Raw genomic sequence first — 57347 nt, 5'->3', positions numbered from 1 at the left:
CTCAAGCAACGCATCGGGATCCGGGGAGAGACAGTGGCAGATGAGCAACTAAACGCTCATAAACTCCATCGCGGTCGCATTGATGCCTGGGTCGCCGCATGGAATGTCATCCTGTATGCCCAGCAACAAGACAAACGCTCATCACAACAGCTGGTTCGCGGGGAAGTGTTGATGAACACCCAACTGTTCCTGGCCGCTCACAAGGATTTCCCCTTCAAACAGGCGCAGCGCTGGCAAGCCGTAATCGACGAGATGCGCCATGATGGCACACTGGAACGGATCATCCGTCAGTACAACTATCAGGCTCCTGAGTAGTCACTCAATCACGGTTGCCAAGGCCGGCCATAATGGTTATGGTAGGCCTATGAAAATACTCGCTATTTCCTCGCATTTGCTCACACCCTGCTGAGCCCCCGCCTCGCTCCTTCGGCCGCGAGTCGCTTGGGGGCATGGCATTTTCAATTGATTGAACCTGTTGAATCCATTTTTGTAACACCCAGTGTGATGGCCAACCTGCACCCGCCGGTATGGGCCTATCCGCTATTGATAAGGAATATCTTATGAAACAACCTCATCTGGTTATCTCCAGCCTTGATCTGGACCGTATCGAACAACTGCTCGGCAACCATCCGCAGCATCTGGCCCTGCAAGAGGAGCTGGACCGCGCCGAGATCCGCGAACCGGCCGACATGCCGCCGGACGTGGTCACCATGAACAGCAAGGTACGCTTCAAGATGCAGAGCAGCGGCAACGAGTTCTGCCTCACCCTGGTCTACCCGCGCGATGCCAAGGGCGACGAGAGCAACATCTCTGTACTGGCGCCGGTAGGCAGCGCCCTGCTCGGCCTGAAAGTGGGCGACAGCATCGCCTGGCCGGGCCCGGCCGGTCGCACCATCGAGGTCGAAATTCTGGAAGTGGTCTATCAGCCGGAGCGCGCCGGCGAGCTGCACCGCTGAATCCCCCGGGCTGGTCATCCCTTGTTGATCAGCCCGCTTGCTCGCCCTTGCCAGCTGATCCCGATCAAGCTTTGCGCACCTTGCCCCCCGGTTTTTAGCCCCTTTTCCTGCTGCTGCTTGAGCCTGACTCGGGGGGCAGGTATCTTGTTGGCCGCGTCATGGTCATGACGCACCGAATTTCAGGCTGACATCATGATAAAAATTGCCCTCATCGACGATCACCAGATCGTCCGTTCCGGTTTTGCCCAACTGCTCAATCTGGAGCCAGACCTGCAGGTGGTCGCCGAATTCGGCTCCGCCAGCGACGCCCTTGCCGGCCTGCCCGGCAGCGGGGCGCGAGTCTGCGTCTGCGACATCTCGATGCCCGACCAGTCGGGGCTGGATCTGCTCAAGCAGCTCCCCTCCGGCCTTGCTGTGGTGATGCTCTCGGTACATGACAGCCCGGCCCTCATCGAGCAGGCACTGCAAACCGGCGCCAAGGGATTTCTCTCCAAACGCTGCAGTCCGGACGAGCTGATCGCCGCGGTGCGTACCGCCGCCCAGGGGGGGTGTTATCTGACGCCGGACATCGCCCAGAAACTGGCCAGCAGCAGCCGGGATCCCCTCACCAATCGGGAGCGGGAGATTGCCCAGTTGCTGGCCCAGGGGCTGGAAGTGAAGGCCATCGCCGAGCAGCTTGGCCTATCCCCCAAGACCGTCCACGTCCATCGCGCCAACCTGATGGACAAGCTCAAGGTCAGCAACAACGTCGAGCTGGCCCACCGCATGCTGGATAGCTGGTGATCTCCCGTTTTGCCAGCTATGTCGCCATCGCGCTGGCGGCCTGCTTCATCTTTGCCGCCGGCTGGTTTTGCCTCTGGAGCATCAGCCTGCATCTGGCGGGTGGCCCGGCGCTGGCGGTGCTGCTGTTCCCCTTCGGCCTGCGCCTCGGCTTGCTGCTGCAAAGCCCGGGCCACTACTGGCCGCCGCTGTTGCTGTGCGAAGGGCTGCTGCTCTACTGGCTCAATCTGGAGGTGGGGCTGCCCCACTGGCCTTGGCTGGTCGCGGGCAGTCTGCTGACCCTGCTACCGCTGCTGATTGCCCGTCGCCAGCAGGTGCGCAACGACTGGCAGCAACTGTTGCTGCTGCTCGCCACCGTCACGGCGGCGGCGCTGCTGCAAGCCCTGCTCTGGCATCTGGCCGGGGAAGATGGCCTCTCGGCCCTGCTGCTCAGCCTGACCGGCGGGCTGACGCTGACCTCCACCTGCATGCTGATCTGGCACTACCTCACCCGCGCCACCTGGGTGCCGCTGGGGCCTGCGCTGGTGGATCAACCGGTGGAGTGGCGCTTTCGCCATCTGGTCTGGTATCTGTTGCTGTTCGTATTGAGCCTCTGGCTGCAACTGGGATTGCCCAACTCGCTGGTACGCTTCACTCCGTTTTGTCTCGCCATCCCCATCATCGCCATGGCGTGGCGCTACGGCTGGCAGGGGGCGCTGCTCGCCACCCTGATGAACACCATCGCCCTGCTGGCCAGTCAGGCCTGGCACGATCACCCCCTCGATCTGCTGCTCTCTCTGCTGGCCCAGAGCCTGACCGGCCTGCTGCTCGGCGCGGGGATCCAGCGCCAGCGCGAACTCAATCAGGCGCTAACCCGCCAGCTCGCCCACAATCGCCAGCTCACCGAGCGGCTGCTGGAGACCGAGGAGAGCATCCGCAAGGAGGTAGCGCGCGAGCTGCACGACGATATCGGCCAGACCATCACCGCCATTCGTACCCAGGCTGGCATAGTGCGCCGCCTCGCCCCCGATAACGCAGGTGTCGGTCAGAGCAGTGCCCTCATCGACACACTGTCGCTCGGGATCTATGACGCGGTGCGCGGCCTGCTCGGGCGGCTGCGCCCGCGCCAGCTCGACGACATGACGCTGGAACAGGCTGTACGGGCACTGCTGCGGGAGCTGGAGCTGGAGCGCCACGGCATCGTCACCCGTCTGGAGTGGCAGCTGGCGGATGGGGATCTCTCCGATGCCCAGCGGGTCACCCTGTTTCGGGTCTGTCAGGAGGGGCTCAACAACGTGGTCAAACATGCCAACGCCCACTCGGTCACCATTCGCGCCCGTGCCAGCGGCGAGCAGTTGCAACTGGTGCTGGAAGATGATGGCCGCGGTCTGCCGGAAAGCCGCCCGCAGCAGGGCTATGGCCTGCTCGGCATTCGCGAGCGGGTACAGGCACTCGGGGGCAGTCTGCAACTCTCCTGCATCCACGGCACCCAGCTGACGGTCAACCTGCCCAGTCGCAGACGGGAGGAGAGTCATGGCTAATCACCACCAGAGGGCCTGCCTGTGCTGAGTTTTATGAGAAGCGCGCCGCCCCGGCCCCTTATCCGGGATCAGGCCGAGATCGGCGCCACCTATCGCCACTGGCGACTGCACCTGCTGCTGACCATGTATCTGGGCTACGCGGTCTTCTACTTCACCCGCAAGAGCTTCAACTTCGCCATGCCGGACATGCTGGCGAGCGGCATGCTGGACAAGTCCGATATCGGCATGCTCTGGACCCTGTTCTACATCACCTACGGCTGCTCCAAGTTCTTCTCCGGCATCATCAGCGACCGTGCCAACCCGCGCTACTTCATGGGGATTGGCTTGATGGCCACCGGGGTCATCAATATCCTGTTCGGCATCTCGTCAGCACTCTGGATGTTTGCCGCCCTCTGGGTCGCCAACGCCTTCTTCCAGGGCTGGGGGTGGCCCCCCTGCTCCAAGCTGCTCACCAGCTGGTATTCGCGCACCGAGCGCGGGGTCTGGTGGTCGGCCTGGAACACCGCCCACAACGTCGGCGGCGCGCTCATTCCCCTTATCGTCAGCACCATTGCTCTGCAACATGGCTGGCGCTACGGCATGATAGTGCCCGGCCTTATCGCCATCATCGCGGGATTGTTCCTCTGCTGGCGACTGCGGGATACCCCGAGTGCCATGGGATTGCCAACGGTGGGCGAGTGGCGCAAGGACGCCATGGAGCTGGCCCAGCAGACTCAGGATGCGGGGCTCTCCCACCGCCAGATCCTGCGCAAGTATGTGTTGGGCAACCCCTATATCTGGCTGCTCGCCTGCTGTTACGTACTGGTCTATGTGGTACGCACCGCCATCAATGACTGGGGCAATCTCTACATGACCGAGCAGCGCGGCTTCAATCTGATGAGCGCCAACTCGGCCATCTCCATGTTCGAGGTGGGAGGCTTTATCGGTGCGCTGGTGGCGGGCTGGGGATCGGACAAGCTGTTCAACGGCAATCGTGGCCCGATGAACCTCATCTTTGCGGTGGGGATCCTGCTGGCGGTGGGGTCGCTCTGGCTGATGCCCTTCTTCAGCTATGTGATGCAAGCGGCCTGCTTCTTTACCATCGGCTTTTTCGTGTTTGGCCCCCAGATGCTGATCGGCATGGCGGCGGCGGAGTGCTCCCACAAAAACTCGGCGGGGGCGGCCACCGGCTTTGTCGGGCTGTTCGCCTACATGGGGGCGGCGCTGTCGGGCTATCCGCTGGCCAAGGTGATGGAGATCTGGCACTGGAACGGCTTCTTCGTGGTGATCTCGGTGGCGGCGGGCGTCTCGGCCCTGCTGCTGCTCCCCTTCCTCAAGGCGCAGGCACCGCGCCCCCAGCCTGCCGAGATAACGTAATACCGGACTGAACGGGAGTTACACCTCCCGACCAGCCTGACAGACCCGGTTCTTGCCTTGCCGCTTGGCGCTGTAGAGCGCATGGTCGGCCTGAGTGAACAGAGGGTCAAAGTGCCACTCCCCTTGCCAGTGGGAGAGTCCCATACTGACCGTGATGTAGAGCCCCCCCATGTCGCGGTTCGCGACCTCCTCCAGCAATCCCTCGCAGCGCTGCAGGGCCAGCACGCCGGGCTGCGAGAAGAGCAGCACAAACTCCTCGCCACCGAAACGACTGCACACCAGATCGGGCTGACTACCCAGATAGGCACCGAGCTCGGCCAGCACCCGATCACCCACCTCATGACCATGCTGGTCATTGATCTGCTTGAAATCATCGATGTCGAGCACCGCCAGCGCACCACTGTCACCCCACTTTTGCTGCTTCAGCTGCTCCATAAAGCCACGTCGGTTGAGCAGACCGGTAAGAGGGTCGTGGCTAGCCTGCTGGCGCAGCGCCAGCGCACGGTACTGGGTACAGAGCAGCAGCACCCCGAAGGTGGAAAGATAGCTACCCATCAGCATGGAGAGGAAGGGCAGCACATTGACCCCGCTCTTATCCATCAGCATCTGTACGTTGTCCTGCCAGAGGAACCAGAGCCGCATCAAGTAGAAGGCGTAGAGCAGCACGTTGACCAGGGTAAAGACCATCACCGCCGGCAGATAGTGGGGGTAGCCGTGGCGCCAGACCAGATAGACGATCACCGCACCCAGCACCATGTAACTCAGGCAAGCAAGCAACACCCGGGACGCCATCCCCCCCTCCACAATGCACCAGCTCAGAAGCAGCAGATAGACCAGCATAAAGAGCCCCCCAGCACGCCAGTTCGGGGGCTGTCCGAAAAAGCGCTGCAGCGCCGGCGGCATCAACACAATGCAGAGAGTGATCAGGGTATTGGCCAGCCAGATGCCGGAGGAGCTGGGGAAAAATGCCTGTAACGAGAAAAGTATCTGGGCCACCAGCGCACAGAGACTGGACCACCACCATAACCCGATGCCCGGGATCTCCCGGTGGGTCGACCAGATAATGGAGAGCGTGATAAACCCGAGGCTATATCCCCCCAATGCCATCACCATCAGGGTAAATACATCCAGCTTCAGCAACAACGAGACATCCATATCAAAACCAGGCAGAGGGAGGTAAGTGAGTATATGAGAACCGTTTGCCAAGACCCAGAGACCCTGACTGTTTTCACAATAAAAACATATTGTTCGTCTGTTTTTCACACCACCAGATAACTCACACCATTCCGCTATAGCAGGTTTGAGATATGCAAAAAAGATAAGCCCAACCAGACTCAAGCCACATACGAGCCCCTCTCTATGTAACAAAATGTCTTGGGGATAATTTGGGCTTGAACCCACTCAATTAGATAGATATGTTGTTTTCGTGTGATTTTATGAATGAAGCCATGAGCAATAAATGTCTCTAACCTGTTGAGTCTTCTGACACAATCTGTTTTTGGTACATTTTTCACTCAACCACTATTCATAGCATCTCATATGGGGCTTTTGTCCCGCTCAAGACATTCATCCTGTCTTGCCTGTTGCCGGATGCAGCAGTCTCTTGTGCCACGGAGTCGCACGGGATCAGGTTCAAGGCCGAACACACCACCGACAGAGACGTCACTTATGATCAAAAAACTGATTCTTTCTACCCTGCTGTTTTGCGGGATCGCCACGGCGGCCCCGACCCCAGCCCCTAGCTCCACCCTGGATGCCGTGCTCGAACGCGGCGTGCTGCGAGTCGGTTTCGACGCCGGCTATCAACCCTTCGAGATGACCAACAAGCAGGGCCAATACATCGGCTTCGACGTGGATCTGGCCAAGATGGTCGCCAAAGAGATGGGCGTGAAGGTCGAATTCGTCAACACCGCTTGGGATGGCATCATTCCGGCGCTGCTGACCAACAAGTTCGACGTCATCATGGGCGGCATGACCGTCACTCCCCAGCGCAACCTGCGGGTCAACTTTGCCGACCCTTACATCGTGGTCGGCCAGACCATCGTCCTGCGCAAAGAGAAGGCGGGCGAAATCAAATCCTTCACCGACCTCAACGACCCGAAATACAAGATCGCGGTCAAGCTCGGCACCACCGGCGAGCAGGCAGTCAAGCGCCTGATCCCCAAAGCCACCCTGCTGCAGTTTGAAACTCAGGATGACGCCAAGCTGGAGGTGATCAACGGCAAGGTCGATGCGTTCGTCTATGACCTGCCCTACAACGCTATTTTCGCCTCCCAGAATCAGGGTGCCGTGGTGCACCTCGACAAGCCGTTCACCTTCGAGCCGCTGGCCTGGGCCATCCGCAAAGGGGATCAGGACACCCTCAACTGGTTCAACAACTACCTGCGCCAGATCAAGGGCGATGGCAGCTACGACCGTCTCTACAAGAAGTGGTTCGAATCCAACGCCTGGCTGAATCAGCTCAAATAACCTCCTGGGGGCGGCACATGCCGCCCCTGCACCACGCAGCTCCCCACACAATAACGAGAAGAGGTTGTGACTGTGCACACACCCAAACCGACAAGACAGATGGAAAAACAACCCAATCAGCTACTCTGGCATGGGGTTTTCCTGCTGATGCTGCTGGTTGCCGTATTCGGCATCTACAAGGCTGTCCAGTCCGTGGATTACACCTGGCGCTGGGAACGCATTCCCCAATACATCGCCTATCAGGCGGAGCAGAAGAATCTGGCCGAATTTGACGGCACCGTGATTGCAGGTACCAGCGAGGCCGAGAAGGGCAAGCTGTTCCTGCAAGACGATCTCGACCCCAATGTGCGGCAAGCCATTGCCAGCACCGGCGTACAAGTCGCCGAAGGGGATACCGTTTTTCGTGGCGATACCCTCGACACCCAACTGAGCTGGACCGCAGGCCCCATCGCCTGGGGCGTCTGGGTCACCGTCAAGCTCTCGCTGGTAGCAGGCATCTTCGCCATCCTGCTCGGCACCCTGGCCGGGCTGGCGCGCCTCTCCCCCAATCCCGCCCTGCGCAATCTGGCGGTCACCTACGTTGAGCTCATCCGCGGCACGCCGCTGCTGGTGCAGATCTTTATTGTCTACTTCTTTATCGGTACCGTGCTGAACCTCGATCGCTTCACCGCCGGGGTCGCGGCACTGGCGGTCTTTACCGGTGCCTATGTGGCGGAGATCGTCCGCGCCGGTATCAGCTCCATCCACAAGGGGCAGATGGAGGCGGGCCGCAGCCTGGGTATGACCTCTGCCCAGACCATGCGCTACGTCATCCTGCCGCAAGCATTCAAGCGGGTGCTGCCACCGCTGGCAGGCCAATTCATCAACCTCATCAAGGACTCCTCGCTGGTGTCAGTCATCTCCATCACCGACCTGACCAAGGCGGGACGAGAGGTGGTAAGCTCCACTTTCAGCCCGTTCGAGGTGTGGTTCACCGTAGCCCTGCTCTATCTGGTACTGACCGGTACCCTCTCCTTTCTGGTGCGCCGTCTCGAGGTGAAATATGCACGCAGTAACTGATCCCATCATCAAGGTGCAACAGGCATCGAGAAGTGCAGCCATCACCGACACCCTCTTCGCCTTCCCGGTTCGTTTTCTGGAGTTGAAATATGCGCGCAGCAACTGATCCCATCATCAAAGCGACCGGTGTAGAGAAGTTCTACGGCAGCGAAGTGCATGCCCTGAAAAACGTCACCACCGAGGTCGCCGAAGGGGAAGTGGTAGTGATCGTCGGCCCCAGCGGCTCCGGCAAGTCCACCTTTCTGCGCACCCTCAACCAGCTGGAGACCATCAACGACGGCGATATCGTGGTGGACGGGATCTGCCTGACCGAGCCGGGCGATGTCAACAAGCTGCGGGAAGAGGTGGGCATGGTGTTCCAGTCCTTCAACCTCTTCCCCCACCTGACGGTGCTGGATAACATCTGTCTCGCCCCGCAAAAGGTGCGCGGCCTGTCGCGCCGTGAGGCCGAAGACAGAGCCAAGGCGCTGCTGCTGAAAGTGGGGCTGTCGGTGAAAGCGGCCAGCTATCCCTCCCAACTCTCCGGCGGTCAGCAACAGCGGGTGGCCATCGCCCGGGCACTCGCCATGCAGCCACGCATCATGCTGTTTGACGAGCCCACCAGTGCGCTCGACCCCGAAATGGTGGGGGAAGTGCTCGATGTGATGAAGGGACTGGCCCGCGAAGGGATGACCATGGTGGTGGTGACCCACGAGATGGGCTTTGCCCGCGAGGTAGCGGATCGGGTGCTCTTTATGGAGAGTGGCGAACTGCTGGTAGATGAAAAACCGGCCGACTTCTTCGACAATCCCCCCTCCCCGCGTCTGCGCCAGTTCCTGAGTCAGGTGCTGTAGCCAACATGCTCTGCTGGATAAACGAAGAGGGACTGCAAGGTCCCTCTTCTTGTGTGTCACGCTGAGCAGGCTTAACCCAGCTGAACCCGAGTGCCCATCTCATCGGCTCAGCGCGGGGACTTTCCCAAATAGCGCTCCACGATCACTTTCACCCCGTCACGTTTTTTGAGCTGATAGAGCTCCTTGTCAAACTGGTCGATAAAGGCCTGTTTGTAGGGGTACTCCCCCTTGCGGCTGTAGCCGAGAAACCCCTGCTCCTTGCTGAGCACCGGCCCCTGTTTGAGCAAGGACATATCGGCCACCGCCAGCTGATCGGCCTTTATCATGTTGAGCAACTCATAGAGCAGGGAGAGGCGATCATTGATGGTGCAATCGACCCGGCCGCGGACAATCTTGAGCAAGTTCTCCCGATTGCTTTTCACCTCCTCCACGTCGATCTGCTTCTCTTTTACCGCCTGCCAAAAGGCATCGCCGCCGACGGCAAAACCGGCGTTCATGCCAAAGCGTAAACCGTGATAGTCGAGCGGAAACCTGGCCTGCGGGGTATTGGCCGCCACACTGGCGCCGCACATCACCACCAGCTCTTCATCCAGCATCGGCTGGGAGTAGGGCCACATATAAGGGCGGGTATCGGGCATGTAGTAGGGTGGAAAGATGGCGAAGGCGGTCCCCTGCTCCACCATGCTCAGACCGCGCCGCCACGGCATGGGCTTGAGCACTACCTCATAGTCAGGCATGGCAGAGGTCACCTCGCGGATGATGTCTACATAGATCCCCCTGACCTCCTCCCCCTCCTGCCAGGAGTAGGGGGGATAGGCGGCATCCGCCAGAATCTCGACCCGGGTCTTGGCGTGCGCCATCATGCACAACCCCAGCAACAAGCAATACCAGACGCGCATAAGCCAGCACCTCCTGAAAAAGCCTGCATCAAGCATAGCCATCCAGCGCGCCTTCCTCTGCTGCCGCGCCATAATTCATGCCATCTCTTCGTTGGCAGAAAAATGTTAATGAATTATTAAGGCCATCCTTTATGCTGGAGAGCAATTGCTCTGAATGGATGGCCGCATATGGATGTGCAACTGCTTCTGCTCTACCTCTCCCCGATTTTTCTGGCCTTTATCGGCTGGGAGATGCTCTACCTGCGCAAACATGGCGCGGCCTTTCCCACTGCCACCTACCAGTGGCGGGATCTGTTCGCCAACGCCGCGCTGGCCCTGATGCACCAAGGGGGCGATGCGCTGGCGGCCATCGCTATTGCTTATCTGTATGACACCCTCTGGGGCTGGCGACTGTTCGATATCGAGCTGAATCTCTGGAGTGTGCTACTGCTGTTCCTGTTGCAGGATCTCTGTTACTGGCTGTTCCACTTCACCAGCCACCATGTTCGCTGGCTGTGGGCCTCCCACGTGGTGCACCACAGCTCAGAGCGGCTCAACCTCTCCACCGCTTTTCGCCAGAGCCTGATGTACCCGATCTCCGGCATGTGGCTGTTCTGGATCCCGATGATTGTCATCGGCTTCCCGCCTGAGGCGGTGGTCGCCACCGTGATGCTGAGTCTGGGCTTCCAGTTTTTCGTCCACACCCAGGTGGTGGACAAGCTCGGCTGGCTTGAGTGGATCTTCAACACCCCCTCCCACCACAGGGTGCACCACGCCAGCAACGCCAAGTACATAGACCGCAACTTCGCCGGGGTGCTGATCATCTGGGATCGGCTGTTCGGCACCTTTGTCGAAGAAGATCCGGCCGAGCCATGCCGCTTCGGCATCACCAAGCCGATCCACAGCTTCAACCCCCTCACTCTCACCTTCCACGAATGGCGCGACATGCTGCGTGACGCCCGTGGCCTACCCTGGCGACAAAAGCTCGCAGTGCTGTTTGGCAAACCGGCCGGACCTGCCAGCCGCTAAGCCTTCTCCCCAGGTCACAACTCCCGGATAGCAAGCCCCTGATAACCAGTCCCTGATAACAAGAGAGCGCCACGGCGGCGCTCTCTTTTATGGTCAGTCACATCTTCGATATCAGAGATGAGCGAACGACCAGACGGCGGGGATCAGGCTCAGCAAGGTCACTCCGGCCAACAGCCGTTCGCGACCACTCAGGCAAAGATCTGCGCCCAGCTGACGACGGCTGTAGAGAAACAGCAGCAGACCCGGCCCGTAGAGCAACAACGACAGCAGCAGATACTCCACCCCGGCAGCATAGAGCAGCCAGAAACCGTAACAACTCGATACCAGCGCTACCGCCCGCATCAGACCGCTGCCCTGCCCGCCCTCACCCTTCTTGCTGAACGAGAGCTTGAGCAAGAACAGGCCGATCAGCAGGTAGGGCACCAAAATCATCGAGGTAGAGATAAGCAGCAGGCTGGTGTAGCCCTTGCCGAGCAGCCACACCAGCAGCAGGCAAGTCTGCACCGTCAGGCTGGTGAGCCAGAGCGATGCGATAGGCGTCCCGTTGCGGTTCTGGCGCCGGAAGATAGCAGGAAACGCGCCGTGTCGGGCCGCGCTGAACGGCACCTCGGCCGAGAAGAGGGTCCAGCTCACGTAGGAGGCGAGCACCGAGACGATAAGGCCGACGCTGATGAGCAGCTTGCCCCAGGAGCCGGTCATCTGGGCCATCAGCCCTGCCATGGAGGGGTTGGGCAGCGCTGCGAGCTCGGGCCGACTCAATATTCCGAGCGCCAGCACCGAGATAAGCACATAGAGCAGCAGCGCCAATAGCACCCCAAGCACGGTGGCCGTGCCCACATCCCGCCGATTTCGGGCGCGGGCCGACAACACCGCAGCCCCCTCGATACCGGTGAAGACCCAGAGGGTGATGAGCATGGTGTTGCGCACCTGCTCGGAGACCGGCACCGCCAGGGTGCTGCCCTGCTGATCCGCCGCGAAGGTGACCGGATCGAACCAGTAGCAGGCAAACAGGATAAACAGCAGCAGAGGCAGGCTCTTGGCCAGGGTCGCCACCAGATTGAACAGCGCCGCCTGCTGCACGCCGCGGGCCACCAGCAGGTGCACAGCCCAGAGGATGCAGGACTCGCCGACAAACGCTGCCAGCGTGTTGCCCTCACCAAACCAGATCTGCTCGGGGGTGTCGATAAAGCTGCCAAGCGCCGCAAAGGCGATCACCAGATAACCCACCACGCCGATGGTGGCGCAGAGCCAGTAGCCCCAGGCAGAGAAGAAGCCTACCAGCTCGCCAAAACCGGCGCGGGCGTAGCTGTAGATACCGCCGTCGAGATCCGGCCTGAGTCGCGACAGATAGAGAAAACTCATGGCGAGCGCCAGGATGCCCACACCCGTCACGCCCCAGCCGATCAGCACGGCGCGGGCGCCTGCCACCTCGGCCATGTTCTGGGGCAGGCTAAAAATCCCCGCCCCCACCATGGAGCTGAACACCAGCGCGGTGAGTGACCAGAGCCCAATCTTGCTCTCTTTCATGGAAGCTCCTTAGCGCAACCGGCGGCTCAGCGCCTGAATATGCTCGGGGCCGATGCCGCAGCAACCGCCGATCAAGTTCGCACCGGCTGCGCGCCAGCGCTCGGCCCAGCCAAGGTAATCCAGCGGCCCCAGATCGGCACGGATCTCGTCCAGCCCATCATTGGCGGTGGCCTCCTTGGGTTGCGGCGGGAAGGCGTTGGCATAGGCACCGAGGCGAATGTCAGCGCGGCCCAGCGCCTGCAATCGGGCGCGAGCAACCTCGAGGGCCCCCTCGATCACCTCGGGCTGACAGCAGTTGAACAGGATGGCATCGACCCCGGCCGCCACTAACGTGGTCACCGCATCAGCCACCTGCTCGCCGGAACGCAGTCGCGGTTCGTTGCCAGGCGCCTCATCTTCCAGCGTGAAGGAGACCCAGAACGGCTTGCCATCGTCAGGCAACAGCGCTTTCAGGGCCAGTGGCTCGGCAATCAGGCTCATGGTCTCGGCCAACCAGATATCCACATAAGGGGATAGCGCCCGGATAAGCGGTGTCGCCAGCTCGCTCACCCGGTCCGCCTTGAACAGGTCGGCACGGTAGGATCCAAACAGCGGTGGCAGAGAACCCGCCACCTGCACGGCGCCCTTCTGCTCGTCAGCCACCTCACGGGCCAGTTGACCAGCCAGCGCTGCCAGCCCCTCCCCATCGGCAAAGAAACGCTCATCGCCGATATGAAACGGCACCAGCGCATAGCTGTTGGTAGTAATGACCCTGGCCCCGCTCGCCACATAGGCCTGATGCACATCACGCACCGTCTCTGGCGCCTCCATCAAGGCCAGCGCCGACCACTCGGGTTGACGAAACGGTGCCCCTCGCCGTGCCAACTCGCGCCCCATGCCCCCATCCAGCACCCACAATTCCCTGGTTTCCATCTGTCGTGTCTCTTCGTTATGTGCGTTGTTTATTTGCGTATTTATCTGTTTGTTTTGTTGATCTGCGGTTTCGCATCGAATCGCTGCAGATCGTCCCGCTTCATCCTGGGAAGCCATTTTATTATACAGCCATAAAAACATATGGATGTTTAGATGGCCAAAACAAGATAAAGCAAAGCGCCACGGGCGGCAATCAGTATCAGCAGAAATCAGCGTGCAAACGGCGAGGCAAAAGCAGAAATGCAAGAGGCCACCCGAAGGTGGCCTCATCACAATCTTGATCCGCTGGTAACTTAACGCCCGGCCAGCACTCGCTTAATCTGTTTGACCCAGTCGGAGACCCGACCCTGCTGCGGCAAGCCGCGCCAGATCTGCTCCCACTGGGCAGGGCTGAGCGGACGACCGAGGCGACGCTGCACACCCGCATAGAGATAGTCATGGGCCGTGGTGGCCGCATGCTCGGAGGTGAGGAATTTGGAGACCGGATCGGTCAACCGCACATCCCGCATGCCGAGCAGCGGATAGTCGTTGTGCACCGCCGCCAGCATGGTCTCGCGCATGGCGGACTCGATGTAGCCACGGGCAAACAGGGCGGTAACCGACTCCAGCGACCCCTGATCCGGGCCATGATACTGCTCATCAAAGACCGGGCTCGGCTCGGCCATGCCACTTTGTACCACCGCATCGGGATCCGGCTGCGGCACGACCACGGCAGGCTTGGGGGCTACCGGCTTGGCTGCCACTGTGGCTTTGCGCGGCGCACTCTGACTACAGGCACCCAGTGCCAGGGCGAGCGCGACACAGGCCAGCGCACGGGAATGAGACTGCATCTTCATGACTCTTATGTCGCTCCTTTTACGATTCCTGAGCTGGCTTCTCGGCCACAGCCGGTTCGACCCGGGTAACCAGCAGCTGATCAATCTTGTAACTGTCGATATCCACCACCTCGAACTTGTAACCGGCGTATTTGACCGAGTCAGTGCGCTTGGGGATCTTGCGCAGCATATACATGATAAAGCCGGCGATGGTCTCGTAGTTCTGGTTCTCGGGGAACTCTTCGATATCGAAGGCGCGCATCACGTCGGAGATGGGGGTAACCCCGTCCACCAGCCAGGAGTTCTCGTCGCGCTGGACGATCTGCTCTTCCACTACGTGGGTCGCCCACTCGCCCATGACGGTACTCATCAGGTCGTTCATGGTGACAATCCCCACCACCAGCGCGTACTCATTCATCACCACGGCAAAGTCGCCTCTGTGGTTCTTGAAGTACTCCATCGCCTCATAGAGGTTCAGGGTATCGGGGATGATGATGACGTTCTGCACCAGGTTGCCACCGATCAGGTCGATGCTCTGGCCGCCGATAACGCGGATCAGCAGCTCTTTGGCATCGACAAAGCCCTTGATGCTGTCGAGGTTGTGGTCACAGACCAGAAACTTGTTGTGGGGATGTTCGGCGATCTTCGCCTTGATGCTCTCTTCACTCTCTTGCAGGGTGAAGTAGATGAGGCTCTCGCGGGCCGTCATGGCAGAGGTGACACCAAGGGACTGCAACTCGAACACGTTCTCGATGAGCTGATGCTCCTCGCGCTGGATAACCCCCGCCTCGGCACCGGCATCCATCACCGCATAGATATCGTCGGAGGTGATCTCGTCGTTACGCACCGTGGAGACGCGCATCAGACGGAACAGGGAGTTCGCCAATCCGTTGAAGACCCACACCAGCGGCATCAAAACGGTGACGAAGAAGAGCATGGGGCGCACCACCACCACGGCAATCTGCTCGGGCATGGTCATGGCCAGACGCTTGGGCATCAGATCGGCGATCAGGATAAACATGCCGGTGACGAACACGAAGGAGGCACCGGAGCTGATCTCGCCAAGCCAGGGGCCCTGGTAGAACTGGGAGACAATCCCCTTGATGGCGGGGTTGAGGGCAGACTCACCCAGGATACCGCCCAGAATGGCGACGGTATTGAGGCCAATCTGCACCACAGTGAAAAAGTTGCCCGGCTGGGCCTGCAGGGCCAGCACCTTTTCGGCCTGGCGATTACCTTCATCCGCCATCACCTGCAATTTGATTTTGCGAGACGCGGCGAGAGAGATCTCGGAGAGGGAGAAGAACACACTGCCGCCAACCAGCAGCATTAAAAAGAACAAACTATCGGCAAAACTCATGATTAACCTATTGCTACACCCGCCTTAGCACAAGACGGCAAACTGGGCCCGGGAGACCGGACCGTGAGCCCATCCGGGACTCACACAGGGGGAGTATTCTATCAGAAAACAGCCAGTTGGGGGCTTTATCTTACTCCGACCAGTTATGCAACAAAAAAGGCGCTTCACGCGCCTTTTTATTCACTTCCGGTTAGCCCTTGCCCAGCAGGGTGCCCAGATCGTCCGCCTTGGTATGGCGTACATCCTTGCCTTTCACGTAGTAGACGATGTACTCGCAGATGTGCTGGCAGCGATCGCCGACCCGCTCGATGGCTCGCGCCGCCCACAGCACGTTGAGCACCTGGGGGATGGTGCGGGGATCTTCCATCATGTAGGTCATCAGCTCGCGGATGATGGACTCGTACTCCCGGTCTACCTTGTCATCTTCCTTGTAGACCGCCAGCGCTGCATCCAGATCCATGCGGGCGAAAGCGTCGAGCACATCGTGCAGCATCTTGATGGTGCGACGGCCCATGTTCTCCAGCGACACCAGCGGCGGCTGCGGCTTGTTGGCGTTGTCGGTCAGCATGCGGGCGATCTTGTCGGCCACGTCGCCAATGCGCTCCAGATCGGTGATGGTCTTGATGATGGCCATCACCAGTCGCAGGTCGGAGGCAGTCGGCTGACGCTTGGCGATGATGCGGGTGCACTCCTCGTCGATCGCCACTTCCATCGCGTTGACCTTGTGGTCGTTGGCCACGATCTTGCGCGCCGCATCGAGATCCTGATCGTGGATCGCCGCGATAGCGTCGGTGAGCTGCTGCTCCACCAGACCGCCCATCACCAGCACCTGGTTGCGCACGTTCTCTAGCTCGGCATTGAACTGACCGGAGATGTGTTTATTGAGGTTCATATTGTCCATACAAATAATCCTTGATTGCTCCGATTATGCCTTAGCCGTTGAACCGACTGCCAATCTGTTTGCTGAGATTCATCCTCTCCTCTCCTTAGCCGTAACGACCAGTAATGTAATCTTCGGTCTTTTTCTTGGCCGGGGTGGTGAAAATGGTGTTGGTATCCGAGTACTCGATAAGCTCGCCCATATACATGAAGGCGGTCTGATCCGACACTCGCGCAGCCTGTTGCATGTTGTGGGTCACGATCACCACGGTGAACTGGCTCTTGAGCTCGTTGATCAGCTCCTCGATGGTGAGGGTGGAGATGGGGTCGAGCGCCGAGGTCGGCTCATCGAGCAGCAACACTTCCGGCTCGATTGCAATGGCGCGGGCAATCACCAGACGCTGCTGCTGACCACCGGAGAGACCGAAGGCGTTGTCGTGCAGACGATCCTTCACCTCGTCCCACAGGGCCGCACCGCGCAGGGAGCGCTCGGCAGCTTCATCCAGAGTGCGACGATCGTTGATCCCCTGCAGGCGCAGACCATAGACCACGTTCTCGTAGATGGACTTGGGGAACGGGTTCGGGCGCTGGAACACCATGCCCACCTGACGGCGCAGGGCGGAAACATCGACGCTCTTGTCATAGATGTTGTGGCCGTGCAGTTGGATTTCCCCCTCGATGCGGCAGATCTCCACCAGATCGTTCATCCGGTTGATGCAGCGCAGCAGGGTCGATTTACCACAGCCTGACGGGCCGATAAAGGCGGTCACCTGCCCTTTGGGGATCTTCATGTTGACGTTGAACAGCGCCTGCTTGCTGCCGTAGTACAGGTTGAGATCCTTCACCTCCAGCGCGGTCTGCTCCGAGGTCAGGTTGAGCAGGTCCAGCGCGGTGTGCTGGGTAGACGTGGTCGTTACGTTGATCATCTGTTACCTCAAAATCTATCTGGAGTGGCCGGACTGCTGCCGGCGCCCCTCACGTATTGGTGCAGAGAGATGGCGGCTCGCGCTCGGCCGCCCCTCTGTTATCTCACTCTTGTATCACTCATGCGGCGCCGAATTAATGCTCCAGCGACCGGAATTTCTCGCGCAAGTGGTTACGAATACCGATAGCGGTCAGGTTCAGACCCACGATCACCGTCACCAGCAGGAAGGAGGTGGCGTAGACCAGCGGGCGGGCCGCCTCGACGTTGGGGCTCTGGAAGCCGACGTCATAGATGTGGAAGCCCAGGTGCATGAACTTGCGCTCCACATGCAGATACGGGAAGTTGCCATCCATCGGCAGGGTCGGTGCCAGTTTTACCACCCCCACCAGCATCAGCGGCGCCACTTCACCGGCTGCACGGGCAATAGCCAGAATAAGGCCGGTCATGATGGCCGGGCTCGCCATCGGCAGCACGATGCGCCACAGGGTCTCGGCCTGGGTCGCGCCCAGTGCCAACGAGCCCTGACGGATGGTGCTCGGGATCCGCGCCAGTCCCTCTTCGGTGGAGACAATCACCACCGGCAGGGTCAGGATAGCCAGGGTCAGCGCCGACCAGATCACGCCGGGTGAACCAAAGGTTGGGCTCGGCAGCGCTTCCGGGTAGAAGAGGCGGTCGATGCTGCCCCCCAGGGTGTAAACGAAGAAGCCCAGACCAAACACGCCGTAGACGATGGAGGGCACGCCCGCCAGGTTGATCACCGCAATGCGGATGATCTTGGTCAGACTGTTCTTGCCCGCGTATTCGTGCAGGTAGACTGCCGCCACCACCCCCAGCGGGGTCACGATGATCGCCATCAGGAACACCATGAACACAGTGCCGAAGATAGCCGGGAACACCCCGCCCTCGGTGTTGGCTTCACGGGGATCGTCAGAGACGAACTTGCCGATCTGGTGGAACCAGTGACCCACCTTGGCCAGCAGGCTCATGTCGTTGGGCCATACCACGTCCAGTACCTTGGACATCGGCATGGTCACCAGCTCGCCACGCATATCCTTGACGGTAATGGCGTCGCGGTCCGCTTGGCTACGCAGGGAGAAGAGCTCTTTTTCCAGCACCTGATAGCGATCGTTGAGGGCCTGACGCTCGCTGGCCAGTTCGGCTTTGAGCTGCTCGGTCAGCTTGTCATCCAGCTCGGCCTTGCGCTCTTTCAGGCGCAGCCGCTCCAGTTGATAGTTGATGCTGCCGATGTCCCCTTTTTGCAGATCGTTGGCCTGTTCTGAAAGGGCATTGGCTCGCGCCAGCACCCGCTGCAGGGCAGAATGCAGATCAGAGGTGAGCTCGCGGCCATCCTCTTTCACCCCGACGATATAGCCATAGAAGTTGCCGTTGGTGGCACGCTCAACCATGGCCAGCTCAGCCGGCTGGCTCTGGGACTTGATGTCCGTCTCCAGCACCCAGCGAAAATCGAGGTCAACGAACTCACGGTTGCCGGTCTTGACCAGATAGCGGGTCAGCAGCTCGCGCTCTTCCCCTTCCAGTGGCAGACCTGCGGCGCGCAGTCGCTCCACCGGTACCTGCTCGCGATCGTTGATCTCGCCGATCAGTACGCTCTTGTTGCCGCTGGCGTCTTCCAGCTGCCACTCATAGATGGGGTGCGGCCAGAAGTAGACCAGACCACGCCAGCCGATCAGCAGCAGCAGACCCAGTACCGCCACCAGACTCAGGCTGACGGCACCGCCGGTCATCCAGATCCAGGGGGCCCCTGATTTAAACCACTTACCCATTGTCGATTCCTTGTCCATTACAGAGTCGCCCCTTACATCGAGCTGTATTTTTCACGCAACCGCTGACGGACAAACTCGGCCAGGGTGTTGAACAAAAAGGTGAACACAAACAGGACGAAGGCCGCGAGGAACAGTACCCGATAGTGGGAGCTGCCCACTTCCGATTCCGGCATCTCCACCGCGATGTTGGCGGCGAGGGTGCGCAGCCCCTGGAACATGGAGAAGTCCATGATGGGGGTGTTGCCGGTAGCCATCAGCACGATCATGGTCTCGCCCACGGCGCGGCCAAGGCCCATCATCACCGCAGAGAAGATGCCCGGGCTGGCGGTGAGGATCACCACCCGGCTCAGGGTCTGCCACGGGGTGGCCCCCAGCGCCAACGAGCCCTGGGTCAGGTGCTTGGGCACCGAGAAGACCGCATCTTCAGCGATGGAGAAGATGGTGGGGATGACCGCAAAGCCCATGGCGATACCGACCACCAGCGAGTTGCGCTGGTCAAACTTGATGCCCATTTCATGAGTCAGCCAGATGCGCGAATCGCCGTGCATAAAAGCATTCTCGATGAGCGGGCTCAGGGCGAAGGCCCCCCAGCCAATCAGCAGCAGCACCGGGATCAGCAGGATGGCGTGCCACCCCTCCGGCAGCAAGGACTTGCCGCGCTCCGGCAGATAGTTCCAGAGCAGTGCAGTCAGCAGCATCCCCATCGGCAGCAATACCAGCAGCAGGATCACCCCGGGCAAGGCACCCTCGATGATCGGCGCCAGCCACAGACCCGCCAGGAAGCCCAGGATAACGGTCGGCAGCGCCGCCATGATCTCGACCGTCGGCTTGACGTATTTACGCAGCCCCGCCGACATGAAGTAGGCGGTATAGATGGCACCGGCCACGCCGAGCGGCACAGCAAACACCATGGCGTAGAAAGAGGCTTTCAGCGTACCGAATACCAGCGGCACCAAACTCAGCTTGGCTTCAAAGTCGTTGCTGGCGGAGGTGGATTGCCACACATACTGGGGCTCCGGATACCCTTCGTACCACACCTGTTGCCAGAGGGCAGACCAGGTCACTTCGGGGTGTTCGTTCTCCACCGAGAAGAGCTTGAAGGTATTCCCTTGCTGCATCAGCAACAGATTGTGACGAGGGGAGATGGCCAGGGCAGAGAGTTCGCCCCCTTCCACCGTCTCGGTCAGCAGCTTGGTCTCGCCGGTGGCGTGGAAGAAACTGATGATGCCATCCTTGTCGGCACTGATGAAGCCTTTGCGAAAGTGCTCAGGAGTCAGCAGATCTACCGCACCATCACCCTTGAAGTCACGAATTTGGGTGAACTGGCGTTTGCCATCCTTCGCCACTTCGAACCACTGGGAGATGACGCCGTTGTCATTACCCACCAGCAGTGAAGAGGCGCCGGAGAGCAGCTGAACCCGGGTCACATTGGCGTTGGGGGCATTGATCTCCAACACGTTGCGCAGGGAGATTTCGCTCAGGTTATGAATGTCATAGACGGAGAGGCGATTGCCCTCGCGCACGAACAGGATCCGCAGATTAGGGGTCAGCAACATCTGATCCACATGGCGCGGCAGGGAGGGAATCGTATAGTTTTCACTGCTCCACTCAATCTCCCCGGAGATGAAGTTCTCCTCACCGCTCATCACCGTCATCACACCACGACCATCTTCGGTCACGGCGGCGGTCGCCATCTTGTCCTTGGTGGCTTCGAACACCATCAGTTGCAGTGCCTTCCCTTGCGGGTCGATCACCACAGGCTCTTCGCCGAAGGGATATTGCAGGCTGGGTTCAATCACCCGCACATCGTTGGGATAGGAGACCTTGAACGCTGGCTGGACGACCTGCGCCTTGCCATCGGCAAAGCCGTAAGCGATCAGCCGCTGACCAGGAGCAGGGGTCGCTACCGTGGTGATGTCACCAGCAACCTGGGCCTGACCCAGTGACTGGCCGACCTTGATCTTGTCATCTCCCTGCACCGCAAAGAAGTTGACCTGCCCTTTATCGCTGAAGCGATAGCCGATCTCGTTCTGCTCTTCCACGCCGAGCCAGGCGGTCTTCCCTGCGGCAGGCAGGGTAAACGAGGCGGTCGGCTCCATGGAGGCGCCATTGAAGATGGGTTTCACCACATAGAGCAGATAAAAGAAGATAAGCAGCAGCGCCACCAGTACCAGGGCTCCGCCTGTGGTGACGCCATATTTGGCCAATTTATCCTTGATCCGGCGTTTTCTACTGCCCGCCATGACCAGGTTTAACGATTCCGATGACATGCAAGACCTCAATGTAAGCTAGGCTTCGCGGCATTATATGGCGGTTGCATGACAGTTTTGTTACATCGAGAACGCTTTAACAGAGGTTGTTAGCGGAAAAACGGGCGGGGATCCCTTCGAAGGTGGGCGAGCATAATATATTGTTTATAAAGGGATATTTATGCTGATAATCAGCAAGGGCAGCCTGCGCTGCCCCCGAATGATTCAGGAAAGGGTATCGTTTGATTGTTGCAGCGCCAGTTTGGCCGCCTTTTTCTCGGCACGGCGGCGCTTGAAGAAGGCCGACAACTGGGCCGAGCAGGCATCGGCCAGCACACCGCCGGTCAGCTCGACACTGTGGTTGTGGCGCGGGTCCTGCAAGATCTCGAACACCGACCCCGCGGCACCGGTCTTGAGATCTCGGGCGCCGTAAACCACCCGCTTGACCCGGCTATGGATCAGCGCACCGGCACACATACAGCAGGGCTCCAGCGTCACATAAAGAGTGGTGTCGAGCAGCCGGTAGTTCGCCAGCTGCTGGCCCGCCGCCCGGATTGCCATCACCTCGGCATGGGCACAGGCATCGTGTTCGCTGATGGAGCGATTCCACCCCTCTCCCACCACCTGACCATCCAGCACCAGTACGGCACCGACCGGGATCTCGCCAATCCCTTCGGCCCGGGCGGCCAATGTCATGGCATGGCGCATCCACTGTTCGTCCTGCTCGGTCTGACTTGGTGTCTCTGGGACCTCTGATGGTTTCACGCCCATCCCCTCTTTATATATATTGTTCAATTGTGCTGTTTGCATTCTCGCTATCCACATCTGTCAGATGATTCCATAGATAGCTGGCATGATAGCTCGCGGTGACAGGGCGGCGATTATGCCAAATCTGCACGTCAGACCCAAGCCACATCCAGACTGAGCAATAAAGAAGCAATCGGCATCTCTATGATAAAAAAGGAGTTGCACCCGTTTGGCCATGCTATTAGACTTCCTCCCCGTCAGCCGAGTCTGACTCCGTCGGTGTGTAGCGCAGCCAGGTAGCGCATCTGCATGGGGTGTAGAGGGTCGGAGGTTCGAATCCTCTCACACCGACCATTTTCCCTGAGAATAGCCCAGTCAAACGACTGGGCTATTTTTTTGCCTCCGATTTATCCTCCTGACAACGCCAGCCTACCAAGAACAAAAAATACTCAGAACCACTTGAATCTTTTTGCCGAACTCATTAAGATGCGCAACTTTCCGCCGGTAGACAACACAGGGAGGTGGAAACACGATTGAAGGGATCACTGTCCGGCTTGCGTGCAACACAGGACCAGGCATGAACCAGACCACAGATCTCACACCCGCCAATGCGCTTTATTCCGTTCCTCACGACACCCCTTGCCATACCGAAAACGAAGATGAACAGGTCGTCCAGCTGGATGTGATCGATCTTGCCGAACCGGATGATGACTATTAAGCCCGGCCAGATGGCCGCTCAATCCCCGGCGCATCGCCTGTTCAACGCCCTCTGTTTCCCGCCCTTGGCGAGAAATAAGCAAAAAACGACAAACTGCTAATTCCATCTAGGATGGCAGCATTATTGACTGAAGCTTCTCCCCCCTCCCTACCCGACATTCCCCCCGACAACTGATACAAACCTACGTTATTGCGCTTCACTTTCCATCACTGCAGCCGCAGGTGCCAACAAAGCCTGCATCACCACGCCAAGTTTAAAACGCACGTTCACCAACCAGACCTAGCAATAGCAAAACTTTCATTGCCACATTCAAACGCACTTTATACAGCTGTTTTGGCAAAGCCTGGAGTTAGGTCGGGATTTGTTTTTGCATTTGTAATTTTATTACGTAATAAGTTACAAGGTAAGGGGCAGGGTAACGGCCCAAATTAGCCGTTGTCAGATGGGAAAAAGCAGGAGCATAACCATCTGCGTAGAGCTTTTATACCAACCAAATAAAGCAATAAAAAACATCAACTTAACCATATCCAAAAAACAGGTGTTTAAAAAAAACTGTTGACGTACTCAACAATATTTCGCACCTTATCAATCGTGTTACCCCGTTGTTGCGGGAACGTTTCAGGAACAGGGATTCGACTTTAGTCGTAGTTAGTAAGTTCAAAATGTAATTCTCAAAGGAGTGAACCTTATGTCGGCACCGGCTCAGACCCACTGCAGCGCTCGCCTTCGCATCCAGGGCGAGATGCTACCCGAATACGCGCAAATTCTGACGCCGGACGCGGTGGCTCTGGTCTCCGAACTGGTGGAACGTTTTGCTCCCCAAAGAGGGGAATTGCTGAAACAACGTGTGGCACGTCAGGCCCGTATCGATGGCGGCGAGTTACCGGACTTCCTGCCGGAAACCGCCCACATCCGTGACGGTGACTGGACCATTCGCGGCATTCCCGCCGACCTGCAAGACCGCCGTGTGGAGATCACCGGCCCGGTCGAGCGCAAGATGGTGATCAACGCCCTCAACGCCAACGTCAAGGTGTTTATGGCGGACTTCGAGGACTCACTGGCCCCCGCCTGGAACAAGGTGATCGAGGGTCAAATCAACCTGCGCGATGCAGTCAACGGTACCGTCTCCTACACCAGTCCGGAAGGAAAGGCCTATACCCTGAACCCCAATCCGGCAGTGCTCATCTGCCGGGTGCGCGGTCTGCACCTGCCGGAAAAACATGTCACTTTCGATGGCGAGCCCATCCCCGGAGGCCTGTTCGATTTTGCCCTCTACTTCCTGCACAACTATCAGGCGCTGCTGGCCAAAGGCTCCGGCCCCTACTTCTACGTGCCCAAGCTGCAGAGCCATCTGGAAGGGCGCTGGTGGAGCGAGGTATTCGCCTGGACCGAGGACAAGTTCGGTCTGCCCCGCGGCACCATCAAGGCCACCGTGCTGATTGAAACCCTGCCGGCCGTGTTCGAGATGGATGAGCTGCTCTATCAAATGAAGGATCACATCGTCGCGCTGAACTGCGGCCGCTGGGACTACATCTTCAGCTATATCAAAACCTTGAAGAACCATCCGGATCGGGTACTGCCTGATCGTCAGGTGGTGACCATGGACAAACCGTTCCTCTCCGCCTACTCGCGGCTGCTGATCAAGACCTGTCACAAGCGCGGTGCGCTGGCGATGGGTGGCATGGCCGCCTTTATTCCGGCCAAGGACGCTGCCGTCAACGAGCAGGTCTTCGCCAAGGTCAAGGCCGACAAGGAGCGCGAAGCCAACAACGGCCACGACGGTACCTGGGTCGCCCACCCTGGCCTCGCTGATACCGCCATGGCGGTGTTCAACGCCACCATTGCGGCTGGCGCCAAGAACCAGATTGGCGTGCTGCGCGAGCAGGATGCCCCCATCACCGCCGCCGACCTGCTGGCCCCCTGTGAGGGTGAGCGCACCGAGGCAGGGATGCGCACCAATATCCGGGTCGCCCTGCAATATCTGGAGGCCTGGATCAACGGCAACGGCTGCGTGCCCATCTACGGTCTGATGGAAGATGCCGCCACCGCCGAGATCTCCCGCACCTCCATCTGGCAGTGGATCCGCCACGGCAAGAGTCTGTCGAATGGCAAGGTGGTGACCAAAGAGCTGTTCCGCCAGATGCTGGCCGAGGAGTTGGAGGTGGTCAAAGCCGAGGTGGGTACTGCGCGCTGGCAGGCAGGACGCTTTGCCGAGGCAAGCGAGCTGATGGAAGAGATCACCTGCGCCGATACCCTGATCGATTTTCTGACGCTGCCCGGTTACGAGCGGCTCTGAATCACGGGCCCCCAGCGGGGCTCGCCAATAACAAGTCAATGGAAACGTGAAATCAATGAAAGAGGGAACTGATATGGCACTGACCCGTGAGCAACAGATCCAGGCTATCGAGAAAGACTGGGCGGAAAACCCCCGCTGGAAAGGGATCAAGCGCGGCTACAGCGCCGAAGACGTGGTGAACCTGCGCGGCAGCTTGCAGCCGGTGCACACCCTGGCCCAGCGTGGAGCCGACAAGCTGTGGGGTCTGATCCACGGCGACGCCAAGAAAGGCTACGTCAACTGCCTCGGCGCCCTGACCGGTGGTCAGGCAGTACAGCAAGCCAAGGCGGGGATCGAGGCGATCTACCTCTCCGGCTGGCAGGTGGCGGCGGACAACAACTTGTCCTCCACCATGTATCCGGATCAATCCCTCTACCCTGCCAACTCTGTACCGTCCGTGGTGGAGCGTATCAACAACTCCTTCGCCCGTGCCGACCAGATCCAGTGGGCCAACAAGGTTGGGCCGCAGGATGAGGGCTTTATCGACTACTTCCTGCCGATCGTGGCCGATGCGGAAGCCGGTTTCGGCGGCGTGCTGAACGCCTTCGAACTGATGAAGGGAATGATTGAAGCAGGCGCCGCTGGCGTGCACTTCGAAGATCAGCTGGCATCAGTCAAGAAGTGCGGTCATATGGGCGGCAAGGTGCTGGTACCGACTCAGGAAGCGGTGCAAAAGCTGGTTGCCGCCCGTCTGGCAGCCGATGTGTGCGGCACCACCACCCTGGTGATCGCCCGTACCGACGCCAACGCCGCTGACCTGTTGACCACCGATGCCGACCCGTACGATGCAGACTTCCTGACTGGTGAGCGCACTGCTGAAGGATTCTACAAGGTGCGTGCCGGTATCGATCAGGCCATCGCTCGCGGTCTGGCTTACGCCCCCTACGCCGACATGGTGTGGTGTGAAACCGCCAAGCCGGACCTGGACGAAGCACGTAAATTTGCCGAAGCAATCAAGGCCAAGTTCCCGGATCGCATCCTGGCCTACAACTGCTCCCCTAGCTTCAACTGGAAGAAGAATCTGGACGATGCCACCATCGCCCGCTTCCAGCAGGAGCTCTCCGACATGGGCTACAAGTACCAGTTCATCACCCTCGCGGGTATCCACAACATGTGGTTCCACATGTACGAACTGGCCTACCAATACGCCCGTGGCGAAGGGATGAAGCACTACGTCGAGATGGTGCAGGAGCCGGAATTTGCCGCCGCCAGCCGTGGCTACACCTTCGTGGCACACCAGCAGGAGGTCGGTACCGGTTACTTCGACAAGGTGACCACCGTCATTCAGGGTGGCCAATCCTCGGTCACCGCGCTGACCGGCTCCACCGAAGAAGATCAGTTCCACTAATAAGAGAGCTGCCTTGAAATAGCAAAACCCCGGCCTGAAGCCGGGGTTTCTTTTTATCTGTAATTCAAACGAAAGTCAGGCGCACAACCGCACACAGTCGAGAGGCTCAGAGCTCGAGGATCTCTTTGACAAAGGGAATGGTCAGCTTGCGCTTGGCGCGAAATGAGGCGTTGTCGAGCTGATTGAGAGTGGTGAGCAGGGTTCGCATATCGCGGGAGAGTCGGTTGAGCAGGAAGCGGCCCACATCGATGGGCAATTTGAAGCCCCGCAGCTCGGCACGCAGCTGCAGGGCACTGAGCTTGCCTTCGTCATCCAGCTCTTCGAGATGGAAACTCACCCCCCAGTCGAGGCGCGAGGCGAGATCCGGCAGTTGCAGCCCCAGCTTGCGCGGCGCGCTGCAGCCAGTGACCACCAGCGTCCCCTCGCCCTTCTCCTGCCAGCGATTGTAGAAATCAAACAGCGCCCGCTCCCACACGGCATTGCCGGCGATCGCCTCAAGGCTGTCGAGACAAACCAGCGGCAAGCTTTCGAGGGCATCAAGCATGCTGGGGTCGAGCTGTTCAAACTGATCGAGGGAGAGATAGGCCGCCGCCGCATCGCGGGCGTTGACCTCGGCACAAGTGGCGTGGAGCAGATGAGAGCGTCCGGATCCCTTGGCTCCCCAGAAATAGAGGAAAGGCGATCCCTGACCGATGGCCGCGTTTTTGAGGGCGGTGATCAGATGAGCATTGTTGCCGGGATAAAAACTGACGAAGGTTTCATCATCCGGTAGTTGTACGGCTAAAGACAGTTGGGCCGGTTGCTTCACTCGTTGGGCTTTGACTGTGACATTTGTGGCTAAGTGTATCATCGCAAAGGCAGATAGAGAACCGCCCGGACAAGCCGGGCGGTCTACAAAAGCCTTATAAAATCAGGGCTGCGACCATTGGTAACGCAAACCGCTGCCATTATCGTCAACCTTGCGCAAACGACTCTCGAGCTGCAGTGCCCGCACCAGTTCGGCTTGATCCCCTTGCAGGGTAAAGTGGAAGGTGACCTGGTCCCCCTCCAGCTTGCCGATCGCCACCTTGCTGACGTTGGCCATCCCCTGCAGCATCTTCTGCACGGCGATCATGCTGTCGACTTCGGAGAGACCATCCACCACCAGGGTCTGGCTGGTTGCCGGACCAGAAATGCGGGCACCGTAGTTTTTCACCAGCCAGGCCGCCAGGTTATCAGCAAACCCTTGCGCCACTTCGGCCTGAGTGCCGGTGCTATTGCCACGGGTCAGCTCGGTCACTTCACCGGCCGCTTTGGGGCCGTAGAGTCCCCAATCGATGCTCCACTTGTCACCTTCCGGTGTCAGCTTGCCCAGCACCACCATCTCGGCGCCATAGCGCTGGCTTGCCTGCAAAATCGGGTCGGCAAAGCGTCCCCAGACGTCGGTGGCACTGACCGCCATGTTGTCATCGAGATCCATCAGCGGAATGCTGATGGGCAGCCCCAGCATCTGGGCCTGCTCGCGCAAGGCTTGCGCCCAACCATCGCTGGATTGATCCGCCAGCAAGCGACGCTCACCCTGATCCACCACCAGCCAGATGGCCATTTGGGGACGAGCCGGGCCAAGCAGGGCAAACTGGCTCTCGGAAACCAGGCTGTTGACCTTGTCACTCTTGAACTCGGCTTTCAGATACTTGACGGAGTCCTGATCCTGATAACCATAGCTTTTGACATAGTCGCCCGGGGCCGCCAGCGCCTTGACCACCACCGGCTGGGTGAGGATGTCACGCTTGCCGGTCACCTTGATCAGCACCTGACCCAGTGCCTGCCCCTGAGCGGCCACCATGTCACCACTGGTCGGGGCCTTGCCCTGATAGAGGTCGGTCACCTGAGCGGCCGAGGCCATGAATGACAAGCCGCAGCAGAGGGCGGTCACAACACGTTTGAACATGAACAGAGTCTCGAAATGGGAGAGTGTGCTTATGGTAGCGGCAAGGCGCATCCTGCGGCAAGGCTGGCACAAGCGGCCACAAACAGCAGAGCCGGCGATGCGCCGGCTCCGATCACCCCTTCCACATGGGAAGCGGGTCAAGGCATTAACTTATTTGGTACCGAAGATCTTGTCGCCTGCATCGCCCAGACCCGGCACGATGTAGCCTTTCTCGTTCAGCCCCTGGTCGACAGAAGCGCAATAGAGCTCTACGTCAGGGTGAGCGGCTTCCAGCGCCTTGATCCCTTCCGGCGCGGCAACCAGTACCAGCACCTTGATGGATTGGCAGCCTTTCTTCTTCAGCAGATCGATAGTGGCGATCATGGAACCACCGGTGGCCAGCATCGGATCGATGACCAGCGCCAGACGCTCTTCGATGTTGCTGACGATCTTTTCGAAATAGGGAACCGGTTGCAGGGTCTCTTCATCACGGTAGATACCGACCACGCTGACGCGGGCGCTCGGCATGTGCTCCAGCACGCCATCCATCATGCCAAGGCCGGCACGCAGGATAGGTACGACGGTTACCTTCTTGCCTTTGATCTGGTCAACTTCTACTGGCCCATTCCAGCCATCGATGATAACCTTCTCGGTTTCGAAGTCAGAGGTCGCTTCATAGGTCAACAAACTGCCCACTTCTTTGGCCAGTTCACGGAAACGCTTGGTGCTGATATCGCCTTCACGCATCAGACCGATCTTGTGTTTGACCAAGGGGTGTTTGACTTCAACGACTTTCATTATTATCTCCTCTAACCTGCCGCAAAAAAAATCGCGGAATCATACAACAAAAGCCACCGCTTGTAGAGCATTTCCGCGCAAAAACGCGCAAACGATTTCCTTTCTGGTTTTTCACCGCCACTGTTAGAATACGCCCCGAATTTTACCCTCCACTTCTTTACATGACGGGGAATACTCGTGACTGACAAAACCTCACTGAGCTACAAGGATGCTGGCGTAGATATCGATGCCGGCAATGCACTGGTTGAACGTATCAAGGGCGTGTCAAAGCGCACTCGTCGTCCTGAAGTCCTTGGTGGTCTTGGCGGCTTTGGGGCCTTGTGTCAAATCCCTGCGGGCTACAAGGAGCCGGTACTGGTCTCCGGTACCGATGGTGTGGGCACCAAGCTGCGGCTGGCCATCGACCTGAAGAAGCACGACACCGTGGGCATCGATTTGGTGGCCATGTGCGTCAATGACCTGATCGTACAGGGCGCCGAGCCGCTGTTCTTCCTCGACTACTATGCAACCGGCAAGCTGGACGTGGACACCGCGGCCGCGGTGGTCACCGGGATCGGTGCCGGTTGCGAGCAGTCAGGCTGTGCCCTGGTGGGCGGCGAGACCGCCGAGATGCCGGGTATGTATGAAGGGGAAGACTACGACATCGCCGGTTTCTGCGTCGGTGTGGTGGAGAAGAGCGAAATCATCGACGGTAGCAAGGTCGGTGAAGGGGATGCCCTGATCGCCCTGGCCGCCAGCGGCCCTCACTCCAACGGCTTCTCCCTGATCCGTAAAATTCTGGAAGTCTCCAAAGCCGACGTGCATCAGCCGCTGGGTGACCGCACCCTCGCAGATGCCTTGCTGGAGCCGACCCGCATCTATGTGAAACCTGTGCTCAAGCTCATCAAGGAGTGCGAGATCCACGCCCTCTCCCACATCACAGGTGGCGGCTTCTGGGAGAATATCCCCCGCGTCTTGCCTGCCAATACTCAAGCGGTGATCGACGAGCAGAGCTGGCAGTGGCCGGCGGTGTTCAGCTGGCTGCAGCAGGCTGGCAACGTCACCCGTCACGAGATGTATCGCACCTTCAACTGCGGTGTCGGCATGATCATCGCCCTGCCTGCCAATCAGCTGGAGAAGGCGCTGACCCTGCTCAAAGCGGAAGGCGAGAACGCATGGCACATCGGTCATATCGCCAAGGCAGCAGACGGTGAGGAGCAGGTCGTCATCAAATGATGCGGATCCTCGTCCTAATCTCCGGCAGCGGTAGCAATCTGCAGGCGATCCTCGACCACTGCGCAAGCGGTAAGATTGTCGGTGAAGTGGTCGGCGTCATCAGCAACAAGGCCGATGCCTATGGTCTGGTTCGCGCCAAAGAAGCGGGGGTGGCGACCTCCATTCTGGCCCAGCAGCAGTTTGCCAGCCGAGAGGAGTACGACGCCGCCCTGCTGGCGCTGATGGCAGACTATCAGCCGGACTTGGTGGTGCTGGCCGGGTTTATGCGGATATTGAGCGGCGATCTGGTGCGCCATTTCGCCGGGCGGATGATCAATATCCACCCCTCCCTGCTGCCCAAGTATCAGGGCCTGCACACCCACCAGCGCGCCATAGATGCCGGTGACAGTGAACACGGCGCCAGTGTCCACTTTGTCACCGAAGAGCTGGACGGGGGCCCGGTTATCCTGCAGGCCCGCGTGCCCATCTTTGAAGGGGACACTGCGGACGAGGTAGCAGCAAGGGTGCAGGCGCAGGAGCACAGCATCTACCCGCTGGTGGTTCGCTGGTTCTGCGAAGGCAGGCTGCAGATGGTAGATGGTGCCGTGCAACTGGATGGCGCCCTGCTGGGCCCCGCTGGTTACGCCTGCGAGTAAGCAGACGTCTTGTCGAAATGTGAAAAAGGAGGCCGATGGCCTCCTTTTTATTTCCTGAATTTTCCCACCACAGGCACAGGCTTAAACCTGTTCACGACCTGCAGCGAGAAACCGTCAACAAGGTGAAGAGCAGCACATGAGCCTTGATCACGGTTTCGTAGCCAGATCGTGGACAGGTTTAGACCGGATTGTCGATATCGATAAAGGTCACATCCAGCCCATGCACGGTCGCCAGCCACTCCCCCAGCGCCTTGACGCCGTAACGCTCAGTAGCGTGATGGCCCGCGGCGTAGAAGTGCATCCCCATCTCGCGGGCGGTGTGAATGGTCTGCTCTGAGGCTTCACCGGAGATAAAGGCATCGATGCCCTGCTCCGCCGCCAGATTGATGTAACTCTGACCGCCGCCGGTGCACCAGGCCACGGAACGGATAAGCTCGGGGCCGGTATCGCCACAATAGAGTGGTTCGCGGCCAAGGCGCTCGGCAATCAGCTTGGCAAAATCGCGGCCGCTCATCGGCTCTTCCAGCTTGCCCACCATGGCGACGCTCTTGCTGTTCCACGGCTCCAGACCACGACGCACCTTGATGTCGAGCAGCTTGGCGAGCTGGGCGTTGTTACCCACCTCGGGATGGACATCCAGCGGTAAATGGTAGGCAAACAGGTTGATATCGTGGGTCAGCAGGGTCTTGAGCCGACGCTGCTTCATGCCGGTGATCTGGGCCGGTTCACCGCTCCAGAAGTAGCCGTGATGGACCAGAATGGCATCGGCCTCGGCAGCCACCGCCGCGTCGATAAGCGCCTGACTGGCGGTGACACCGGTCACTACCTTGCGAATACGCTCACGCCCCTCCACTTGCAAGCCGTTGGGGCAGTAATCCTTGATGGCGTGCGGTTCAAGCAGATGGTTCAGTACGGTTTCGAGTTTTCGATGAGAGATCATAGGGGTCCCTTATTAAGGCTCGGTCCCCTGCTTTACCAATAAAAACAGGGCCCAGGCTCAAAGCGCCAAGGGCCCCATGATAATCGAGCCGGGCCATCAAGACCATGACAGCCCCCACACAGTGCGGTTTCCCTCCCGGCCTCAGGCTGGCAGATCGATCCCCGCCTCCCGCATCTGGGCCAGCTTGTAGCGCAGGGTGCGCGGGCTGATGCCGAGTCGGTCGGCCACCGCCTTGCGGCTGCCGTTACAATCTTGCAGGGTGTCGAGGATGATCTGGTGCTCCTGCTGCTTGAGCTCGCTGCCGAGGCGATCGCCACCATAGCTGCGCTCCACGCTGACAAACTCCATCTCCTGCTCGTCTAGCTCTTCCAGAATGAGGTGTTCCCCATCGATCACCCCGTCGGAGCTGAGGATCAGGGCACGCTGTACCACGTTGTCCAGCTCCCGCACGTTGCCGGGCCAGGGGTGGGCCAGCAGCCGATCCCGCGAGGCATCCGTCAACTGTGGTGTCGGTAACCCCTGCTGACTGGCATGAAGCGCCAGCAGGTGCTCCGCCAGCGGCAGAATGTCGCCGGGCCGCTCGCACAGGGCAGACCAGCGCAGCGGAAAGACGTTGAGGCGATAGTAGAGATCTTCGCGGAACAGGCCATCCTGCACCGCTTTTTTCAAATCCCGGTTGCTGGTGGCGATGACCCGCACATCCAGCGGGATCATCTTGCGACTGCCGAGCCGCTCCACCTCTTTCTCCTGCAACACCCGCAGCAACTTGGCTTGCAGCCCCTGATCCATCTCGGTGATCTCGTCAAGCAACAAAGTGCCCCCCTGCGCCTGCTCGAACTTGCCGGGGCACCCCTGCACCGCACCGGTGAAGGCCCCCTTCTCGTAGCCAAACAGGGTCGCCTCCAGCATGTTTTCCGGAATGGCGGCGCAGTTGATGGCGACGAAAGGTTGCTCGGCGCGGCTGGAGTTATCGTGAATGTAACGGGCCAGCACCTCTTTACCCGTCCCGCTCGGGCCGGTCACCATCACGGTCGCTTCGCTTCTGGCAACACGGGTCGCCAGCTGGAACAGCTCGGCAGTTTTCGGATCCCCGTAGACCACGGCGCGTTTCTCCACCTTCTGGGCGGGCACATAGCGGCTGACCTGATTGAGCAGCACCTCCGGCGAGAACGGCTTGGCCAGATAGTCGATGGCCCCTTCACGCATGGCGCGCACCGCGCCATCGATATTGGCGTAGGCGGTCATCAGCAGCACAGGTATCTGCGGATATTGCTGGCGGATAGTAGCCAGCAGGGTGAGGCCGTCCATCCCCCCCATCTGGATATCGGAGATCACCATGTCAAACGGCTGACGGGAGAGGGCCAGCAGAGCCCGCTCGCCGCTGTCCGCTTCACGGCACTCATAACCGCCGAGCAAAAGGGTATCCACCAGCGCTTCGCGCAGGCCATTGTCATCTTCAACTACCAGGATCCTGGCCTGTGTCATGCTACACCTCCAAGCTGCACCGGTTGCTGGTGCAGGGGGAACGACAGAGTAAAGCAGGTGCCTTCACCGGGAACCGAGGCCACACCAACCTCCCCCTGATGGGCACGCACTACAGATTGCACCACCGCCAGCCCGAGACCAGTGCCCTGGGAGCGAGTGGTAAAGAAGGGTTCGAATACCTGACCGAGCTGATGGGAAGGGATCCCCTTGCCATTATCAATGACCCGCATCTCCACCCGGGCGCCACTGCGTACCGCGCTGACCAGCAGCGAGGTAGCCCCTGCCTGTTGGGCATTGGCAATCAGATTGTTGATGGCTCCCGCCAACGCGCTGCTGTTGGCCAGCAGACAGAGATCGGGCTCCGGCGCCTCCATGTGCAGCTCGCAGCCCTGTTGCTGACAGAAGGCCTCGGCACCGGCCTGCACTTCGGCTAGCAGCCCTTGTACCGAGATGGGGGTGACCACCTGATTGTCACCGTTGCGGGCAAACAGCAAGATGTCGTTGATCTGCTTCTCCAGATCCTGCAAACGGGCCATCAACTTTTGCTGAAACTGAGTGCGAGATTCCGGCTTGAGGGTGCGGTTGGCCAGGTTGGCGGCATAGAGCATGGCAGCGGAGAGCGGCGTGCGGATCTGGTGGGCAAGCGAGGCCGCCATATTGCCCAGCGCCGACAGCCGCTTCATGTGGTTGATGCGGTCTTGCAGTTTGCGGGTTTCGGTCAGGTCATTGATAAAGACCAGCTGGCCGGGCTGATCCGGCAGCGGTTGGGTCGAGAGCTGGACCCGGCGCCCGTCGCGCAGGGAGATCTCGTGGCCATCATCCTCCCGCGGCTCAAAGCAGCGGGCAATGATGTGGCGCCAGAGCTCCCCTTCCAACGGCTCCCCCAGCAGAGAGATGGCCGCCGGATTCGCGCGGGTGACCACCCCAGCCCCGTCAAGCAGCAACACCCCGGTGGGGAGCGCCTTGAAGATGGCATAGAGCTGGCTCACTTCGTGGGACTGGAGTGGCATGTCCTGCTGCTGGATTGTCATAAACCTGACCTCAAACTGGCTATTGGGTCAGGTTATTCAATTTCCATGCCACTAAATTACATGAATTAAAACAATGTATTGCGCATTAGCGTCAAGGCTTTGACCCTCAGACGTCCTTGCTCATCCCGTACTTTTTCATCTTCTCCACCAAAGTGGTACGGCGCATGCCGAGCAGATCGGCGGCGCGGGCCACCACCCCGTCCTGAGACTCCAGCGCCTGACGGATCAGCTCCACTTCGAGGTCGGCCAGCATCTCTTTGAGGTTGACCCCCTCCTCCGGCAGCTGCATGGTGCGGGCCGAGGCGAGGGCGTGCTCCAGCTCGGGCGGATCCTGAAACACTGCCGCCAGCGCATCCCGCTCATCCATCTCGGTCAGCCGCTCATCCCGCGGCTCGCTCGGCAGCAGGCGATAACGGCTCGGCAGATCGGCCACATCGACAATCTGGTGCGGGTAGAGGATCAACAGCCGCTCCAGCAGGTTGGAGAGCTCGCGCACGTTGCCAGGCCAGGGGTACTGCATCAGTGACTCCAGCGCCCGCTGGGTCAGCCGGATAAAGCCGTGGTGCTGCTCGGCATGGCGATTGAGCAGCTCCTGCAGCAGCAGCGGGATGTCGTCGATGCGATCCCGCAGCGGCGGCGTCTCAATGGGGAAGACGTTGAGGCGGTAGTAGAGATCTTCACGAAAACCCTGAGTGCGGATCATCGCCTCCAGATCCCGGTGGGTCGCCGCTATGATGCGCACATCGGCCTGAATGGGCTTGCCGCCACCGACCCGGTCGAACAACCGCTCCTGCAATACCCGCAGCAGTTTGACCTGCATCGGCATCGGCATGTCGCCGATCTCGTCGAGGAACAGGGTGCCCCCCTGCGCCAGCTCGAAGCGACCGCGACGAGCCGCGATGGCGCCGGTAAACGCCCCCTTCTCGTGGCCAAACAGTTCACTTTCCAGCAATTCGGCCGGAATAGCGCCGCAGTTGATGGGCACGAAGGGGCCTTGGCTTCGGGAAGAGAGTTCGTGGATAGCGCGAGCCACCACCTCTTTACCGGTACCAGACTCCCCGAGGATCAGCACGTTGGCATCGGTCTCGGCTACCTGGCTGATGAGCCGACGCACCTCCTGGATCCCCTTCCCTTTACCCACCAGCAAACGCAGCAGGGCCTGCCCCTTGTCATGGGTCTGCTGACGGGGATGCAAGGATACAAAGGCCTGACAGAAGTGCAGATGACGGGTGAGGGATTCATAAGTAAAAGGCGAGAGCGCGACCCCGATAAAGTTGCTGTTGGGCAGATCGGCCTCAACCAGCGAGAGGAAGGGGGTACGGGGGAAAGCAGCCAGCAGCTCTGACAAGGGACGGTCGGTCAGCTCACCCACCAGCACCCCTTGCAGCGGACCGGAGGATTCGATGGCCACATCCAGATCGCTTTGTGCCACCTCCTGCCACGGGATCCCCATAAACGAGAGCACGGTTCCCAACTGTTGGCGCCGCTGCGCATCGGCATCAACAATCAACACGCCCATCTCCACCATATCCATTCCTCGCGATGTCCTGAACTAACTTATTGTTTTATTTAATGATAAAACAGCTACTGACTGTCTTTTTGCAGGCACACAAAGTGCCAAAATTCCGACACATTGTCAAAAATTGTCGTATTCAGGCTAAGTGTATCGACAGAAACGGGAGATTAGATAAATTTTGCCGAGGAATTTTCTGCGTTGGCGCCGTTAACAAACGCCGCCAATGGCGGAAAGAAAACTGCCCTCGTCAGAGGGCAGCATGGGACACGGTGAAGCGCATTCAGTGACGATTATGATGGTGCGGCGCCGCGTAACGACACTCGGGAAAACGGCTGCAAGCAAGAAAGAGTCGACCGGCGTGGGGGCCTTTTTTCGCCTCCCGCTCCACCAGAGGTGCATCACAACGAGGGCAGTGGTGTACCTCGTGCTCTTCATCATCCTCCACATCGGCGAACAGGCTATCAACCAGCTCACCCTCACTCTGCGACGTCTCCACCACCCCCTTGGACTGGATGACGGGCTCGTGAAATGGCGCGGGCGAGATCGCCTCGGCATGGGGAGTGCGGCCACGCATCCCGGCACCAACATCCACGCCGTCCAGCAACAGAGGGTTGAAAGTCGGCTCGCGGCGCGCCCCGTGCGGCAGATCGTCAATCACCGGTTCGCTGGTTTTGACCAGCAGCGGCAGGATCTGTTCGCGCAGCTCTTCCACCAGATAGCTGGCACTTGCCGGGATCTGCAGCAACGGCAGACCGGCGCTGTCGCAGGCTGTTTTCAGAAAGAGATCCCGCGCCTTGCGCTTCTGGTGACGGTGGGAGCTGTCATCGAGTTCGATGGCGCAGATAAAGGAGAGATCAGCGGGGTGGCAAAGCAGATAGTCGAAATGCTTGGCACTGATCTTGTTGAAGTACTGCTGCCATTTGCTTTTGCCGATCCCGGCCTGCGGCGTCAGCACATCGGCCACCCGCACCTTGGCAAAGACCCGGGCCTTGTCACCCACCGCCAGATCCAGCACCCCGAGGAAGGAGCGCTCGGCGGGACTGAACAAGGTCTCCTGCACATCATAGGGCAGGCGCTTTTGCTGTCTGCCTCTGCTCCAGAAGATCGCCAGCACAAGCAGCGCCAGCAACAATAATCCCGATAAGACAAGGGTATTCATGAGAGCACGATCCAGTTCACGACACGAAAGGGGGATCACTTTACCACAGCCGCCACGGAGCAAGGCAGCAGACCCGTGTATGGAAAGTGAAAAGTCCCGTCTTTTTATCTATTTGTCAGCAGGCGGGGGTTCATATGACCAGCCCCAGCAGGCACAATAGGGATAGAGCAAGAAATCCCATTTCAAGGAGAGCAGGATGCAAAAGCAATTGGTGGTCACCGTGATCGGTGCAGACAAACCCGGGATCGTCGAGAGTCTGGCTGCAGTCATCAGCCGCGAGCAGGGCAACTGGCTGGGCAGCGCCATGAGCGAACTGGCGGGACAGTTTGCCGGTATCCTCCATGTCTCTGTCCCCGATGAGCACTATCGCAGCCTGTGCGAAGCACTGGCCCTGCTACCGGGTCTGACCATCAGCTTTGCCGAAGGGACACCGACCACCGAGCCAGCCCATCAAGTCATGATGACGGTGACCGGCAACGACCGCCCCGGTATCGTCCATGAAGTAGCCAGCATCCTGCGCCAGCTCGAGATCAACGTGGCCGATCTCACCACCGGCTGTGAACCGGCTCCCCACTCCGGCGCCCCGCTCTTCTATGCCCATGCGCTGGTTGCCCTGCCCGACGGGCTCGCGATGGATACGCTTATCACCGCGCTGGAATCCCTCTCCGACGATCTGGTGGTCGACATCGACGAAGCGTTCAGCGAGCAGTAACAATACTGTCATTTATTTGTCATATATTAACGCCATAACTGCCGCGCAGACGCGACCTGAAACAGAGGCACAAGATGAGCACCGACAAGCAGTATGAAGAGAAAGAGCTGAGCTGGCTCTCATTCAATGAACGGGTGTTGCAAGAGGCAATGGACAAGACGGTGCCCCTCATCGAGCGGGTTCGTTTTCTGGGGATCTTCTCCTCCAACCAGGATGAGTTCTTCAAGGTACGGGTATCGGACGTCAAGCGTCGCATCCTCATCAATGAAGTACATGGTGGCGACGATGAAGCGAAAGTGCTGCTGCGCGCCATCCAGCAAAAAGTGATGGCGCTCGGTGAAGCGTTCGACAACACCTACAAGGAGCTGCTGATTGCGCTCGCTCGCCACAACATCTTCCTGGTCAACGAGAACCAGCTCTCCGATGCCATTCAGAAGTGGCTGCGGGTCTTCTTCAAGGAGAAGGTGCTGCGTCACATCATCCCGATCCTGCTCAACAAGGAGGTCAATCCGGTCAAATTCCTCAAGGATGAGTACACCTATCTGGCCATCGAGATGAAGAAGAACGGTCAGGTGATCCAGTACGCCCTGGTGGAAGTGCCGACCGACGACCTGCCCCGCTTCTTCCAGCTGCCGCCGGAAGGGACCCGCCGCAAGAAGCAGATCATCATTCTGGATAACGTCATCCGCTTCTGCCTCGACGAGATCTTCAAGGGCTTCTTCGACTACGACGAGATTGCCGCCTATGCGGTGAAGCTGACCCGGGATGCAGAATATGATCTCTCCGACCAGCTGGACTTGAGCCTGGTGGACAAGATGAGTGACGGCTTGAAGCAGCGCCTCACCGCCATGCCGGTGCGCTTCGTCTACGAGCGGGAGATGCCCGCTGCCATGATTAGCTTCCTCAAGCTCAAGCTGCAGATCAGCTCCTACGACGCCATCATGCCGGGTGGACGCTATCACAACTTCAAGGATTTCATTGGCTTCCCCAACGTGGGCCGTGACTATCTGGAAAACCCCAAGCTGCCGGCGCTGGATTGCCGCGATTTTGACGGCTTCGTCAACGCCTTCGATGCGATTACCAAGCAGGATATCCTGCTCTACTACCCGTACCACAAGTTCCACCACTTCACCGAGCTGGTGCGCCAGGCGGCGTTCGACCCGGCGGTGAGCGCCATTCGCATCAATATCTACCGGGTGGCCAAGAAATCGCGCATCATCCACTCCCTCATCGATGCCGCCAACAACGGCAAGAAGGTGACCGTGGTGGTCGAGCTGCGCGCCCGTTTCGATGAAGCGGCCAACATCGACTGGGCCAATATTCTCACCGATGCCGGGGTCAAGGTGGTGTTCGGGGTGCCGAGCCTCAAGATCCACTCCAAGCTCTGCCTCATCACCCGCCACGAAAATGGCGAGGCGGTGCGCTACGCCCATATCGGCACCGGCAACTTCAACGAGAAGACCGCCAAGATCTACACCGACTTCTCGCTGCTGACCCGCAATCCGGATATCACCGCCGAAGTGGAAGGGGTGTTTGAATACATCGAGTACCCCTATAAGCGTTACAAATTCAACCACCTGCTGGTCTCCCCCATCAACAGCCGCCGTCAGCTCTACCGTCTCATCGACAACGAGCTCTCCAACGCCAAGGCGGGCCAGCCGAGCGGCATCATCCTCAAGATCAACAATCTGGTGGACAAGGATCTCATCAACCGGCTCTATGCCGCCGGGCAGGCGGGAGTACCGATCCAGATGATCATCCGTGGCATGTGCGCCCTGCGTCCGGGCGTACCTGGCCTCAGTGACAACATCAAGGTGATCAGTATCATCGACCGCTTCCTCGAGCACCCGCGGGTGATGGTATTCCACAACAAGGGCAACCCCCAGCTCTATATCTCCAGCGCCGACTGGATGAGCCGCAATATCGACGGCCGGATCGAGGTGGGCACTCCCATTTATGATGAGCGCCTCAAGCAGCGCATCATGGACATTCTCGAACTACAACTGAGTGATACCTGCAAGGCGCGGGTCATTGATGCCGACCAGCAGAACGAATATGTGAAGCGGGGCAACCGCCGCAAGATCCGCTCTCAGGTGGCGATTTACGACTATCTCAAACGTATCGAGTCAAACAATGGACAATAGTCTCTATGCCGCCGTGGATCTCGGCTCCAACAGTTTTCATATGGTGATCGCCCATCTGAGCGAAGGGCGTTTTCGCATCGTCGATCGCATCAAGGAGCGGGTGCGGCTGGCGGAAGGGATGGATGAGCAAAAGCGGATGAGCCCGGAGGCGATGGAACGCGGCCTCGCCTGCCTCTCGCTGTTTGCCGAGCGACTCACCAATATCAAGCCGGATCAGATCCGCATCGCAGGTACCTATACCCTGCGCCGCGCCAGCAATGCCCGCGAATTTGTGAGTGAAGCTGCCAAGGTGCTCAACCACCCCATCGAGATCATCAGCGGGCAGGAAGAAGCACGGCTCATCTATCAGGGGGTTGCCCATACCCAGCATATCGAGGGCCAAGTACTGGTGATCGATATCGGCGGCGGCAGCACGGAGCTCATCATCGGCGAAGGGTTTGAGCACAAGGCCCTCACCAGTCGCAAGATGGGCTGCGTCAGCTTTACCCAGAGCTTCTTTGCCAGCGGCAAGCTGAGCGACAAGCACTTCACCAATGCCGTGCTGGAGGCGCAGCACCAGCTCGCCCCCATCGTCAACCAGTACCGCAAGCTGGGCTGGCAGAGCTGCCTTGGCAGCTCAGGCTCGATCCGCACCGTGCGCGACGTGCTGCAGGGTGAAGGGCTGACTGACGGCAGCATTACGCTGGAAGGGCTGGAGCGGCTCAAGGCGCTGATGATTGAGCGCAAGCGAGTCGATAACCTCAAGCTGACAGGGCTTACCGAGGAGCGTCAGGAGGTGTTTGCCGCTGCGGTCGCCATCTTGCTCGGGCTGTTTACCTCGCTGCCCATCGAGCGGCTCGACTACTCCGATGGTGCTCTGCGCGAAGGGTTGCTTTATGAATTCGAGGAGCGCTTGCAGCACCACGATATTCGCGAACGGACGGCACAGGCGCTCGGTACCCACTACCGGATGGACCGCAAACAAGCCGCCCGGGTGGAGCAGAGCGTGCTGACGCTGTTCGATGCCTTGCAAGAGCCCTGGCAGATGGAGGTAGAGCCCTATCGCGCCATCCTCGGCTGGGCGGCGCGGCTGCACGAAATTGGCCTTGCCATCAACTACAGCGGCATTCACCGCCATTCCGCCTATATCCTGCAACACACCGACCTGCCCGGCTTCAACCAGGACGATCAGGCTCTGCTGGCGGCGCTGGTACGCTTTCAGCGCAAGGGGCTCAAGCTCTCCGAGCTGCCGCCCCTGCCCAACCACGACATGCAGACGGTGCTGCGTTGCATCCGTATCCTGCGCCTCGCAGTCGCCGCTCACCACAAGCGGCAGGACAACCTGCTGCCTGAGTGGAAAGTCGCAGTGCAAGGGGATCAGCTGGTCGTGACCCTGCCGATCGACTGGTGCGAGGAGAACCGTCTCCTGATGCAGAATCTGGAGAAGGAGCATCGTTATTGCCAGGAGCAGGGCTGGCCACTGTTGTTCCAGCTCGGCTAAACCGGAAAGATAAATGCAAAAGGCAGCCCAATGGCTGCCTTTTTCATCTCAATCTCCCGGTTACTGCAACTCGGGCAACAACCACTTGGCCATCTCGAAGTAGATGATAAGGCCGGTACCATCCACCAGTGTCGCGATGAATGGCGCAGAGACCACCGCCGGATCGATGCGGAAACGGCGCAGCACCATGGGAATAATGGACGCGACCGTAGCACTCCAGAGCACGATGGCGATGATGGTAAAGGTCACCACCATGCCAATCTGGGGACCGACGCCGAGACTCCATGCCCGTACCCAGGCCGCCATGGCAATGGCACCCGAGATGAGCAGACCGGTGGAGAGCTCCTTTTTCAGCACTGTGCCGAGATTGCGCAGACTCACCTCCCCGACCGCCATGGCTCGTACTATGGTGGTGGTGATCTGGGTGCCGCTGTTACCGCCAGTACCGATCAGGAGCGGAATAAAGAAGGCCAGCGCAATGGCCGCTTCCAGCTGCTCCTCGAATGCCCGCAACACGGTGCCGGTGTAAGCTTCCGCCACAAACAGGATAAGCAGCCAGCCCACCCGTTTGCGCCACAGCTGCCAGGGAGTCGCCTGCAGATAGGGAGTATCGAGTGGCGAGGAGCCACCCTGCATCTCGGCATCCTCGGTGGATTCGAGCTCCAGAATATCCGCAGCATCATCAACGTGGAAAATACCGACCAGTCGCCCCTGATCCTCGACCGGCAATACCGACAGGTCGCGGTCGATCAGCAGGCGCGCTGCCAACTCCTGATCCGCACGGGCGTTGATCCGCACAGTCTCCCGATCCATCAGGGTCGCGACGCTGGCCAGCGGGTCAGCGATCAGCAAGGTCTTGAGGGAGAGGCTCCCTTGCAGACGACCATCCCCGTTGACCACATAGATATGGCGAAACAGCTGGGCATTGTCCCAGGCATCGTGGATCAGCTGTTTGGCGTGACCGACCGTGTCCTCCTCCCGCACCGCCAGATATTCGTGGCGCATGTTGGCCCCCACCGACTCGGTGGGCCAATCCAGCAGGGAGTAATACATGGCCTGCGCCTGGGTCGGGAAGCGAGCCAGCAACATTGTGCGATCCTGACGACCCAGTTTGCGCAGGATGGCGACCATATCACGGCGGGGAATAGCCTCCTGCAACACGCTGACGATGCTGCCATGGAGCCGCTGCAACAGGCGCCCGGCACTCTCGGCCGAGAGTGAGCCGAGCAGTTCGGCCCCTTGCGGGATTGGCAGGGTATCAAAGATGCAGTTGAGCTCTTCCGGACGCAGGGTCAGCAGTTGATCGGCGCGCTGAACCGGATCCAGATTATGTTCCAGCCAACCCTGCAGGGCGGCCAGATCGAGCAGTTGGTGACGGTTAAGAATGGTATGTGTTTTCTTCATCACAGATATCCTCATGTGATTTCAGGCGAGCCTGAATGCCTCCGGAAATAGCCGGAGGCAACGACAAGAAAACAGCAATTTGATTGACGAGTAATAGGCAGGAAATGACGCCGTTCGGCGTGTCATCATCCCCACGTACCAGCTTTAGCACTGTATAACGTATCCGGTATGCCGGAAGCCACTTGGGTTTACACCTTAATCCGATGAAAACTGTCCTGATCTTGGGCGTCTCTGGACGTCGTGAGATCAGTGGCCTGTGTTTATACAGGAGCCTCGCCTAACGAGATGCTGCAAATAATTCGCACAACCCTCTGTTGTGCGGGCGGCATGATTATCCAATCCCGCAGGGAGGTCAACCCCGCAACCACCATTAAATTGGCAACGGCAACAGCTTGTTACAATTGGCAGGAGATGACACGAAACCAATTTTCATAGTCTGGACAAAAAAAGGCCCCAAAGGGGCCCTTCTTTAATTAGCGAATATAGTCAAATAGTGTCAGACGGCTTATTTTGCTGAAAGAGAGTTGCGAGGCACTCAATGCCGCATCCTCTTTTGACAGCGCGGAAATCACTTCATAGAGATCCGCTTCCGATACCTTGGCTCTCGCCTCGGTGTTGAGGGTACTCAACCCCTCGTTAGAATCCATGACTGCCTCGAGACTGTTCATCCTGCCGCCCAACTCACCCAACCCATGATCGATATTCAGGCGGGCATTTTTCATATGAACGGTGGCATCGGCTACTTCCAGCGCAAAGTTGTCAGCGGTAATAGCAGGATCACGCAAGGCGGTAATAAAATCCGACATACCATTCAATATGTTGTCATTCTTCGGTGGATTAAGATCAAACTGCTGAGCCGCACCACCTGCAGGCAAATCAAGGGTCAACTCCAGACCATTAAAGGGGATCTTGGTGCCAGCAGTGTAGTTACCCGTTTGCAACGTATTGCCACCGGCATCCTTGATATCATAGGTATCAGGCGGACCTATGGTGGTTGATACGGTATAAGTGTTGCTGGGCAGTGCCGAGTTATAATTGGACTTATAGAAATTATCAAAGTTACCCTGATCGCCTATCCCGACCTTGATATTTGCGGTGGTTGCACTGGCGGTTCTTCTGGTCGCCACGATTTCAAACAGATCCTGCCCGGAATCATTGGCAGCGATTTGTACTGTGGGTGAGACCTGAATATTTCGCTGACCTGGATCACCCTGATAAATATATTTTCCGTTGACGTCTTTTATATATGGCTGGGTCTTGCTCTGATTGCCACCAAATATAAATTCACCCGATGAGTTTTTGCTATTCATCAGGTCGAACATCTGCTGCTGCAACCCTTCAAGCTCGCTGGCGATGGCCTTGCGATCATCCATGCTGATAGCGCCATTATTTGACTTCTGGATCAGGGTCTGGGCACTGAGCATCGCCGAATTAAGAGAATCCAATACTGTCTCTTCATGCCCCAGGCTGTTTTCCAGCAAGCTGCCATTGACACTGTACTGCTTGAACAGGTCAATCTCCTTGGTCAGTGCCATCTTCTGACTCATCCCTGCGGGATCTTCTCCAGCTGTCTGAAATTTATTGCCGGTTTGCAGTTGTTGATAGGCAGTATTCAACCGCTCGTTGGCACTGTTGAGGGAATATAAATTCCGGTCGTAGATCATGTTGGTGGTGATGCGCATGACGTTACCTCACGGAAGAGAGCAGTGTATCGAAAATGGTTTTGGCCGTGCTGACGATTTGCGCCGATGCCGCATAGGATTGCTGGAAGCGGATCAGATTGGCCGCCTCCTCCTCCAGATTGACCCCTGACACGCTTTCAAAGATGCCGGTGCTCTGGATAAGCTTGGACTCATTGGCCTTGAGCAGCGTTTTTGCCTGACTGGTATTGTTACCCACTTCCATCACCAACCCGGAATAGGCCTGATTGAAGGTCATCTTGTCGTTGGTCGTCCCGCCATTGGTGCTCTTGCGCACCAGATCCTTGTTTTGCAGCTCGGCCAGAACCAGGCCATTGCTGTTATCGGCAAAGCCATTGCTGTTGTAACTGAGCTTGAAGCTGTCACCGGCATCCACCGTGCCGGTGATGCTGAACTCGTAGCCGGGGGCCTGTTTCGGGTTGGCATAGACTGCGGCTCCGGCGGGGAAAGGGTTGACGATCGCAGACATCAGGTTTTGCCCCTTGCTGCTCGCGGGGGCCGTGCCAATCAAGGTAGTGCCATCGGCTTGAAACACCTGATAGTTACCACTGCCATCGATTTTGACCACCTGAGGCGCTGTCGGGCTCAGACTATTGGTACCAAAACCTGACCCCGCACCTGTATTGAATACGCCACCCAGTTTGATATCCGCCCCGCCGCCATTATTGGTGGTCTTTTCCGCTTTAAGCGGAGAGGCCAGGGCCAAATCTTCCGGTCGGGTGATCAGCTGACCCAGACCGGCGGCCGCACTTTTGGTGGGTTGCAGCAACAGTTTGTCACCCGCAGCCGGCGTGCCGGTGAGATCGATCGAGATCCCGTGTCCGGGCAGCTCAAAGGTCGCTGGCGGCATGGTCCCCGTGCTCACAGAGGTACGATTACCAGACTTGTCCAGCGAGAACACCTCATAACCGGTGGCGCTGCTAAAGCGCACTTCGTAATCAAACGGGGTCACTGATGTCCCCTTGCCCGGCACAAAGCTGACATTCGCCCCGACCGTCCCGGTGTTATTGCCGTAGGGTAAGCCCTTGCTGGTAGGCAGGGTGAAAATATCGCCGCCAATCTCGTTATCCAGATCCATCCCGAGGCGGTTCTGCTGGTTCATCGCATCGGCCATCGCCACGGCCAGCTGCCCCAGTTCGCGCTTGGTAGGCTCAAGGTCGGTACGCGCCTTGAACAGCCCCCCCATGGCGCCACCAAACGTATCGTGGTCGATGGTTGCCTGATTATCCCCCAGAGTCAGTTGCAGCTCCTGATCCCGGGAGTCAGGATCTCCTGCAATCACCTTGAACTGGGCGACGCCCCCATCGAGGATCAGCGAATGGCCGGTGCTCATATTGACCAGCATGCTGCCGTTGGGTTGGGCTACGGTGCGAATATCCATCTTTTCCGACAGCTGGCGGATCGCCTCATCCCGCTGATCAAACAGCATCAGGTTCTCTTCGGGTGACCCCTGGGTACGGATGATGGCCTGATTAAGATCATTGATGCTGGTGAGCAGGCTGTTGACCTGCTTGGTTTCATCTTCAATGCGGGTGTTGAGGGTATCGCTCTGCTTGTCGAGCTGCGCAGAGAGGGTATGAAAACGGTTGACCATGCCACTCAACTCCGTCATCACCACCTTGCGCCCACCGATCTCGGCAGGCGATTCATTGGCAGAGTGAAATGACTTGAAGTAGGAGGTGATGGCCGCGCCCACGCTGTTGCTGGTATCCCCAAGCAAGCTGTCAACGCCAGCCAGCTGTTCATAATGGGTCAGGGAGGCATGATAGGCAGAGGTATCACGGCGCACCTCCCCCTGCATATAGTCGTTGATCACCCGCTGGGTCTTGATGTCACCGGTCCCCAGACCGATGGTATTGGTATACACCAGCGTACGCTCACGCACATAGCCCTGGCTATTGACGTTCACTATGTTGTTACTGGTGGTCTGCAGCAGGCGTTGCTGTGCCAGCACGCCCGATGAACCAATCCCAAGCAGGTCGCTTGCCATACGTTACAGCTCCATCTCGTTGTATTGGGCAATGGCATCACTGCGCAATACCTGTTTCAATTTTCTGGCGTAGTGCGGGTCGGTGGCATAACCCGCCTGTTGCAGCGCCTCAAAGTAGCGATCGGGACTATCCACCTTCGCCAGGGCTCCCTTGTAGCGAGAGCCGGAAGTGAGGAAGTCCACATAGTCGTTGAAGCTCTCTTCAAACGACTCATAGGAGCGAAATGCCGCTTTCTGGCGGGAGGCGACGCCTTGCTCATACTCGAGCGTGCTGACCACCGCCTTTGGCCCTTCCCAGCGTGGATCGGCCTTGATGCCAAACAGGTTATGGGTCACCTGCCCCTCGCCATCCTTGATCACCCGCTTGCCCCAACCGCTCTCCAGTGCCGCCTGAGCGACCAGTACCGCCGGGCTTAACCCCAACTTGTCGGCCGCTTTCTTGGCTAGCGGCATCAGGCGATTAACGAACTCTTCCGGTGTATCGAACTCTTTGCCCCCACTACCGGTGGCACTGCCCTCTTCGCTGGTCATGCGTCCCATGGGCGGAATGCTGCGGTGCGGTCGACGGGGCATAGTGAGTGCGTGGCTCTCCTTGACCCCCTCGGTCATCTCTCTTTCAGCAAAATCTTTGCCAACTTTTGATGCCGCGATCAAATCATCGGCAGCGGCCGTGGGTGGCTGATAGGGTTTGTAGGTCCGTTCGGTACGCTGCGGCATCTTGAGCACCCGTCCATCCTGATGGGTAAAGGTCTCGGGAGAGAGCTGCTTGGCCACCATGTCAGCCAATCCCAGCCCTCCCTTGCTGGACATGTCGGCAACCCGCTGCTCATCAAGCATCCCTTCATAGAACTGGGTATAGCTGCTGTTCATCGGGTTGTCCTGAGTCAACACCCCGTTGGCCTGACGCATGCTCTGAAACAGCATCTGGGTAAAGATTGACTCGAACTGGCGTGACGCACTCTTGAGCGCTTCGGCCTGCCCTTCTTTGCTTTGGCTCATCTGGCGCAGACGGTCCAGGTTCTTGATGTCCTGTACCATCCCGAGATTCATGCCGCTGTTGCTGTCAAACTCCGCCATTTTGCTTACCTCATTGCCACCCGTGGCAACCACTTGCCGCTTGTTACAATATGACCAGTTGCCCCTCGATGGCGCCTGCCTGCTGCAGCGCCTCAAGGATGGCCATCAAATCACCGGGGGCGACCCCGACCTGATTGACCGCCCGGACCAGATCGTCCAGGGTCGCACCGGTATCAAACTTGAACATCCGCCCCGGCTCCTGCTGGACATTGATGGTCGAGTTGTTGGTCACCGTCGTCTCTCCTCCCGCCAACGGGTTGGGCTGGGAGACCTGCTGGTTTTCGGCGATGGTCACCGTCAACCCGCCATGGCTGATGGCCGCCGGTTTGAGCTTGACTTGACTGCCGATCACTATGGTGCCGGTGCGGGAGTTAACGATGATCTTGGCCGCCTCGTTGGCCGGATCCACCTCCAGATTCTCGATGGTGGCGAGATAGGAGACGCGCTGACCCGGATCCCGCGGGGCATAGACCTTGACCGAGGTAGCATCGAGCGCCTGAGCGGTATTGGGCCCCACCAGATCGTTGACCACATCGGCCAGACGGCGCGCTGTAGTAAAGTCGGGTCGGTTAAGGTTGAAGGTGATGGTGTCCCCCTGACTGAAGGAGTTGGGCACCTCCCGCTCCACGGTCGCACCGTTGGCAATCCGCCCGACGGTCGGGGTATTGATCACTACCTTGGAACCGTCAGCCCCCTCGGCCCCCAGACCACCGACCACCAGACTGCCCTGGGCAACCGCATAAACCCGCCCATCGAGCCCTTTCAAGAAGCTTTGCAGCAGAGTGCCGCCCCGCAGGCTCTTGGCCTCGCCGATGGCAGAGACCGTCACGTCGATGGTCTGGCCCGGCTTGGAGAAGGGGGGCAGGTCGGCATGGATCGCCACCGGCGCCACATCCTTGATCTTGGGCTTGATGTTATCCGGCACCTTGATGCCAAAATTGTTGAGCATGGTACGGAAGGTCTGCTCGGTGAAGGCGTTGTTCTTCTCGCCAGTGCCGGGCAACCCCACCACCAGACCGTAACCAATCAGCTGGTTGTTACGCACCCCTTCAACCGAGCTGATGTCCTTGATCCGGGCCGCATTGGCTACACCCAAGGGCAGCAGACAGCAAAGCAGAGTGACAAGACGGAGTGACTTCATAACATCTCCTAGAGCGGCCACCAGGGACCATTGAAAAAGCTGGTAAGCCACCCTTGCTCCTGGCTATTGGCCAGATCGCCGGTACCACCGTAGTAAATGCGGGCATTGGCCACTTTCTGGGACGAAACGCTGTTATCAGATGTCACATCCTCCGGGCGAATAAGGCCGGTGATCCGGATATATTCATTGCCATTGTTGAGCATGATCCACTTCTCGCCGCGCACCACCAGATTGCCGTTGGGCAGCACCTTGGCCACGCTGACCGAAATATTGCCCTGCAGGCTGTTGCTCTGATCCGCCTTGGCCTGGCCCTTGAACGCGCTGTCTTGAGCAATGGAGGCTGAGAGATCATAGGGGCTGGCGGTCACGGGCACGCCACCCAACTTGACCGGGTCCAGATTGAACTTGTTATTCTTGCCACTCTGGGTATTGGCCTTTTTCGAGGCGGAGGTCGACTCCGACAACTCGATGGTAATGATGTCGCCTACCTTGTGTGCCTTGATATCCGAATAGATGCCATTGACCTGATCCGGCTGGAAAATCGCCCCTGTCGGTCGCACCGACACCGGCTCCGACTCCCCGTAGACGGGGGAAAACTCGGGATCATCAGGCTTGGGCGTATTGGGAGTGCTGCTACACCCTCCCAGCACCAGCAATCCCAGCATCCATACGGCTTTCATCATGCACCTCCTAATTAGGTACGCTGGATCAGGAAGGACATCATGCCGTCCACGGCGGAGAGCACCTTGGAGTTCATCTCGTAGACCCGCTGAGCCTGAATGAGGTTCACCAGCTCTTCGGTCACGTTGACGTTGGAAGTCTCCAGCATCCCCTGCTTGATCACCCCCAAGCCATCGGCACCGGCAGTCCCCTGAGCGGCAGCACCACTGGATTGGGTCTCGACAAACATGTTCTCCCCCATCGGCTGCAAGCCGCTGGCGTTGACGAAGTCGGAGATGTTGATCTGACCGACGACCTGAGAAGCGCCATCGCCCTTGAGCTGCACCGAGACCTGACCATCTTCACCCACCGTAACGCTCTGGGCGTTTTCCGGGATCTGGATTTCCGGTTGCAGCGGGTAGCCATTACCCGGGGTCACGATGGTCCCTTCATCGTTGAGGGTGAACTGACCGTTGCGGGTATAGGCCGCACTACCATCCGGCAGCTGAATTTCAAAGTAACCACGACCACTGATCATCAGGTCCAGCGAGTTGTCGGTGGTTTGCACGTTGCCCTGGCTGTGGTTTTTCTGGGTCGCCACCACCTTGGCACCCGCCCCCAGCATCAGGCCGGAGGGGAGCTCGGTATCGGCAGAGGAGCGGCCACCGGGCTGGTTGATGTTTTGATACAGCAGATCTTCAAAGATGGCCCGTGACTTTTTGAAGCCCACGGTGCTGGCGTTCGCCAGGTTGTTCGAAGTGACCGAAATATTGGTCTGCTGTGCATCCAACCCGGTCTTGCTGATCCAGAGTGCGGGATTCATAGGTAACTCCTTGATTAGCTGATTCGCAGCAGTTGGGTTTGAGCTTCATCATTCTCTTCGGCCGTCTTCATGATTTTGACCTGGGTTTCAAACTGGCGTTGCAGCCGGATCAGGTTGGTCATCTCATCCACCACATTGACGTTGCTCCCCTCAAGGGAGCCGGCAATCAGGCCGACATTGGCAGAGGCGGGTTCATTCTGACCATCCTTGCGGCGAAACAGACCATCTTGCCCCTTCTCCACCGCATCGGCGGCCGGGTTGACCAGCTTGATCCGCTGGAAATCTTCCGGCAAGTTGGCGGCAGCCCCTTCCGGTCGACCGCTGATGGTGCCATCCCGATTGATCTCGAGTTTCTCCATCGGCATCGGCAGCACGATGGGCTGACCACCGTCATCCACCACATTCAGACCGGTCGAGGTCTGCAAATTGCCGGTCGCATTGACCTGCAAATTCCCCATGCGGGTATAGGCCTCACCGCCCTTGGGATCCTGAACGGCAATCCAGCCAGGACCATCCACCGCCACGTCCAGATCCCGTCCGGTGGTCATCAGCATGCCATGCTGCAAGTTCTGACCCGGACGCTCAGCCATGGCAAAGACCCGGCTTGGCAAGCCCTCTCCGAACGCCTGCATGCTTCTGGCCTGCTCAAAATCAGACTTGAAACCGGTGGTATTGGCATTGGCAAGGTTGTTGCCCCGAACAGCCAGGCTGTTCATGGTCTCTTTGGCCCCAGACATGGCGATATAAAGCAGGTGGTCCATGGAATTCTCCGTCAAACAGATGACTCTGACAGGAGAAATGCAATTAGAGTGCCAACAGCAGAAATATGGGGGGAAGGAGGATGGGAATGCGACAGAAACAGAGAGGGGGCCAAGCCCCCTCTCATTATCATTTATTGCGCGATTAACGGATCTGCAGGATGGTCTGCTGCAGCGAACTGTTGACCTCCAGAGAACGGGAGTTGGCCTGGAAGTTACGCTGGGCAGTGATCAAGTCCACCAGCTCCGAGGTCAAATCCACGTTGGACTGCTCCAGCGCTGAAGATTTTATGCCACCAAACGTACCTGAATTAGGAGTGCCTGGCAATGCATCCCCTGAGAGCAAGGACTGCCGCCAGGATGTATCGCCAACCTGAGTCAATCCTTGCGAGTTGGCAAACTTGGCCAGCGCAACCATAGCCACTTTTAACGTCGTAGCATTACTGTATGTGGCAGAAACAACACCGTCTGGCGTAATTTCAACCTTTGTTAGACGGCCCACTGTCGCACCATCCTGAGTCAATTTGTTGACTTCAAAAGGTGAGTTGTATTGGGTAACAGTCCCAAGACGAATTTCCAACGTCTGAGTCGGATCTGCACCATTATTGATAATCCCTGCTCCACCAGCGCCATTGCCCAACGCAACAGTCTTGATAGGCGCAACCGGTATGGTTGTATCCAGCTTACCCGAGGGAGTAAATGTCATCTGCAGACCAGTGGGAATACCTGCACCTGGACTCGCCGTACCACCATTAATATTTATAGGCTTGTCTCCTTCATACATGAACATACTCCAAGTTCCCGGGTTCAAAGGCTGCCCCGCATTGGCCGGATCTTCATGGCGGACAAAATACTTGGTGATTGTATGGGGAGCACCAAGGGAATCATAAATAGTTACAGATGTTGAATGAGCATATGTTGACGAGTTAGTGCGATCAAAATTAGCGGGTAAAGTAGGCTTTGTTTTACTATCGATACTCAAGTTAAAACTTGCCTCCACCAATGAAGTCATTTTAGGCTCACCAGCCCTATCAGGTATTTGAATAGGCTTGGTCGCATTAATACTGACCGCCTTGGGCGTACCATCAGGATTAATTTCATAGCCTTGCAGGTAATGGCCCTGATTGTTGACCATATAGCTGTTTTCATTGAGCTTAAAGGCGCCGGCACGGGTATAGGTGCGATCCAGGTTGGTCAGGCCATCGGAGGTCACAAAGAATCCATTCCCCTGAATCGCCAGGTCCAGCGCGTTATTGGTAAATTGCAGCGCCCCCTGGTGGAACTGCTGGGCAACCGCACCGGTCGCCACACCGTTACCGACCTGAGTCTTGGCATTGACAAAGATGGAGTTGGCGTAGACATCCGCAAACTCGGCACGGGACTCTTTAAAGCCCATGGTGTTAACGTTGGCAATGTTGTTAGCGGTGACGTTCAAGTCTTTTTGTGCCGCGTTGACACCGCTCAAGGCATTGTTAAATGACATATCCAGCTCCTTAGATCGATGCTGTCGACGTGGTTTTTGACGGTGTAACCGTCGGATTTGAATTGGTGCCTGAAATTTGCAAAATATTGTTCAGATATTCGCTCCCCAGCCCTCTCAAGTTGAGGCGGGTCGGGTTGGTGGCATTGCCCAAGGCAACGCTATCCACTTTGGCATAAGCGTATGCAGCAATATTTTCCGACTTGCCATCAAGAGTACCGCTGGCTTTGACGACATACTTGCCTGCAGAAACTCGGTTACCAGCCTTGTCTGTACCATCCCAAGCAACTTCTACGTTACCTTTTTGCTCTCCTTCCAGAGGAAACTCTTTGATAACTTGTCCCTTTTCGTCTTCGATAGTGATTTTGATATTCGCATATTTATTAGTAGTGCCAACCGCTACGACTGCTGATAGTGGCCCCTCTTTGTCTAAATAGCTTATATTGCTTGGCAGTAGCACATTTTGACCTACCAAAGAGGATGCTTGCAGGGCTTGACTGGAAATCATCTGGTCATTGAGTTTCCCCATCTGGGTAGACAAACTACTAATCCCCTCCGAAGTTGACATGGACGCCATTTGGGAAAGCATCTGGGCATTGTCGACAGGCTTGAAGGGGTCTTGATACGATAATTGCATTGTTAGCAGCTTCATAAATGAAGCCTGATCCAGCTCTTTCTTCGGCGCCGTTGTGCTGCCTGTCGTCTGGGTCGTGGTACGGCTGATGCCGTTCACATTATTGGTTGTATCGACCATGCTGCATCCCTCCTATCAGGACTTGCCAAGCTGGAGCGTCTGCTGCAGCATCTTCTTGGCCGAATCTGCAACCTGTACGTTGGTCTGGTAGCTGCGCGAGGCGTTGATCATGTCGGCCATCTCTTCAACCATGTTGACGTTTGGCTTGAAGATAAAACCGTCTTTATCCGCCATCGGGTGGTTGGGGTTGTACTCCTTGAGCAGTGGCGCCTTGCTCTCGACAATCCCCTTCACCTCAACCCCGACCGAGCCCTGCTTGTCAGACATCGCCTGATCGAGCTGGGCGGCAAAGACTGGCCGCCTGGCGTGGTAAGTATTTTCCACACTGGAGCTGACGCTGTCCGCGTTGGCCATGTTGCTGGCAACCGTGTTGAGGCGCACTGACTGTGCGCTCATAGCCGAGCCTGCTATGTCAAAGACCTTGAACAAACTCATCACTGCTCTCCTTTCAGGGCCTTGAGCAGGCCACTGATTTTGCTATTCATAAATTCAAGGGAGGTTTGATACTCGAGGCTATTGCGCAGAAATTCGCTGCGCTCCTGCTGCACATCGACTGTATTGCCGTCACCGGTATCCGGTTGCAGCGGGTTGCGATATTGCACGGTACCTGGGGCGTCCATATTCAAGGCAAAGTGCTTTTCGCTGGTCGTTGCCAAACCAAACCCCTGATGCGACTGGGCCTCCTGCAATGCCTGAGCAAAATTGATATCCCTGGCTTTGAAGCCCGGGGTATCTGCGTTGGCAATATTGCTGGAAAGCACCTCAGCACGCTTGGCGCGAACGCTTATGGTGTGTTGATGCACACCGAATGCCTTGTCAAATGAAAGAGCCATAGCACACCTCCTGCTTGGTTTATTTTGTTTGCAAGAGGCGTGCCATAAGCAAATCACTCAGATCGATGGTTTGGGTATGAGCACATTTCAGACCGAAAACGGCAGGAGCATCTCGTGCATTGAGTCAGACGGCATCATTTGGCCACCTTAAGGTTTCAACCACTTTTGCAGTGGCGAGATATGGTAGGTAAATAGAAAGACTGAGCTGTAGATAAAGAAAGAGGGAGGCTCGTAGCTTCCCTCTTTGCATGAACTGGCAATATTCGGCAGACCCCGAATATCAGGGCCCTCAAGCCTATTTGACCTTGTAGACAATCCCCGGATTACAGCGGATCATCTCAAACCGATCGGTCAACCCGGCCAGTGACTCCGACGCTCCCAGCATCAGATATCCACCGGGGTTGAGACTGGCAGCAAACTGGTTGAGGATCTTCGACTTCACTTCCGGCGCAAAATAGATGAGCACGTTACGGCAAAAAATAATGTCAAACTTGCCGAGCAGACTATAGCTCTCCAACAAGTTGAGTGGCCGGAAGGTGGTCAATTTTCTGACTCGCTCGGCAACCCGCATCTTGTTGTCACCGTAAGGCTCAAAAAACATCTTCTTGCGCTCCGGTGACAAACCGCGCGCCAGAGCAAGGCTATCGTAAACGCCTTCCTTACACTGATTGAGCATGGTCGTCGAAATATCCGTCCCGACAATCTGCACGCCACCAGGCAAGGTACCCGGCTTTTTCATCTGCTGCTCCAGTGCCGTCATGGCAATGGAATAGGGCTCCTGACCTGACGAGGAAGCGGCTGACCAGATCTTGATGGGGCGGCCACTTTTCCCCAACTCGGGGAAAATCTTGTCAGTAAGAAGCTGAAACGGGTAAGTATCACGAAACCAGAGGGTCTCGTTGGTCGTCATGGCATCTACTACGGCCATTTTCAGGTCACGCTCTCGCACACTCATTGCACGGGTAACCAGATCAGACAGACTCTCGATGCCAAACTGAGCCATCAAAGGTGAAAGACGGCTCTTCACCAGATACTGTTTGTTATCCCCCAGCACAATTCCGCTCTGTACCGCCAGAAAGTTGCTGAACTGTTTGTATAAGTCGTCCGAAAGTGTCTTCATGCAGCTGTTCTTCTTTATTAGAGTGCGTTTTGTACGGCCTTGGCCAATTCATCAGGCTGGAACTTGGCGATAAAATTGTTCGCACCAACTTTCTGCACCATTGCCTGGTTGAATACTCCACTGAGCGAGGTATGCAGAATAACATGCAAATCCTTGAGATTGGGATTATTCCGGATCTCGGCAGTGAAGGTATAGCCATCCATTTCCGGCATTTCGATATCCGAAATAACCAGCGCAACCTGATCCTTGATAGGACCATTTTTGGTCATTTCCAGCAGCATGTTCAATGCTTCGCGGCCATCTTTTGCCAACACGCACTCGACACCGATGGCCTCAAGCGCACGTTGTACCTGTTTGCGTGCCACTGAGGAGTCATCCGCAACAAGAACAGGACGCCCCAGAGTCGGGTGGTCGACACTGGCCTGAACCAGCTCCTCACTAACATCCGTTGCAACCGGCGAAATTTCGTTCAATATCCGCTCAACATCAAGGATTTCGACCAACTCGCCATCGACTTCAGTCACGGCTGTCATGTAGTTGATGCGACCCGCACCTTTGGGCGGAGGCAGGATGGATTCCCAGTTCATATTGATGATGCGCTCGACCGAATGCACCAGAAAACCCTGAATAGAGCGGTTGTACTCGGAGATGATAATGAAGCATTTGCTCAGATCATCAATCGGGCGTTTACCAACTGCCATGCTGAGATCGATGACCGAGATAGTCTGGCCACGAATATGTGCGACCCCGCGGATGCAGGAGTTCAATTTGGGCATCACGGTCAAGGGGGGACACTGCAACACTTCACGCACTTTGAATACGTTGATGCCAAATCTTTGACGTCCATTGAGACGAAACAACAACAACTCCAGCCGGTTTTGCCCCACTAGCTGGGTACGTTGGTTGACCGAGTCCAGGATACTGGCCATAAACACTCCCTAAAAACGCTTGGCATTAATCATGCATGCGTGATGGATTGCGTCAGACTATCGATGTGACAACGAACAGATTCTGAAGCAATCATAGTTAAATATGGTGATATGCGTGAACAACTTATCGACCAACGAGCGAAAATGATTAACCGACTTTTACTCATCAGCCTCTTTTTTGGCAGCATATCTTCCAGCTACGCCTCGGACGTCACTACTTATCTGCAAGAAAAGGCACAAGAGTTCGTTTACAGCCAGCTGGATATTCCGTTGGATGCCAGAGCCGAGGTCACCTCTGCCACGCTGGATGAACGGCTCCCACTGACCCGCTGCGAAGATCTGCTCACTATCAGCTTACCAGCAAAAATGGAAATTCGCCGTAATACAACAGTTTACCTTAAATGTGAGGAAGAGAGGCCCTGGGACGTCTATCTCCCGGTGCGGGTCAGCATTCAAAAACCCTATGTCACTGTGACCAACCCCATCGCCAAGGGGGACCTGCTGAGTGAAAGCCAGCTGGTGTTGGCCTATCAGGATCAGACCCTGATCCGCGGCGACTACCTGACTGACACAGCCCCTCTTGTCGGAGTACGCAGCAAGCGGGAGCTAAAACCGGGGCAACCCATCCGTTTGAGCCAGGTTTGTGTCGTGTGCAAAGGGGATCAGGTCACCCTGACGGCAGAAAATAGCAACTTCCAGATCAAAACCATGGCCCGAGCCTTGCAAGATGGCAGCTTCGGAGAGATCATCAAACTCATCAATATTCGCTCCGGCAAAACCGTTGAGGGTAAAGTCAGTGCAGTAGGTGCCGTATCGGTCACTTTTTAAATCCGGATCCTTGACAACTTTTTTCTAAAGTTTTGATCTGCCGCGCCGATAAACAGGTAAGCAAACCTTAAAGCAGACGAAGGTAACTAAAATGGCCATCAACAATATCAACAACTTGGCGAATAATCGGTTGCAAAATACCGCTAATAGCCAGGGGACAGGCAGCAAGTCAGTCACCTCATCGCCCGAAAACAAAGCGGCTACTGTCAAGCTGGACTCCGTCTCCTTGACCAGTGAGGCGCAACAATTGCAAAAGATGCAACAAAACCTCAATACCGCCTCGACCGGCAATGAGAGCAAGGTCGAACGGCTGAAAAAAGCCGTCGCGAGTGGTGAATATCAGGTTA

53 protein-coding genes, 1 tRNA gene and 1 riboswitch (2 of these 55 running past the window's edge) are annotated in these 57347 nt (G+C 58.0%); of the genes, 21 read left to right on the top strand and 33 right to left on the bottom strand.

The genetic code is table 11. The annotated features are described in order from the left end of the window. The 5 genes from I6L46_RS03910 to I6L46_RS03890 form a co-directional block, all read left to right on the top strand. A protein-coding gene (locus I6L46_RS03910; RefSeq protein ID WP_216978006.1) for an ABC transporter substrate-binding protein crosses the window boundary here: on the top strand, positions 1 to 315 show its 3' end. It extends 423 nt beyond the left edge of the window; only the last 315 of its 738 coding nucleotides appear in the window; its start codon lies off the left edge, out of view; the stop codon is at positions 313 to 315. Positions 316 to 560: 245 nt separating this feature from the next. After that, positions 561 to 956 (top strand): nucleoside diphosphate kinase regulator, encoded by a 396-nt coding sequence (gene rnk / locus I6L46_RS03905; RefSeq protein ID WP_005334070.1) that lies wholly within the window; start codon positions 561 to 563, stop codon positions 954 to 956. Between the two features lie 192 nt (positions 957 to 1148). Next, positions 1149 to 1739 carry a transcriptional regulator UhpA gene (gene uhpA / locus I6L46_RS03900; RefSeq protein WP_005334071.1) on the top strand — a complete coding sequence of 197 codons (591 nt, stop codon included), beginning with the start codon at positions 1149 to 1151 and terminating at the stop codon, positions 1737 to 1739. Continuing rightward, positions 1736 to 3256, top strand: a complete 1521-nt coding sequence (gene uhpB, locus I6L46_RS03895) for a signal transduction histidine-protein kinase/phosphatase UhpB (protein WP_019445271.1) — start codon at positions 1736 to 1738, stop codon at positions 3254 to 3256. Before uhpA ends, uhpB begins: the two co-directional genes overlap by 4 nt. Before the next feature lie 21 nt (positions 3257 to 3277). Beyond that, positions 3278 to 4612: an MFS transporter gene (locus I6L46_RS03890; protein WP_216977438.1), complete on the top strand. Its 1335-nt coding sequence runs from the start codon at positions 3278 to 3280 to the stop codon at positions 4610 to 4612. An 18-nt stretch (positions 4613 to 4630) separates the two neighbouring features. Here I6L46_RS03890 and I6L46_RS03885 read toward each other — a convergent pair whose 3' ends face one another. After that, complete coding sequence (locus I6L46_RS03885; RefSeq protein WP_113738713.1) at positions 4631 to 5767, bottom strand: GGDEF domain-containing protein; 1137 nt, start codon at positions 5765 to 5767, stop codon at positions 4631 to 4633. 513 nt (positions 5768 to 6280) lie between these two features. Between I6L46_RS03885 and I6L46_RS03880 the strand changes: the two genes are divergently transcribed. From I6L46_RS03880 to I6L46_RS03870, 4 genes are all read left to right on the top strand, one after another. After that, positions 6281 to 7081, top strand: a complete 801-nt coding sequence (locus I6L46_RS03880; RefSeq protein WP_162516040.1) for a transporter substrate-binding domain-containing protein — start codon at positions 6281 to 6283, stop codon at positions 7079 to 7081. Positions 7082 to 7180: 99 nt separating this feature from the next. Next, positions 7181 to 8140 (top strand): amino acid ABC transporter permease, encoded by a 960-nt coding sequence (locus I6L46_RS03875; protein WP_216977437.1) that lies wholly within the window; start codon positions 7181 to 7183, stop codon positions 8138 to 8140. After that, positions 8124 to 8246, top strand: a complete 123-nt coding sequence (locus I6L46_RS20755) for a hypothetical protein (RefSeq protein ID WP_302054296.1) — start codon at positions 8124 to 8126, stop codon at positions 8244 to 8246. Before I6L46_RS03875 ends, I6L46_RS20755 begins: the two co-directional genes overlap by 17 nt. After that, complete coding sequence (locus tag I6L46_RS03870) at positions 8230 to 8973, top strand: amino acid ABC transporter ATP-binding protein (protein ID WP_139734040.1); 744 nt, start codon at positions 8230 to 8232, stop codon at positions 8971 to 8973. The genes I6L46_RS20755 and I6L46_RS03870 overlap by 17 nt, the downstream gene beginning before the upstream one ends. Positions 8974 to 9080: 107 nt before the next feature. Here I6L46_RS03870 and I6L46_RS03865 read toward each other — a convergent pair whose 3' ends face one another. After that, complete coding sequence (locus tag I6L46_RS03865) at positions 9081 to 9872, bottom strand: ABC transporter substrate-binding protein (protein ID WP_216977436.1); 792 nt, start codon at positions 9870 to 9872, stop codon at positions 9081 to 9083. A 168-nt stretch (positions 9873 to 10040) separates the two neighbouring features. On the opposite strand from I6L46_RS03865, the gene I6L46_RS03860 reads away from it, so the two are divergent. Next, on the top strand, positions 10041 to 10880 hold the full coding sequence (locus I6L46_RS03860) for a sterol desaturase family protein (protein WP_179903595.1): 840 nt from the start codon (positions 10041 to 10043) through the stop codon (positions 10878 to 10880). A 111-nt stretch (positions 10881 to 10991) separates the two neighbouring features. Here the strand turns inward: I6L46_RS03860 and I6L46_RS03855 are convergent, their stop codons facing one another. The 9 genes from I6L46_RS03855 to tadA form a co-directional block, all read right to left on the bottom strand. Beyond that, on the bottom strand, positions 10992 to 12407 hold the full coding sequence (locus tag I6L46_RS03855; protein ID WP_216977435.1) for a basic amino acid/polyamine antiporter: 1416 nt from the start codon (positions 12405 to 12407) through the stop codon (positions 10992 to 10994). A gap of 9 nt (positions 12408 to 12416) precedes the next feature. Then, a complete protein-coding gene (locus I6L46_RS03850; RefSeq protein WP_216977434.1) occupies positions 12417 to 13319 on the bottom strand; it encodes a homocysteine S-methyltransferase family protein in 903 nt (300 codons plus the stop codon). Between the two features lie 293 nt (positions 13320 to 13612). Further along, complete coding sequence (locus I6L46_RS03845; protein ID WP_069555291.1) at positions 13613 to 14155, bottom strand: hypothetical protein; 543 nt, start codon at positions 14153 to 14155, stop codon at positions 13613 to 13615. 19 nt (positions 14156 to 14174) lie between these two features. Beyond that, on the bottom strand, positions 14175 to 15494 hold the full coding sequence (locus tag I6L46_RS03840; RefSeq protein WP_005334094.1) for a hemolysin family protein: 1320 nt from the start codon (positions 15492 to 15494) through the stop codon (positions 14175 to 14177). Positions 15495 to 15684: 190 nt separating this feature from the next. Further along, positions 15685 to 16395 carry a phosphate signaling complex protein PhoU gene (gene phoU / locus I6L46_RS03835; RefSeq protein ID WP_139406435.1) on the bottom strand — a complete coding sequence of 237 codons (711 nt, stop codon included), beginning with the start codon at positions 16393 to 16395 and terminating at the stop codon, positions 15685 to 15687. Positions 16396 to 16480: 85 nt separating this feature from the next. Continuing rightward, positions 16481 to 17299 carry a phosphate ABC transporter ATP-binding protein PstB gene (gene pstB / locus I6L46_RS03830; protein WP_216977433.1) on the bottom strand — a complete coding sequence of 273 codons (819 nt, stop codon included), beginning with the start codon at positions 17297 to 17299 and terminating at the stop codon, positions 16481 to 16483. A gap of 133 nt (positions 17300 to 17432) precedes the next feature. Further along, entirely contained in the window at positions 17433 to 19082 is a 1650-nt protein-coding gene (gene pstA / locus I6L46_RS03825; RefSeq protein ID WP_216977432.1) for a phosphate ABC transporter permease PstA, read from the bottom strand. Positions 19083 to 19114: 32 nt separating this feature from the next. Next, complete coding sequence (locus I6L46_RS03820) at positions 19115 to 21352, bottom strand: ABC transporter permease subunit (protein ID WP_005350696.1); 2238 nt, start codon at positions 21350 to 21352, stop codon at positions 19115 to 19117. A gap of 204 nt (positions 21353 to 21556) precedes the next feature. After that, entirely contained in the window at positions 21557 to 22039 is a 483-nt protein-coding gene (gene tadA, locus I6L46_RS03815) for a tRNA adenosine(34) deaminase TadA (protein WP_254203152.1), read from the bottom strand. 316 nt (positions 22040 to 22355) lie between these two features. On the opposite strand from tadA, the gene I6L46_RS03810 reads away from it, so the two are divergent. The 4 genes from I6L46_RS03810 (at position 22356) to aceA (ending at position 26479) form a co-directional block, all read left to right on the top strand. Further along, a tRNA-Pro gene (locus I6L46_RS03810) sits at positions 22356 to 22432 on the top strand. 223 nt (positions 22433 to 22655) lie between these two features. After that, positions 22656 to 22796: a hypothetical protein gene (locus I6L46_RS03805; protein ID WP_205422401.1), complete on the top strand. Its 141-nt coding sequence runs from the start codon at positions 22656 to 22658 to the stop codon at positions 22794 to 22796. 688 nt (positions 22797 to 23484) lie between these two features. Continuing rightward, a complete protein-coding gene (gene aceB, locus I6L46_RS03800; protein WP_216977430.1) occupies positions 23485 to 25092 on the top strand; it encodes a malate synthase A in 1608 nt (535 codons plus the stop codon). 73 nt (positions 25093 to 25165) lie between these two features. Then, the gene (gene aceA / locus I6L46_RS03795; RefSeq protein WP_005344572.1) at positions 25166 to 26479 is read left to right on the top strand and encodes an isocitrate lyase; all 1314 of its coding nucleotides are present in this window, start codon (positions 25166 to 25168) and stop codon (positions 26477 to 26479) included. 106 nt (positions 26480 to 26585) lie between these two features. Here the strand turns inward: aceA and hda are convergent, their stop codons facing one another. The 3 genes from hda to upp all read right to left on the bottom strand — a co-directional run bounded on the left by hda (position 26586) and on the right by upp (position 29186). Next, entirely contained in the window at positions 26586 to 27287 is a 702-nt protein-coding gene (hda, locus tag I6L46_RS03790) for a DnaA inactivator Hda (RefSeq protein WP_013723920.1), read from the bottom strand. Between the two features lie 102 nt (positions 27288 to 27389). After that, positions 27390 to 28409 carry a DUF2066 domain-containing protein gene (locus I6L46_RS03785; protein ID WP_216977429.1) on the bottom strand — a complete coding sequence of 340 codons (1020 nt, stop codon included), beginning with the start codon at positions 28407 to 28409 and terminating at the stop codon, positions 27390 to 27392. Between the two features lie 150 nt (positions 28410 to 28559). Then, positions 28560 to 29186: a uracil phosphoribosyltransferase gene (gene upp / locus I6L46_RS03780; protein WP_005334115.1), complete on the bottom strand. Its 627-nt coding sequence runs from the start codon at positions 29184 to 29186 to the stop codon at positions 28560 to 28562. Between the two features lie 177 nt (positions 29187 to 29363). On the opposite strand from upp, the gene purM reads away from it, so the two are divergent. Beyond that, entirely contained in the window at positions 29364 to 30401 is a 1038-nt protein-coding gene (gene purM, locus I6L46_RS03775) for a phosphoribosylformylglycinamidine cyclo-ligase (RefSeq protein ID WP_042080181.1), read from the top strand. After that, entirely contained in the window at positions 30398 to 31036 is a 639-nt protein-coding gene (gene purN / locus I6L46_RS03770; protein ID WP_164537140.1) for a phosphoribosylglycinamide formyltransferase, read from the top strand. The genes purM and purN overlap by 4 nt, the downstream gene beginning before the upstream one ends. 178 nt (positions 31037 to 31214) lie before the next feature. On the opposite strand, the gene I6L46_RS03765 is transcribed toward purN, so the two are convergent. The 5 genes from I6L46_RS03765 to I6L46_RS03745 form a co-directional block, all read right to left on the bottom strand. Next, positions 31215 to 31976 carry a Nif3-like dinuclear metal center hexameric protein gene (locus tag I6L46_RS03765; RefSeq protein WP_005350685.1) on the bottom strand — a complete coding sequence of 254 codons (762 nt, stop codon included), beginning with the start codon at positions 31974 to 31976 and terminating at the stop codon, positions 31215 to 31217. Between the two features lie 141 nt (positions 31977 to 32117). Further along, positions 32118 to 33461, bottom strand: a complete 1344-nt coding sequence (locus I6L46_RS03760) for a sigma-54 dependent transcriptional regulator (protein WP_216977428.1) — start codon at positions 33459 to 33461, stop codon at positions 32118 to 32120. Further along, positions 33458 to 34492, bottom strand: coding sequence for a PAS domain-containing sensor histidine kinase (locus I6L46_RS03755; protein ID WP_005334126.1), 1035 nt, complete (start codon positions 34490 to 34492; stop codon positions 33458 to 33460). The genes I6L46_RS03760 and I6L46_RS03755 overlap by 4 nt, the downstream gene beginning before the upstream one ends. 106 nt (positions 34493 to 34598) lie before the next feature. Further along, entirely contained in the window at positions 34599 to 36020 is a 1422-nt protein-coding gene (locus I6L46_RS03750) for a sigma-54 dependent transcriptional regulator (RefSeq protein ID WP_199415889.1), read from the bottom strand. Positions 36021 to 36288: 268 nt separating this feature from the next. After that, positions 36289 to 37167 carry a DUF2726 domain-containing protein gene (locus I6L46_RS03745; protein ID WP_216977427.1) on the bottom strand — a complete coding sequence of 293 codons (879 nt, stop codon included), beginning with the start codon at positions 37165 to 37167 and terminating at the stop codon, positions 36289 to 36291. A 196-nt stretch (positions 37168 to 37363) separates the two neighbouring features. Here I6L46_RS03745 and I6L46_RS03740 point away from each other — a divergent pair, with 196 nt between their 5' ends. From I6L46_RS03740 to ppx, 3 genes are all read left to right on the top strand, one after another. Further along, positions 37364 to 37879 (top strand): glycine cleavage system protein R, encoded by a 516-nt coding sequence (locus I6L46_RS03740; protein ID WP_005350673.1) that lies wholly within the window; start codon positions 37364 to 37366, stop codon positions 37877 to 37879. A 74-nt stretch (positions 37880 to 37953) separates the two neighbouring features. Then, positions 37954 to 40023, top strand: coding sequence for a polyphosphate kinase 1 (ppk1, locus tag I6L46_RS03735; protein WP_005350671.1), 2070 nt, complete (start codon positions 37954 to 37956; stop codon positions 40021 to 40023). Next, positions 40013 to 41503: an exopolyphosphatase gene (gene ppx / locus I6L46_RS03730; protein ID WP_069555280.1), complete on the top strand. Its 1491-nt coding sequence runs from the start codon at positions 40013 to 40015 to the stop codon at positions 41501 to 41503. Before ppk1 ends, ppx begins: the two co-directional genes overlap by 11 nt. 60 nt (positions 41504 to 41563) lie before the next feature. Here ppx and mgtE read toward each other — a convergent pair whose 3' ends face one another. The 14 genes from mgtE to I6L46_RS03660 form a co-directional block, all read right to left on the bottom strand. Further along, the gene (gene mgtE / locus I6L46_RS03725; protein WP_164537144.1) at positions 41564 to 42907 is read right to left on the bottom strand and encodes a magnesium transporter; all 1344 of its coding nucleotides are present in this window, start codon (positions 42905 to 42907) and stop codon (positions 41564 to 41566) included. 122 nt (positions 42908 to 43029) lie between these two features. Continuing rightward, positions 43030 to 43199, bottom strand: a riboswitch (M-box (ykoK) riboswitch). A 181-nt stretch (positions 43200 to 43380) separates the two neighbouring features. After that, positions 43381 to 44589 carry a flagellar hook-associated protein FlgL gene (gene flgL / locus I6L46_RS03720; protein WP_216977426.1) on the bottom strand — a complete coding sequence of 403 codons (1209 nt, stop codon included), beginning with the start codon at positions 44587 to 44589 and terminating at the stop codon, positions 43381 to 43383. A gap of 4 nt (positions 44590 to 44593) precedes the next feature. Then, on the bottom strand, positions 44594 to 46597 hold the full coding sequence (gene flgK, locus I6L46_RS03715; protein WP_216977425.1) for a flagellar hook-associated protein FlgK: 2004 nt from the start codon (positions 46595 to 46597) through the stop codon (positions 44594 to 44596). A 3-nt stretch (positions 46598 to 46600) separates the two neighbouring features. After that, positions 46601 to 47674 (bottom strand): flagellar assembly peptidoglycan hydrolase FlgJ, encoded by a 1074-nt coding sequence (gene flgJ / locus I6L46_RS03710; RefSeq protein ID WP_201992780.1) that lies wholly within the window; start codon positions 47672 to 47674, stop codon positions 46601 to 46603. Positions 47675 to 47717: 43 nt separating this feature from the next. Further along, on the bottom strand, positions 47718 to 48815 hold the full coding sequence (locus I6L46_RS03705) for a flagellar basal body P-ring protein FlgI (protein WP_005350664.1): 1098 nt from the start codon (positions 48813 to 48815) through the stop codon (positions 47718 to 47720). Positions 48816 to 48823: 8 nt separating this feature from the next. Beyond that, a complete protein-coding gene (gene flgH / locus I6L46_RS03700; RefSeq protein ID WP_005350662.1) occupies positions 48824 to 49495 on the bottom strand; it encodes a flagellar basal body L-ring protein FlgH in 672 nt (223 codons plus the stop codon). Positions 49496 to 49509: 14 nt separating this feature from the next. Then, entirely contained in the window at positions 49510 to 50298 is a 789-nt protein-coding gene (flgG, locus tag I6L46_RS03695; protein ID WP_005334158.1) for a flagellar basal-body rod protein FlgG, read from the bottom strand. A gap of 14 nt (positions 50299 to 50312) precedes the next feature. Beyond that, complete coding sequence (flgF, locus tag I6L46_RS03690; RefSeq protein WP_005334159.1) at positions 50313 to 51059, bottom strand: flagellar basal-body rod protein FlgF; 747 nt, start codon at positions 51057 to 51059, stop codon at positions 50313 to 50315. A 142-nt stretch (positions 51060 to 51201) separates the two neighbouring features. Beyond that, positions 51202 to 52539, bottom strand: a complete 1338-nt coding sequence (gene flgE, locus I6L46_RS03685) for a flagellar hook protein FlgE (protein WP_042052946.1) — start codon at positions 52537 to 52539, stop codon at positions 51202 to 51204. 10 nt (positions 52540 to 52549) lie between these two features. Further along, positions 52550 to 53290, bottom strand: a complete 741-nt coding sequence (locus I6L46_RS03680; protein ID WP_042052947.1) for a flagellar hook assembly protein FlgD — start codon at positions 53288 to 53290, stop codon at positions 52550 to 52552. A gap of 15 nt (positions 53291 to 53305) precedes the next feature. Beyond that, a complete protein-coding gene (flgC, locus tag I6L46_RS03675; protein ID WP_005350658.1) occupies positions 53306 to 53725 on the bottom strand; it encodes a flagellar basal body rod protein FlgC in 420 nt (139 codons plus the stop codon). Beyond that, a complete protein-coding gene (flgB, locus tag I6L46_RS03670) occupies positions 53725 to 54123 on the bottom strand; it encodes a flagellar basal body rod protein FlgB (protein WP_005334169.1) in 399 nt (132 codons plus the stop codon). Before flgB ends, flgC begins: the two co-directional genes overlap by 1 nt. A 295-nt stretch (positions 54124 to 54418) precedes the next feature. After that, positions 54419 to 55243 (bottom strand): protein-glutamate O-methyltransferase CheR, encoded by an 825-nt coding sequence (locus I6L46_RS03665; protein WP_005350656.1) that lies wholly within the window; start codon positions 55241 to 55243, stop codon positions 54419 to 54421. Between the two features lie 17 nt (positions 55244 to 55260). Further along, on the bottom strand, positions 55261 to 56172 hold the full coding sequence (locus I6L46_RS03660) for a chemotaxis protein CheV (protein ID WP_005334174.1): 912 nt from the start codon (positions 56170 to 56172) through the stop codon (positions 55261 to 55263). 144 nt (positions 56173 to 56316) lie between these two features. On the opposite strand from I6L46_RS03660, the gene flgA reads away from it, so the two are divergent. Both flgA and flgM read left to right on the top strand, forming a co-directional pair. Then, positions 56317 to 57000: a flagellar basal body P-ring formation chaperone FlgA gene (gene flgA / locus I6L46_RS03655; RefSeq protein WP_216978005.1), complete on the top strand. Its 684-nt coding sequence runs from the start codon at positions 56317 to 56319 to the stop codon at positions 56998 to 57000. Between the two features lie 91 nt (positions 57001 to 57091). Next, positions 57092 to 57347, top strand: partial view of a flagellar biosynthesis anti-sigma factor FlgM gene (flgM, locus tag I6L46_RS03650; protein ID WP_005334177.1) — the 5' portion only. The gene runs 65 nt beyond the window's last position; 256 of the gene's 321 nt are visible here — the first part of the coding sequence; the start codon lies at positions 57092 to 57094; its stop codon lies off the right edge, out of view.

Source organism: Aeromonas sp. FDAARGOS 1416, from assembly GCF_019048085.1.
Classification (GTDB): Bacteria; Pseudomonadota; Gammaproteobacteria; order Enterobacterales; family Aeromonadaceae; genus Aeromonas; species Aeromonas veronii.
The sequence above is the reverse complement of the archived record's forward strand: the minus strand, read 5'-3'. Positions and strand labels throughout refer to the sequence as shown.

What these genes read in the sequence shown, in the direction of transcription:
- rnk (WP_005334070.1), top strand. Translation starts at nt 561, where the DNA reads ATGAAACAACCTCATCTGGTTATCTCCAGCCTTGATCTGGACCGTATC.
- uhpA (WP_005334071.1), top strand. Translation starts at nt 1,149, where the DNA reads ATGATAAAAATTGCCCTCATCGACGATCACCAGATCGTCCGTTCCGGT.
- I6L46_RS03885 (WP_113738713.1), bottom strand. Translation starts at nt 5,767, where the DNA reads ATGGATGTCTCGTTGTTGCTGAAGCTGGATGTATTTACCCTGATGGTG.
- I6L46_RS03880 (WP_162516040.1), top strand. Translation starts at nt 6,281, where the DNA reads ATGATCAAAAAACTGATTCTTTCTACCCTGCTGTTTTGCGGGATCGCC.
- I6L46_RS03875 (WP_216977437.1), top strand. Translation starts at nt 7,181, where the DNA reads ATGGAAAAACAACCCAATCAGCTACTCTGGCATGGGGTTTTCCTGCTG.
- I6L46_RS20755 (WP_302054296.1), top strand. Translation starts at nt 8,124, where the DNA reads ATGCACGCAGTAACTGATCCCATCATCAAGGTGCAACAGGCATCGAGA.
- I6L46_RS03870 (WP_139734040.1), top strand. Translation starts at nt 8,230, where the DNA reads ATGCGCGCAGCAACTGATCCCATCATCAAAGCGACCGGTGTAGAGAAG.
- I6L46_RS03865 (WP_216977436.1), bottom strand. Translation starts at nt 9,872, where the DNA reads ATGCGCGTCTGGTATTGCTTGTTGCTGGGGTTGTGCATGATGGCGCAC.
- I6L46_RS03860 (WP_179903595.1), top strand. Translation starts at nt 10,041, where the DNA reads ATGGATGTGCAACTGCTTCTGCTCTACCTCTCCCCGATTTTTCTGGCC.
- I6L46_RS03855 (WP_216977435.1), bottom strand. Translation starts at nt 12,407, where the DNA reads ATGAAAGAGAGCAAGATTGGGCTCTGGTCACTCACCGCGCTGGTGTTC.
- I6L46_RS03850 (WP_216977434.1), bottom strand. Translation starts at nt 13,319, where the DNA reads ATGGAAACCAGGGAATTGTGGGTGCTGGATGGGGGCATGGGGCGCGAG.
- I6L46_RS03845 (WP_069555291.1), bottom strand. Translation starts at nt 14,155, where the DNA reads ATGAAGATGCAGTCTCATTCCCGTGCGCTGGCCTGTGTCGCGCTCGCC.
- I6L46_RS03840 (WP_005334094.1), bottom strand. Translation starts at nt 15,494, where the DNA reads ATGAGTTTTGCCGATAGTTTGTTCTTTTTAATGCTGCTGGTTGGCGGC.
- phoU (WP_139406435.1), bottom strand. Translation starts at nt 16,395, where the DNA reads ATGGACAATATGAACCTCAATAAACACATCTCCGGTCAGTTCAATGCC.
- pstB (WP_216977433.1), bottom strand. Translation starts at nt 17,299, where the DNA reads ATGATCAACGTAACGACCACGTCTACCCAGCACACCGCGCTGGACCTG.
- pstA (WP_216977432.1), bottom strand. Translation starts at nt 19,082, where the DNA reads ATGGGTAAGTGGTTTAAATCAGGGGCCCCCTGGATCTGGATGACCGGC.
- I6L46_RS03820 (WP_005350696.1), bottom strand. Translation starts at nt 21,352, where the DNA reads ATGTCATCGGAATCGTTAAACCTGGTCATGGCGGGCAGTAGAAAACGC.
- tadA (WP_254203152.1), bottom strand. Translation starts at nt 22,039, where the DNA reads ATGCGCCATGCCATGACATTGGCCGCCCGGGCCGAAGGGATTGGCGAG.
- I6L46_RS03805 (WP_205422401.1), top strand. Translation starts at nt 22,656, where the DNA reads ATGAACCAGACCACAGATCTCACACCCGCCAATGCGCTTTATTCCGTT.
- aceB (WP_216977430.1), top strand. Translation starts at nt 23,485, where the DNA reads ATGTCGGCACCGGCTCAGACCCACTGCAGCGCTCGCCTTCGCATCCAG.
- aceA (WP_005344572.1), top strand. Translation starts at nt 25,166, where the DNA reads ATGGCACTGACCCGTGAGCAACAGATCCAGGCTATCGAGAAAGACTGG.
- I6L46_RS03785 (WP_216977429.1), bottom strand. Translation starts at nt 28,409, where the DNA reads ATGTTCAAACGTGTTGTGACCGCCCTCTGCTGCGGCTTGTCATTCATG.
- upp (WP_005334115.1), bottom strand. Translation starts at nt 29,186, where the DNA reads ATGAAAGTCGTTGAAGTCAAACACCCCTTGGTCAAACACAAGATCGGT.
- purN (WP_164537140.1), top strand. Translation starts at nt 30,398, where the DNA reads ATGATGCGGATCCTCGTCCTAATCTCCGGCAGCGGTAGCAATCTGCAG.
- I6L46_RS03765 (WP_005350685.1), bottom strand. Translation starts at nt 31,976, where the DNA reads ATGATCTCTCATCGAAAACTCGAAACCGTACTGAACCATCTGCTTGAA.
- I6L46_RS03760 (WP_216977428.1), bottom strand. Translation starts at nt 33,461, where the DNA reads ATGACACAGGCCAGGATCCTGGTAGTTGAAGATGACAATGGCCTGCGC.
- I6L46_RS03755 (WP_005334126.1), bottom strand. Translation starts at nt 34,492, where the DNA reads ATGACAATCCAGCAGCAGGACATGCCACTCCAGTCCCACGAAGTGAGC.
- I6L46_RS03750 (WP_199415889.1), bottom strand. Translation starts at nt 36,020, where the DNA reads ATGGTGGAGATGGGCGTGTTGATTGTTGATGCCGATGCGCAGCGGCGC.
- I6L46_RS03745 (WP_216977427.1), bottom strand. Translation starts at nt 37,167, where the DNA reads ATGAATACCCTTGTCTTATCGGGATTATTGTTGCTGGCGCTGCTTGTG.
- I6L46_RS03740 (WP_005350673.1), top strand. Translation starts at nt 37,364, where the DNA reads ATGCAAAAGCAATTGGTGGTCACCGTGATCGGTGCAGACAAACCCGGG.
- ppk1 (WP_005350671.1), top strand. Translation starts at nt 37,954, where the DNA reads ATGAGCACCGACAAGCAGTATGAAGAGAAAGAGCTGAGCTGGCTCTCA.
- ppx (WP_069555280.1), top strand. Translation starts at nt 40,013, where the DNA reads ATGGACAATAGTCTCTATGCCGCCGTGGATCTCGGCTCCAACAGTTTT.
- mgtE (WP_164537144.1), bottom strand. Translation starts at nt 42,907, where the DNA reads ATGAAGAAAACACATACCATTCTTAACCGTCACCAACTGCTCGATCTG.
- flgL (WP_216977426.1), bottom strand. Translation starts at nt 44,589, where the DNA reads ATGCGCATCACCACCAACATGATCTACGACCGGAATTTATATTCCCTC.
- flgK (WP_216977425.1), bottom strand. Translation starts at nt 46,597, where the DNA reads ATGGCAAGCGACCTGCTTGGGATTGGTTCATCGGGCGTGCTGGCACAG.
- flgJ (WP_201992780.1), bottom strand. Translation starts at nt 47,674, where the DNA reads ATGGCGGAGTTTGACAGCAACAGCGGCATGAATCTCGGGATGGTACAG.
- I6L46_RS03705 (WP_005350664.1), bottom strand. Translation starts at nt 48,815, where the DNA reads ATGAAGTCACTCCGTCTTGTCACTCTGCTTTGCTGTCTGCTGCCCTTG.
- flgH (WP_005350662.1), bottom strand. Translation starts at nt 49,495, where the DNA reads ATGAAAGCCGTATGGATGCTGGGATTGCTGGTGCTGGGAGGGTGTAGC.
- flgG (WP_005334158.1), bottom strand. Translation starts at nt 50,298, where the DNA reads ATGAATCCCGCACTCTGGATCAGCAAGACCGGGTTGGATGCACAGCAG.
- flgF (WP_005334159.1), bottom strand. Translation starts at nt 51,059, where the DNA reads ATGGACCACCTGCTTTATATCGCCATGTCTGGGGCCAAAGAGACCATG.
- flgE (WP_042052946.1), bottom strand. Translation starts at nt 52,539, where the DNA reads ATGTCATTTAACAATGCCTTGAGCGGTGTCAACGCGGCACAAAAAGAC.
- I6L46_RS03680 (WP_042052947.1), bottom strand. Translation starts at nt 53,290, where the DNA reads ATGGTCGATACAACCAATAATGTGAACGGCATCAGCCGTACCACGACC.
- flgC (WP_005350658.1), bottom strand. Translation starts at nt 53,725, where the DNA reads ATGAGTTTGTTCAAGGTCTTTGACATAGCAGGCTCGGCTATGAGCGCA.
- flgB (WP_005334169.1), bottom strand. Translation starts at nt 54,123, where the DNA reads ATGGCTCTTTCATTTGACAAGGCATTCGGTGTGCATCAACACACCATA.
- I6L46_RS03665 (WP_005350656.1), bottom strand. Translation starts at nt 55,243, where the DNA reads ATGAAGACACTTTCGGACGACTTATACAAACAGTTCAGCAACTTTCTG.
- I6L46_RS03660 (WP_005334174.1), bottom strand. Translation starts at nt 56,172, where the DNA reads ATGGCCAGTATCCTGGACTCGGTCAACCAACGTACCCAGCTAGTGGGG.
- flgA (WP_216978005.1), top strand. Translation starts at nt 56,317, where the DNA reads ATGATTAACCGACTTTTACTCATCAGCCTCTTTTTTGGCAGCATATCT.